Source organism: Nocardioides zeicaulis, assembly GCF_042432345.1.
In the GTDB taxonomy this organism is placed as follows: domain Bacteria; phylum Actinomycetota; class Actinomycetes; order Propionibacteriales; family Nocardioidaceae; genus Nocardioides; species Nocardioides zeicaulis.
Map to the genome: position 1 here is coordinate 1,500,977 of NZ_JBHLXH010000001.1, position 41,461 is coordinate 1,542,437.

42 protein-coding genes and 3 tRNA genes are annotated in these 41,461 nt (G+C 73.7%); 15 read left to right on the forward strand and 30 right to left on the reverse strand.

Annotated elements, in window-relative coordinates; all coding sequences use genetic code 11:
• Nucleotides 1-253 precede the first annotated feature (253 nt).
• A tRNA-Asp gene (locus tag ACFFJG_RS07435) sits at nucleotides 254-327 on the reverse strand.
• A gap of 105 nt (nucleotides 328-432) precedes the next feature.
• Nucleotides 433-505, reverse strand: a tRNA-Glu gene (locus ACFFJG_RS07440).
• A 185-nt stretch (nucleotides 506-690) separates the two neighbouring features.
• Here ACFFJG_RS07440 and ACFFJG_RS07445 point away from each other — a divergent pair.
• From ACFFJG_RS07445 to ACFFJG_RS07470, 6 genes are all read left to right on the forward strand, one after another.
• The gene (locus ACFFJG_RS07445; protein WP_378517965.1) at nucleotides 691-1,062 is read left to right on the forward strand and encodes a response regulator; all 372 of its coding nucleotides are present in this window, start codon (nucleotides 691-693) and stop codon (nucleotides 1,060-1,062) included.
• A 243-nt stretch (nucleotides 1,063-1,305) separates the two neighbouring features.
• Nucleotides 1,306-2,409, forward strand: coding sequence for a cytochrome P450 (locus tag ACFFJG_RS07450; protein WP_378517966.1), 1,104 nt, complete (start codon nucleotides 1,306-1,308; stop codon nucleotides 2,407-2,409).
• The gene (locus tag ACFFJG_RS07455) at nucleotides 2,406-3,734 is read left to right on the forward strand and encodes a sensor histidine kinase (RefSeq protein WP_378517967.1); all 1,329 of its coding nucleotides are present in this window, start codon (nucleotides 2,406-2,408) and stop codon (nucleotides 3,732-3,734) included. Before ACFFJG_RS07450 ends, ACFFJG_RS07455 begins: the two co-directional genes overlap by 4 nt.
• 51 nt (nucleotides 3,735-3,785) lie before the next feature.
• Nucleotides 3,786-3,862: transfer RNA gene (locus ACFFJG_RS07460), tRNA-Phe, on the forward strand.
• Nucleotides 3,863-3,939: 77 nt separating this feature from the next.
• Nucleotides 3,940-5,292, forward strand: a complete 1,353-nt coding sequence (locus tag ACFFJG_RS07465) for a hypothetical protein (RefSeq protein WP_378517968.1) — start codon at nucleotides 3,940-3,942, stop codon at nucleotides 5,290-5,292.
• 117 nt (nucleotides 5,293-5,409) lie between these two features.
• Nucleotides 5,410-6,501, forward strand: coding sequence for a Glu/Leu/Phe/Val family dehydrogenase (locus ACFFJG_RS07470; protein WP_378517969.1), 1,092 nt, complete (start codon nucleotides 5,410-5,412; stop codon nucleotides 6,499-6,501).
• 398 nt (nucleotides 6,502-6,899) lie between these two features.
• Here ACFFJG_RS07470 and ACFFJG_RS07475 read toward each other — a convergent pair whose 3' ends face one another.
• From ACFFJG_RS07475 to purF, 3 genes are all read right to left on the reverse strand, one after another.
• Nucleotides 6,900-7,085 (reverse strand): DUF3073 domain-containing protein, encoded by a 186-nt coding sequence (locus ACFFJG_RS07475; protein ID WP_378519463.1) that lies wholly within the window; start codon nucleotides 7,083-7,085, stop codon nucleotides 6,900-6,902.
• A gap of 152 nt (nucleotides 7,086-7,237) precedes the next feature.
• Complete coding sequence (gene purM / locus ACFFJG_RS07480) at nucleotides 7,238-8,311, reverse strand: phosphoribosylformylglycinamidine cyclo-ligase (RefSeq protein WP_378517970.1); 1,074 nt, start codon at nucleotides 8,309-8,311, stop codon at nucleotides 7,238-7,240.
• 32 nt (nucleotides 8,312-8,343) lie between these two features.
• Nucleotides 8,344-9,879: an amidophosphoribosyltransferase gene (gene purF / locus ACFFJG_RS07485; RefSeq protein WP_378517971.1), complete on the reverse strand. Its 1,536-nt coding sequence runs from the start codon at nucleotides 9,877-9,879 to the stop codon at nucleotides 8,344-8,346.
• A 100-nt stretch (nucleotides 9,880-9,979) separates the two neighbouring features.
• Between purF and ACFFJG_RS07490 the strand changes: the two genes are divergently transcribed.
• Complete coding sequence (locus tag ACFFJG_RS07490) at nucleotides 9,980-11,743, forward strand: ATP-binding protein (RefSeq protein ID WP_378517972.1); 1,764 nt, start codon at nucleotides 9,980-9,982, stop codon at nucleotides 11,741-11,743.
• 27 nt (nucleotides 11,744-11,770) lie between these two features.
• On the opposite strand, the gene ACFFJG_RS07495 is transcribed toward ACFFJG_RS07490, so the two are convergent.
• The 8 genes from ACFFJG_RS07495 to ACFFJG_RS07530 form a co-directional block, all read right to left on the reverse strand.
• Nucleotides 11,771-12,808 carry an NAD(P)H-binding protein gene (locus ACFFJG_RS07495; RefSeq protein WP_378517973.1) on the reverse strand — a complete coding sequence of 346 codons (1,038 nt, stop codon included), beginning with the start codon at nucleotides 12,806-12,808 and terminating at the stop codon, nucleotides 11,771-11,773.
• A complete protein-coding gene (locus tag ACFFJG_RS07500) occupies nucleotides 12,808-13,275 on the reverse strand; it encodes an SRPBCC family protein (RefSeq protein ID WP_378517974.1) in 468 nt (155 codons plus the stop codon). The genes ACFFJG_RS07495 and ACFFJG_RS07500 overlap by 1 nt, the downstream gene beginning before the upstream one ends.
• A 75-nt stretch (nucleotides 13,276-13,350) precedes the next feature.
• Nucleotides 13,351-14,700: a dipeptidase gene (locus tag ACFFJG_RS07505; protein WP_378517975.1), complete on the reverse strand. Its 1,350-nt coding sequence runs from the start codon at nucleotides 14,698-14,700 to the stop codon at nucleotides 13,351-13,353.
• A gap of 24 nt (nucleotides 14,701-14,724) precedes the next feature.
• A complete protein-coding gene (locus ACFFJG_RS07510; protein ID WP_378517976.1) occupies nucleotides 14,725-15,543 on the reverse strand; it encodes a GNAT family N-acetyltransferase in 819 nt (272 codons plus the stop codon).
• A 38-nt stretch (nucleotides 15,544-15,581) separates the two neighbouring features.
• Complete coding sequence (locus ACFFJG_RS07515) at nucleotides 15,582-16,487, reverse strand: 2-hydroxyacid dehydrogenase (protein WP_378517977.1); 906 nt, start codon at nucleotides 16,485-16,487, stop codon at nucleotides 15,582-15,584.
• Nucleotides 16,484-16,813 (reverse strand): sterol carrier family protein, encoded by a 330-nt coding sequence (locus tag ACFFJG_RS07520; RefSeq protein WP_378517978.1) that lies wholly within the window; start codon nucleotides 16,811-16,813, stop codon nucleotides 16,484-16,486. Before ACFFJG_RS07520 ends, ACFFJG_RS07515 begins: the two co-directional genes overlap by 4 nt.
• A gap of 45 nt (nucleotides 16,814-16,858) precedes the next feature.
• Nucleotides 16,859-17,698 carry a prolyl oligopeptidase family serine peptidase gene (locus ACFFJG_RS07525; protein ID WP_378517979.1) on the reverse strand — a complete coding sequence of 280 codons (840 nt, stop codon included), beginning with the start codon at nucleotides 17,696-17,698 and terminating at the stop codon, nucleotides 16,859-16,861.
• Nucleotides 17,699-17,733: 35 nt separating this feature from the next.
• Complete coding sequence (locus tag ACFFJG_RS07530) at nucleotides 17,734-18,327, reverse strand: helix-turn-helix domain-containing protein (RefSeq protein ID WP_378517980.1); 594 nt, start codon at nucleotides 18,325-18,327, stop codon at nucleotides 17,734-17,736.
• A 68-nt stretch (nucleotides 18,328-18,395) separates the two neighbouring features.
• Between ACFFJG_RS07530 and ACFFJG_RS07535 the strand changes: the two genes are divergently transcribed.
• Nucleotides 18,396-19,649 (forward strand): MFS transporter, encoded by a 1,254-nt coding sequence (locus ACFFJG_RS07535; RefSeq protein WP_378517981.1) that lies wholly within the window; start codon nucleotides 18,396-18,398, stop codon nucleotides 19,647-19,649.
• 96 nt (nucleotides 19,650-19,745) lie between these two features.
• Here the strand turns inward: ACFFJG_RS07535 and ACFFJG_RS07540 are convergent, their stop codons facing one another.
• Nucleotides 19,746-20,693 (reverse strand): helix-turn-helix transcriptional regulator, encoded by a 948-nt coding sequence (locus ACFFJG_RS07540; protein WP_378517982.1) that lies wholly within the window; start codon nucleotides 20,691-20,693, stop codon nucleotides 19,746-19,748.
• A gap of 61 nt (nucleotides 20,694-20,754) precedes the next feature.
• On the opposite strand from ACFFJG_RS07540, the gene ACFFJG_RS07545 reads away from it, so the two are divergent.
• The gene (locus ACFFJG_RS07545) at nucleotides 20,755-21,801 is read left to right on the forward strand and encodes an ATP-binding cassette domain-containing protein (RefSeq protein ID WP_378517983.1); all 1,047 of its coding nucleotides are present in this window, start codon (nucleotides 20,755-20,757) and stop codon (nucleotides 21,799-21,801) included.
• Nucleotides 21,798-22,544, forward strand: a complete 747-nt coding sequence (locus ACFFJG_RS07550) for an ABC transporter permease (protein WP_378517984.1) — start codon at nucleotides 21,798-21,800, stop codon at nucleotides 22,542-22,544. The genes ACFFJG_RS07545 and ACFFJG_RS07550 overlap by 4 nt, the downstream gene beginning before the upstream one ends.
• A gap of 115 nt (nucleotides 22,545-22,659) precedes the next feature.
• Here the strand turns inward: ACFFJG_RS07550 and ACFFJG_RS07555 are convergent, their stop codons facing one another.
• From ACFFJG_RS07555 to ACFFJG_RS07570, 4 genes are all read right to left on the reverse strand, one after another.
• On the reverse strand, nucleotides 22,660-23,673 hold the full coding sequence (locus ACFFJG_RS07555; RefSeq protein ID WP_378517985.1) for a glycosyl hydrolase family 18 protein: 1,014 nt from the start codon (nucleotides 23,671-23,673) through the stop codon (nucleotides 22,660-22,662).
• A gap of 100 nt (nucleotides 23,674-23,773) precedes the next feature.
• Entirely contained in the window at nucleotides 23,774-26,059 is a 2,286-nt protein-coding gene (gene purL, locus ACFFJG_RS07560; RefSeq protein ID WP_378519464.1) for a phosphoribosylformylglycinamidine synthase subunit PurL, read from the reverse strand.
• Nucleotides 26,060-26,104: 45 nt separating this feature from the next.
• The gene (locus ACFFJG_RS07565; protein WP_378517986.1) at nucleotides 26,105-27,376 is read right to left on the reverse strand and encodes a hypothetical protein; all 1,272 of its coding nucleotides are present in this window, start codon (nucleotides 27,374-27,376) and stop codon (nucleotides 26,105-26,107) included.
• A gap of 1 nt (nucleotide 27,377) precedes the next feature.
• Complete coding sequence (locus ACFFJG_RS07570; RefSeq protein WP_378517987.1) at nucleotides 27,378-27,746, reverse strand: hypothetical protein; 369 nt, start codon at nucleotides 27,744-27,746, stop codon at nucleotides 27,378-27,380.
• A 165-nt stretch (nucleotides 27,747-27,911) separates the two neighbouring features.
• On the opposite strand from ACFFJG_RS07570, the gene ACFFJG_RS07575 reads away from it, so the two are divergent.
• The 3 genes from ACFFJG_RS07575 to ACFFJG_RS07585 all read left to right on the forward strand — a co-directional run bounded on the left by ACFFJG_RS07575 (nucleotide 27,912) and on the right by ACFFJG_RS07585 (nucleotide 30,926).
• Nucleotides 27,912-29,021: a hypothetical protein gene (locus ACFFJG_RS07575; protein WP_378517988.1), complete on the forward strand. Its 1,110-nt coding sequence runs from the start codon at nucleotides 27,912-27,914 to the stop codon at nucleotides 29,019-29,021.
• Complete coding sequence (locus ACFFJG_RS07580; RefSeq protein ID WP_378517989.1) at nucleotides 29,018-29,422, forward strand: hypothetical protein; 405 nt, start codon at nucleotides 29,018-29,020, stop codon at nucleotides 29,420-29,422. Before ACFFJG_RS07575 ends, ACFFJG_RS07580 begins: the two co-directional genes overlap by 4 nt.
• 112 nt (nucleotides 29,423-29,534) lie before the next feature.
• Nucleotides 29,535-30,926 carry a glycoside hydrolase domain-containing protein gene (locus ACFFJG_RS07585; protein ID WP_378517990.1) on the forward strand — a complete coding sequence of 464 codons (1,392 nt, stop codon included), beginning with the start codon at nucleotides 29,535-29,537 and terminating at the stop codon, nucleotides 30,924-30,926.
• 231 nt (nucleotides 30,927-31,157) lie between these two features.
• Here the strand turns inward: ACFFJG_RS07585 and ACFFJG_RS07590 are convergent, their stop codons facing one another.
• From ACFFJG_RS07590 to purS, 3 genes are read right to left on the reverse strand one after another with little or no spacing between them, the layout of a single operon-like run.
• Nucleotides 31,158-31,607 (reverse strand): DUF3817 domain-containing protein, encoded by a 450-nt coding sequence (locus tag ACFFJG_RS07590; RefSeq protein WP_378517991.1) that lies wholly within the window; start codon nucleotides 31,605-31,607, stop codon nucleotides 31,158-31,160.
• Nucleotides 31,604-32,272 (reverse strand): phosphoribosylformylglycinamidine synthase subunit PurQ, encoded by a 669-nt coding sequence (purQ, locus tag ACFFJG_RS07595; RefSeq protein WP_378517992.1) that lies wholly within the window; start codon nucleotides 32,270-32,272, stop codon nucleotides 31,604-31,606. Before purQ ends, ACFFJG_RS07590 begins: the two co-directional genes overlap by 4 nt.
• Nucleotides 32,272-32,553 (reverse strand): phosphoribosylformylglycinamidine synthase subunit PurS, encoded by a 282-nt coding sequence (purS, locus tag ACFFJG_RS07600; protein WP_378517993.1) that lies wholly within the window; start codon nucleotides 32,551-32,553, stop codon nucleotides 32,272-32,274. The genes purQ and purS overlap by 1 nt, the downstream gene beginning before the upstream one ends.
• 108 nt (nucleotides 32,554-32,661) lie before the next feature.
• Here purS and ACFFJG_RS07605 point away from each other — a divergent pair, with 108 nt between their 5' ends.
• Nucleotides 32,662-33,477, forward strand: a complete 816-nt coding sequence (locus tag ACFFJG_RS07605) for a DUF72 domain-containing protein (protein ID WP_378517994.1) — start codon at nucleotides 32,662-32,664, stop codon at nucleotides 33,475-33,477.
• A 13-nt stretch (nucleotides 33,478-33,490) separates the two neighbouring features.
• Here the strand turns inward: ACFFJG_RS07605 and ACFFJG_RS07610 are convergent, their stop codons facing one another.
• From ACFFJG_RS07610 to ACFFJG_RS07635, 6 genes are all read right to left on the reverse strand, one after another.
• Nucleotides 33,491-33,676 (reverse strand): hypothetical protein, encoded by a 186-nt coding sequence (locus ACFFJG_RS07610; protein ID WP_378517995.1) that lies wholly within the window; start codon nucleotides 33,674-33,676, stop codon nucleotides 33,491-33,493.
• Complete coding sequence (locus ACFFJG_RS07615) at nucleotides 33,676-35,253, reverse strand: long-chain-fatty-acid--CoA ligase (RefSeq protein WP_378517996.1); 1,578 nt, start codon at nucleotides 35,251-35,253, stop codon at nucleotides 33,676-33,678. The genes ACFFJG_RS07610 and ACFFJG_RS07615 overlap by 1 nt, the downstream gene beginning before the upstream one ends.
• 32 nt (nucleotides 35,254-35,285) lie before the next feature.
• The gene (locus ACFFJG_RS07620) at nucleotides 35,286-35,834 is read right to left on the reverse strand and encodes an SRPBCC family protein (protein ID WP_378519465.1); all 549 of its coding nucleotides are present in this window, start codon (nucleotides 35,832-35,834) and stop codon (nucleotides 35,286-35,288) included.
• The gene (locus tag ACFFJG_RS07625) at nucleotides 35,723-36,631 is read right to left on the reverse strand and encodes a phosphoribosylaminoimidazolesuccinocarboxamide synthase (protein WP_378517997.1); all 909 of its coding nucleotides are present in this window, start codon (nucleotides 36,629-36,631) and stop codon (nucleotides 35,723-35,725) included. Before ACFFJG_RS07625 ends, ACFFJG_RS07620 begins: the two co-directional genes overlap by 112 nt.
• A gap of 19 nt (nucleotides 36,632-36,650) precedes the next feature.
• Nucleotides 36,651-37,199, reverse strand: a complete 549-nt coding sequence (locus ACFFJG_RS07630) for an antibiotic biosynthesis monooxygenase (protein ID WP_378517998.1) — start codon at nucleotides 37,197-37,199, stop codon at nucleotides 36,651-36,653.
• A gap of 82 nt (nucleotides 37,200-37,281) precedes the next feature.
• Complete coding sequence (locus ACFFJG_RS07635; protein ID WP_378517999.1) at nucleotides 37,282-37,551, reverse strand: acylphosphatase; 270 nt, start codon at nucleotides 37,549-37,551, stop codon at nucleotides 37,282-37,284.
• A 70-nt stretch (nucleotides 37,552-37,621) separates the two neighbouring features.
• On the opposite strand from ACFFJG_RS07635, the gene ACFFJG_RS07640 reads away from it, so the two are divergent.
• Nucleotides 37,622-39,061 (forward strand): MFS transporter, encoded by a 1,440-nt coding sequence (locus tag ACFFJG_RS07640; RefSeq protein ID WP_378518000.1) that lies wholly within the window; start codon nucleotides 37,622-37,624, stop codon nucleotides 39,059-39,061.
• A 31-nt stretch (nucleotides 39,062-39,092) separates the two neighbouring features.
• Here ACFFJG_RS07640 and purB read toward each other — a convergent pair whose 3' ends face one another.
• The 3 genes from purB to ACFFJG_RS07655 form a co-directional block, all read right to left on the reverse strand.
• Nucleotides 39,093-40,520, reverse strand: coding sequence for an adenylosuccinate lyase (purB, locus tag ACFFJG_RS07645; protein ID WP_378518001.1), 1,428 nt, complete (start codon nucleotides 40,518-40,520; stop codon nucleotides 39,093-39,095).
• A 3-nt stretch (nucleotides 40,521-40,523) separates the two neighbouring features.
• Nucleotides 40,524-41,072 (reverse strand): ribonuclease FAU-1 family protein, encoded by a 549-nt coding sequence (locus tag ACFFJG_RS07650; RefSeq protein WP_378518002.1) that lies wholly within the window; start codon nucleotides 41,070-41,072, stop codon nucleotides 40,524-40,526.
• Nucleotides 41,065-41,461, reverse strand: a 397-nt coding sequence (locus tag ACFFJG_RS07655) for a phosphoribosylglycinamide synthetase C domain-containing protein (RefSeq protein ID WP_378518003.1), incomplete at its 5' end; no start/stop codon positions are given. The genes ACFFJG_RS07650 and ACFFJG_RS07655, both read right to left, overlap by 8 nt.

A 41,461-nucleotide genomic window follows, 5' to 3' on the forward strand; every position in this document is an offset into this window, starting at 1 on the left:
AGAGCCCGAGCAGGTCGGGGTCGTCGGCGGGCGCGTCGTCCTCGACGAGCACCACGACGTTCTGGACCAGACCGGCCAGGTCGTCGGGCAGCCCGTCGAGGGCGCGCTCGACCATGGCGTCGAACGCGGCGGCATCGAGGTCGACGGGCATGGCGCCAGCGTAGGGAGGCGGGCCTGACCGGCGACGAGCCGCGCGGTGCCGAAATGCAGGAGAGGGAGAGCCGTCCGGCTCTCCCTCTCCTGCATGCTCCTGCGACCCCGACGGGACTCGAACCCGCGGCCTCCGCCGTGACAGGGCGGCGCGCTAACCAACTGCGCTACGGGGCCAGGTGTTTCCTGCGTGCTTCCTGCGAAGCGGTGGAACTGTAACCCATGGCTGACGGCGACCACCAAATCGGGGTGCGGTCGCTGCCGGCGCGCGGTGCCGGGTCGCACCCCCAACCGGATTCGAACCGGCGCTACCGCCGTGAAAGGGCGGGGTCCTGGGCCGCTAGACGATGGGGGCCAGCCCGTCCGGGGCGGACCCGGTCGGACGGCCACAGCATAGGGGCTGGCGCGGACGGGCCCCCAACTCCGGACCAGGAGCACTGGCCTAGTTCTGCGGAAGATTTCGACGAGTTGTCCGGATTGACCCCCCAGACACCCCCTGAACTGACTAGCCTTCACCACGTGAGCAGCGCGTCTCGGCAGTTGCACTTCCTCGTCGTCGACGACAACGAGGACATTCGTGACGTGTTCTCCCGCCTCGTGGAGCGGGCCGGCCATGTGGCCGCCACCGCCGAGGACGGGCAGGCTGCGGTCGAGCGTCTCCAGCAGGAGACCTTCGACGTGATGCTCCTCGACCTCACCATGCCGCGCATGAACGGTGTGGAGGTCGTGCGTTGGCTCCGGGAGCACCCTGAGGTCGCCCCGACCATGAAGGTCGTGGTGATCAGCGCCTGGGCCGGCGAGCACCGAGCAACCCTGCAAGAGCTCGGTGTCGAGAACGTGATGCAGAAGCCGCTGCGCATCCAGCAGCTGACTGACCTGATCACGGAGACGCTACGCACGATGGACTCCTGACCCGACACCCCGGACGCTCTCGTCCCGGGCAGGACCCAGCGTGGCGCGGAAGCACCGCACGCCTCCCTGGCGTGCACCACCCCCCACCCCCTGGAGAACACCATGATGAAGCGCATCCGCACCCACCTCGACGCCAAGCGTGCCGCCACCCAGGCGCAGTCGATCTACTTCTGGCGTCCCGCCCCGGGCCGCCGCTGACCCGCCGGGCACGGCCTCGTCACTGAGGCACACACCGTGATGCACGTGGGCAGCGCCGAGTCGGCCGGTGGCCGGCTCGGCGCTGTCCTCTCCCTGCCGCGGTCCGGGCTGGCCGTCCTCGGACCGCGCGGCCCCTGGGTCGCCACCACCCCCGCCCTGGCCAGGCACGTCCTGACCACGCCTGCGGACTACGACTTCCCCGGCGACGTCAGCCGCACGGGGGACCTCTCGGCCAGCCGTGGCGAGAGCCGCTCGGGGCACCTGCTGTTCGCGCCGCTCGCCGAGCCGCACGTCGGGCACGGCGCCGAGCGCTTCGCCACCGAGTGGCTCGCGGAGTGCGCCGAGCACGAGCGCACCGCACCCACCGCGCCGTACGACGTCATGCGCGCGCTGCGACGGCCCGTCGCGCTCGGCACCACCACCGCCGTCCTGCCCCGAGCCGACGAGGCCCGCCTGCAGCAGGTCGCCGCGCTGGTCCTGGCATGGGTCGACGCGCTCGGGCCCGTCATCGCCGCCCGCCGCCCCCCGCGGCGGTGGAGCCGGACCCGGCGCGCCGAGGAGCGCACCAGGCTGGCGCTCGAGGACGCCCTCGGCTCGGTCCCCGACCTCGAGGGCACGCCCCAGCAGGCCGCCGCGATGCTCGCCGCGGGCGTCCAGGTGCCGATCGCCGCGGGGTCGTGGCTGCTCGCGTGGCTGGCCGACCACCCCACCGGCGACGTCGACCCGGTGCACGCGGTCTGGGAGTCGCTGCGCCTGACGCCCCCCACCTGGCTGACCGCCCGCGTGGCGACCCGCGACTGCGAGCTCGACGGCCGTGCGGTGCCGGCCGGAGGCATGGTGCTGGTCAGCCCGCTCCTGCTCGGCCGGAGCCCCGACCTCGTGCCCGGCGAGGAGGAGACGCTCCCCCGCTTCGACCCGGCGCGCTGGGGCGACGCCGCCCGCCGACCGGGCGCGTGGCTGCCCTTCGGCGCCGGTCCGCACGCCTGTCCGGGCCGCACGCTGGGCCTGGCGATGCTCGTCAGCCTCGCCACCTGGGCGGTCGAGCACCAGCTCCGGCTCGACGAACCCGTGGGAATCGACCAGAGCAGGGGCATCGCACCGATACCGTGCTCCGTGAGGGTCGTCGGCCGGAGGGAGGCGCGCACGTGATCCAGCACCCTGCCCTGCAGGACGTCTCCGCGGCGCCCGTCTCGGGGGACGGCGCCGCGCTCGCCCGCGAGATCCTCGACGGCGACGCCGGGGTCGGCGAGTCGATCGCCCGCGTGGCGGCCCACCTCCTCACCGACCCGCGGGTCGAGGTCGTGGTGGGCGCGCTGACCGTCTTCTCCCCCGAGGACCGGTCGCGGTGGATCCAGCTGGGCGGCCGCGCGTGGGTCCAGGAGTGGGTGCGCCCGGGCTCGGGCTTCTCGGGCCTGCCGCCGGCCGGCGCGGGCGCCGAGGCGGCGCTCAGCATGCCGTGGCTCTCCCGCCTGGCGCGCGAGGACACCGTCGTCCTGATGGACCGCGACCTGCTGCCGTCCGCCGCCGACGTCGACCGCGACGAGCTCGCGCGCTTCGGGGTGCGCAGCCTCATCGGGTCGACCCTCACCTCGCGCGGCGAGATGTTCGGCAGCCTCTCGGCCATAAGCCTGGAGGCGGGGCCGTGGCCCGAGGAGCTGGTCGAGGACGTCCGGCTGCTGACCGCGGCCGTCTCCTCGCGGATCACCCTCGAGCACTCCCGCCGTGCGCTGGCCGAGGCGATCGACACCGGCACCGAGGCCCAGCTGGCCTACCAGCAGTTCTTCGCCGCTGTCGGGCACGAGCTCCGCACCCCGCTCGCCGCGATCGTCGGCTACACCGAGGTGCTGATGGACGACGCGACCCAGCAGCCCGACGACCCGGTGTCGAAGGGGCTGCTCCGTGACGGCCCGGTGATCCTGCGCGCCGCCGACCAGCTGGTCTCGGTCGTCGACAGCCTGCTCGGCGCCGGACGGACGCTGGCCAGCGACGACGAGCGCCACGACGTCGTGGTCGCCGACGCGGTCGCCGACGTCGTCCACTGGCACCGGGCACCCGCACGCAACGCCGGCGTCACGATCCACACCGACATCGACCCCACCCTCACGGTGTGGGCGCACGAGGCGGGCGTGCGCCAGGTCCTCACCAACCTCCTCGGCAACGCCATCGCCTACCACCGCCCCGAGGGCGGTTCGGTGCACCTCTCGGCGACCACGCTGCTCGGGGAGAGCGGCCGGCCGATGGTGCGGGTCATCGTCCGCGACGACGGGCCCGGCCTGGCACCGGAGCAGCTGCAGCGCGTCTTCGAACCCTTCGTGCGCTTCGCCGGGCCGTCCACCAAGGGCAGCGGCCTCGGCCTGTCGATCAGCCGCACCATCGCTGAGCGCGACGGCGGCGCCGTCCAGGGCGAGTCGACGCTCGGCTCCGGGACGTCGTTCTGGCTCGAGCTGCCGGCGCAGTCGACGCAACGTCCGTGACGCGAGCCGATTCACCGCGCCCCGTGCGCCTGTTGTAGTCTCCTCCGCGTTGGCCAGGTAGCTCAGTTGGTACGAGCGACCGACTGAAAATCGGTAGGTCGGCGGTTCGACCCCGCCCCTGGCCACCACCACCGCAGGGCCCCGATCACGTCCCGATCGGGGCCCTGTGGCGTTCCCGGTCCCGGGCGCCGCGATGATGGGGCGCGTGCTCCCCCGCCTCGAGGTCGCGCGCCGCCTGCGCCCCGTCGACCTGCTCGCCGGCGGCCGGGCCGCGATCGAGGCCTCGTCCGCCGGCCCGGTGCCTCTCCCCGCCGTGGCGCCGTACGTCGCCGCGACCGCCGCCGCGCACGACGGCAGCACCGTCTCCCTCCACCTCGGCGGGCACCGGCTGGAAGCCGGGCTGACGGACGGGTCGGTCCACCTCCGGGTGCCCGGGCCCGTCGGCGAGCGCGACCTCCGCAGCCGACGCTTCCACCGCGCGTCGTCGCCCTCCGCGCTCGCCCTCACCCTGACCGGGTCGCACGTGACCGCGTGGGTGCGCGAGGCCGCCGGCTGGGTCGCCCGCGCCCGGCACGACCTGCGCGACCCCGACGGGGGTGCCCCGGTCGTGGACGTGCGCGACGAGGCGTTGCTGGCCGACCTGCACGTCGGGTTCCCCGCCGGCGGCGGCGAGGCGGGCCCGTTCGGTCAGCTGGGCCTGCGCGACGTGCGGCTGGTGACGACGGAGGACGGCAGCCCCGTCCGCGACGGTGACGCCGTGTGGCTCACGGCGACGTCGGCCGGCCCGGGCTTCTTCGACACCGCGCACACGAGCGTGTGGCGCCTCGACGTGACGTCGTACGACCTCGCGCACCGCGCGGACCTCTTCTTCCGCCGCCCCGACGTGCCGGGAGTCTTCGGTGACCACGCCACCCACCTCGTCCGCTCCGGGCAGGGCTGGCTGGTCGCGACGAGCACGTGGGGCGACTTCGAGGTGCCGCGCGGCCGGGGCGGACGTCGTACGCCGTCGGGGTTGCGGGTGACCCTCGCCGAGTCGTCGGCCGACCTGCTGGCCGGCACCCACGTGCTCGACACCCGCGAGCTGCCCCTGCCGGTCGACGGGCTGGCCTCCATCGCGACCTGGGACCCGCACCTGGTGCGGCGCGACGGGGAGTGGCTGGTCGGGTTCGTCAGCGCGCGCCGGTTCTTCGACTTCCACCCGGCGCTCGCGGGCGGGCCGGAGCTCGGCTCGCTCGCCCTGCGCGGCGCGGCCACCGACCGTCGCGCGACCGAGGGCACCACGGTGCTCGAGGTCGACGGGGAGCTCCGGGTGCTGGCCAGCGACGGGCGGGACTCCCGTCGTGGCCAGCGTGGTCGGTACCCGGTCTTCGACGACGCGATGCGCGAGGTCGGGCTGCTCGACGCGCCGTACCCCACCAACCTGCCGTGGCCCTCGCTGGCGCGCGTCGACGGGACGTGGCTGATGGCGACGTTCGACGGCACCAGGGCAGGTGGCGAGCTGCTCGGCTACGGCACCCACGGCGACCTCGTGGTGATGCGGTCCGCGACCCCTGCGTGATGCGGTGCGCGGCGAGCGCCGGGGCTACCCTGAGCGTGACGGCGGTCACCACCCCTCGACCGCGCCGACCAGGTCCGCACACCCCGCGGCCGCACCCACCAGAAAAGGAACCCAGGCATGTCTGGAGCACCCACGTCAGGCGTCGACGTCTTCGACCTCGGCGGTGAGCACGAGCAGGTCGTCTTCTGCAACGACCGCGCCACCGGCCTCAGGGCCATCGTCGCGATCCACTCCACGGCACTGGGCCCGGCCCTGGGCGGCACGCGCTTCTACCCCTATGCCAGCACCGACGAGGCGATCGTCGACGTGCTCAACCTCTCGCGCGGGATGTCCTACAAGAACGCCCTCGCCGGTCTCGACCTCGGCGGCGGCAAGGCCGTGATCATCGGTGACCCCGGCGAGCTCAAGACCGAGGCGCTGCTGCGCGCCTACGGCCGCTTCGTGCAGTCGCTGAACGGCCGCTACTTCACCGCCTGCGACGTGGGCACCTTCAGCGAGGACATGGACCACATCGCGCGCGAATGCGACTTCGTCACCGGCCGCACGGTCGCCCACGGCGGCGCCGGCGACAGCTCGGTGCTGACCGCCTTCGGCACCTTCCAGGGCATGCGGGCCGCCGCCGAGCAGGTGTGGGGCGAGCCGACGCTCGCCGGTCGCACCGTCGGCATCGCCGGCGTCGGCAAGGTCGGACGCCACCTGGTGCGTCACCTCGTCGAGGACGGGGCCACGGTCGTCGTGACCGACGTCCACGCCCCCTCGGTCGAGGCGATCCGCGCGGAGCACCCCCAGGTCCAGGCCGTCGGCTCCACCGCCGAGCTGGTGGCCGGCGAGATCGACGTGTACGCCCCCTGCGCCATGGGCGGTGCGATCACCGAGGAGGTGCTCGACGTCCTCGAGGCGAAGATCATCTGCGGCGCGGCCAACAACCAGCTCGCCCACCCCGGCATCGAGAAGCAGGTCGAGGAGCGCGGCGTGCTCTACGCCCCCGACTACTGCGTCAACTCCGGCGGCGTGATCCAGGTCGCCGACGAGCTCGAGGGCTTCTCCTTCGAGCGCGCCAAGCAGCGCGCCACCGGCATCTTCGAGACCACCCGCTCGGTGTTCGAGCTGGCCAAGGTCGAGGGCATCACCACCGCCGAGGCCGCCGACCGGGTCGCCGAGCGCCGCATGCGCGAGGTCGGCCGCCTGCGCGGCCTCTACCTGGGCTGAACGAGCTGACGCACCTGCACGCCGTACGGGTGCCGAGCTGACGCACCTGCATGCCGTACGGGTGCCGAGCTGACGCACCTGCACGCCGTACGGGTGCCGAGCTGACACATCTGCACAGCACGACGTCGCCGAGTCGGCGCGAATGTCCCTCACGCCGGGACACTCGCGCCGACTCGGTGCTGTTCCGGGGTGCACTGACGCCGACTCACTGTGTCTGCGCGTGCAGGTGCGTCAGCTCGGCGGTGCCTGCGCGTGCAGGTGCGTCAGCTCGGCGGTGTCTGCGCGTGCAGGTGCGTCAGCTCGTGCCCGGCGCCCTGAGGGCGCGGAGCAGCGTCCGGACGTGCACCGCCGAAGCGGCATACGCCCGTGGGCCGGTCACCCGGGTGGTGGTGCGTGAGTCAGTCTGCCCGTCGCAGAGGGTCGGGATAGTCCGACCACTCGTCGTCGGCCTCGACCTCACTCGTGGAGTGAGGAGCCTCTCCGTGCAGCTCCTTCGCCAGCGCGCCGAAGTCCGTCTCGTGAGTCCGGTACTTCAGGTCGCGGGCAACCTTCGTCTGCTTCGCCTTCGCTCGGCCGCGCCCCATAGGGTCGACCCCCTCGCACACTTGGCCGGGGCTGCCGAGGAGCACTCGACGCGCCCGGTCTGATCGGTCACATATCGTGAGGGCAACGCTACCTGAGCGGTGGCTGTTCCCGCACACCAAGACCCCGCTTTTCGTGCGCGGAGTTCGCAATGTCACGCCCAGCCGGGGTGCTGGCCTTCCAGGGTGACCGTGCCGCCCCGCTCGGAGTCGGCCCTCACCTCGCCCGCCACCCACGCCCGTACGCCGTGGCCTGCGAGCAGGGCGATCGCGGCGTCGACCGCGTCGGGGGCGGTCAGCGCGACCATGCCGACACCGCAGTTGAGCGTGGCCTCGAGGTCGGGCTGGGAGACCCCACCCACCTGGCGGACCAGGTCGAACACCGGCTGCGGGGTCCAGGTGGAGCGGTCGATGCGCACCGACAGCTCCTCGGGCAGCACCCGCTCGAGGTTGGCGGCGAGCCCGCCCCCGGTGACGTGGGACATGGCGTGGACCTCGGTGCGGTCGGCGAGGTCGAGGCAGGCCTTGGCGTAGATCCGCGTCGGCTCGAGCAGCTCCTCGCCCAGCGTCCGGCCGAGCTCGTCGACGTGGCGCTCGAGGCTCCAGCCGGCCTGCTGGAGCAGGACGTGCCGCACGAGGGAGTAGCCGTTGGAGTGCAGGCCGCTGGCCTCCATCGCGACCACGACGTCACCCGGGCGCACGCGGCCCGGGCCGAGCAGTCGGCTGGCCTCCACGACGCCGGTGGTGGCACCGGCGACGTCGTAGTCGTCGGGGTCGAGCAGGCCGGGGTGCTCGGCGGTCTCGCCGCCGATGAGGGCGCAGCCGGCGACCACGCAGGCCTCGGCGATGCCCTTGACGATGGCCGCGATCCGCTCGGGGACGACCCGGCCGCAGGCGATGTAGTCGGTCATGAAGAGCGGCTCGGCGCCGCACACGACCAGGTCGTCGACGACCATGCCGACGAGGTCGAAGCCGATGGTGTCGTGGACGTCCATCATCTGCGCCACCGCGACCTTGGTGCCGACGCCGTCGGTGGACGTGGCGAGGAGCGGGCGCTCATAGCGGGTCAGCGCGGAGGCGTCGAAGAGCCCGGCGAAGCCACCGAGGCCGCCGATCATCTCCGGGCGCCTGGCCTTCTCGACCCAGCCCTTCATCAGGTCGATCGCGCGGTCGGCCGCCTCGATCGAGACCCCGGCGGCGGCGTAGGCGTTGTCAGCGGCGTCGGACACGTGGCTCCTCGGAGGTGGCGGCGGGGTGCGGGTCAGGGGTTGTTGAGGACCGGCAGCGCCCGGCCCATCGTCGGCGACTGCAGGGTCGCCTCGAGCAGGTGCTTGCCCAGCAGGCTCTCGTCGGGCAGCTCGATGGGGTACTCACCGGTGAAGCACGCGGTGCACAGCGACCCGGGCGACTGCCGGGTGGCGTCGATCATCCCGTCGAGCGAGATGTAGCCGAGGGTGTCGGCGCCGACGCTCGCGGCGATCTCCTCGGGCGTCAGGCCGTTGGCGATCAGCTCGGCCCGGGTGGCGAAGTCGATGCCGTAGAAGCAGGGCCACTTCACCGGCGGGCTCGAGATCCGCACGTGCACCTCGAGGGCGCCGGCCTCGCGCAGCATCCGCACCTGGGCGCGCTGGGTGTTGCCGCGCACGATCGAGTCGTCCACGACCACGATGCGCTTGCCGCGGATCATGTGCTCGAGGGCGTTGAGCTTGAGCCGGATGCCGAGCTGGCGCAGGGTCTGGCTGGGCTGGATGAAGGTGCGCCCGACGTAGGCGTTCTTGACGAAGCCCTGGCCGAACGGGATCCCGGACTCCTCGGCGTACCCGGCGGCGGCCGGCGTGCCCGACTCGGGCACCGGGATGACCAGGTCGGCCTCGACCGGGAACTCGCGGGCGAGCTGGCGGCCCATCTCGACGCGCGACTCGTGGACGCTGCGGGCGCTGATGGTGGCGTCGGGGCGGGCGAGGTAGACGTACTCGAACACGCAGCCCTTGCGGTCGGGCTCGGCGAAGCGGTGCGAGCGCAGGCCGTTCTCGTCGATGACGACCATCTCACCGGGCTCGACCTCGCGCACGACCGAGGCGCCGATGGTGGCGAGCGCAGCGTCCTCGCTGGCCACCACCCAGCCGCGCTCGAGACGGCCGAGGACGAGCGGGCGGATGCCCTGCGGGTCGCGGGCGGCGTAGAGGGTGTGCTCGTTCATCCACACGAAGCAGAAGGCGCCGCGCACCTGGGGCAGCACCTCGAGGGCGCGCTCCTCGAGCGAGGTGTCGGGGTGGTGCGCGAGGAGGGCGGTGACCAGGCTGGTGTCGTTGGTCGCCTCGACGCCCTTGATGTCGAGCTCGCCGGCCGGACCGGGCAGGTCGGCGACCATCTCGGCCAGCTCGTGGGTGTTGATCAGGTTGCCGTTGTGGCCCAGCGCGATCGACCCGTCCGGCGTGGGCCGGAAGGTCGGCTGCGCGTTCTGCCAGGTGGAGGCGCCGGTGGTGGAGTAGCGCGAGTGGCCGATCGCGAGGTGGCCCTTGAGCGAGTCGAGCGTGGACTCGTCGAAGACCTGCGAGACCAGGCCCATGTCCTTGTAGACCAGGATCTGGCGGCCGTTGCTCACCGCGATCCCCGCGGACTCCTGGCCGCGGTGCTGGAGCGCGTAGAGGCCGAAGTAGGTCAGCTTGGCGACGTCCTCCCCGGGAGCCCAGACCCCGAAGACGCCGCACGCGTCCTGGGGCCCCTGGTCCTGGGGGTCGATCGCCGCCGACAGACGGCCGTCGCCACCCTTGCGCTTGCTCACCGGCTGAGGCACGACCCGGAGTCTACGGGCGAGGCGCCGCATCCGGCGAAGTCCGGACCACCGGGCGGTCGCTCCACTACGATCGTGACCTCGCCCACACCTGTGAGAGTCCATGCCCGACCAGCCGATCGCCGGATCTCGCTACTCCTGGTCCGACCCCGCGTCGCGGGAGACCCTCCAGCTCATCGCCGAGGGGATCGCCCGGCTGTCCGGCTTCGCCGTCGTGACCATCGGGCTGGTCCGCAGCGACGACTCCCTCCAGGTGGTGGCGATCGCGGGCAGCGAGGAGGCGCGGCGCGACCTCGAGGACGTGCTCATCCCGATGGCGGACCTCCGAGCCGAGCTGGCCGAGGCCGACGACTGGGGCCGGCTCCGGTTCGTGCCCGCCGAGCGGGTGGCCGCGACCCGCGGCGCGTGGGGCTGGGTGCCCGAGCTCGACCGGCTCGACGTCGAGGACGCCTGGGACCCCCACGACTACCTCGCCGCCCCGCTCCACGACGCCGAGGGGAGCCTGGTCGGCATCCTGTCCGTCGACGTCCCCACCGACGGTCGACGACCCGGCGAGGCGCAGCGCGAGGTCCTCAACGTGCACGCCGAGCAGGCGGAGCGGGCGGTCGTGCTCGCCCTGGAGCGCGAACGGCTCGCCGAGCAGGTGCGGGTGTCGGACGCGGCTCGCCGCATCGTGCGCGAGGCGTCCGCGCAGCTGAGCATCGAGCGGATCCTGCAGGACTCGACCGCGGCCCTCGTCGAGGGCTTCCGCGCGGCGGGGATGTGGCTGCAGACCACCGGGACCCCCGGCGAGGTGGCCAGCCACGTGCACACCAGCTCCGGGGAGGAGGTCAGCGTCGACCCCGCCCTGGCCGCGCTCGTCGAGCAGGTCGCGCAGGACGCGTGGCGCCGCCAGGACGCCGTGGTGGTCGCACCGGGCCACGACCTGCCGGTCACCCCTGAGCAGCGCGAGATGATCCTCGACCTCCTGCGGGACCTCGACGTGGGCTCGGTGCTCTTCGTGCCCCTCGGCGCCGGGCCCGAGTGCGTCGGCCACCTCGCCCTCACCCGGCTGCCGGGTGCTCCCGTGTGGACCGCTGAGGAGGCCGCGGCGGCGCTCGACATCGGGCACGACCTCGGACGGGCGATCCTCAACGCGCGGACCTTCGAGCGCGAGCACCACCTGGTCCGCGAGCTCCGCGCCCTCGACGACTACAAGGGCCGGATGATCTCGACCGTCGCCCACGAGCTGAAGAACCCGCTGGCGTCCGTGCGCGGCCACCTCGACCTGCTCGAGCTGGCGGACGAGCTGTCGGAGGAGTCCCGCGGGTGGCTCGCCGCCCTGGACCGGGGGGCCCAGCGGATGGGGCGGGTCATCGACGACCTGCTCCTGCTCGCCCGGGTCGGCGAGGCCGGCCACCCCCTCGTGGCGCGCCCGGTCGACCTGCGGCAGGTGGTCGCGGATGCGGTGGACGTGGTGGCGCTCACCGCGAGCCGGAAGGGTGTCCTCCTCCACGTGGACCTGCCCGCGCACCCCGTCACCGCGCTCGGCGACGCCGACGAGATCGACCGCGTGTGCGTCAACCTGCTGAGCAATGCGGTGAAGTACACCCGCGAGGGGGGCAGCGTCACCGTCGACCTCGCCCTGGCCGGCGACCAGGCGGTGCTCACCTGCTCCGACCAGGGCATCGGCATCTCGGCCGGAGACCAGGAGCGCATCGGCACGGAGTTCTTCCGGTCGACCAACCCCGAGGCGGTCGCCGAGTCCGGGACCGGGCTGGGCCTGGCCATCGTGCGGCGCGTCATCGACCGCCACCACGGGCACCTGGAGATCGAGTCGGAGCTCGGGCGGGGCAGCACCTTCCGGGTCCGCCTGCCCGCTGCCTGAGGACCCTGGCGGAGGGGTCGGGTGCCGTCAGGCGCCCGGCACGAGGACGCGCAGCCGGTGCAGGCCCAGGCGGACCGCCTGCCGGGTCGAGGCCGGCGCGGGCAGCAGGTCGAACAGGCCCCCGCGGCGGGTCCAGCCGGGGTCGGAGGGCAGCGAGCCCTCCGGTCCCGCGGTCGTTGGGTCGGAGGCGAGCGCGAGGGCCTCCTCGACGCCGAGGAGCGGCCCGCCCGAGGCGGGCGCCCACGTGCGGCCGGGACGGCACACCATGTCGTGGTGCAGCGACTCGATGAGGGCGGTGACGGTGTGGAACGGCGCGGTGGTGGCGAGCGCGGTCGCCAGGCCCACCAGCGCGGGCGGCGCGACGGGGGCCGGCAGCCGCAGGCGGGTCAGCCGCCCGGCGCGCGAGCACGCGGCCATGAGGTCGGGGTAGGCCAGCACGTCGGGGCCGCCGAGGTCGACGTCGCCCTCGGTGTCGTCCTCGAGCAGCTCGCCCACGGCGCGCAGCACGTCGGAGACCGCGACCGGCTGGACCCGGTGCCGCATCCAGTGCGGCACCGGCTGCACGACGAAGAGCGTCGCGACCTGCCGGACCACCTCGTAGGACGTCGAGCCGGCACCGATGACCACGCCGGCGCGCAGGGCCACCGCGCTCGTGCCGGACGCGAGCAGCACGCGCTCGACGTCGAGCCGCGAGGAGATGTGGCGCGACAGCTCGCGCTCGGGCACCTGCGGGACCAGGCCGGAGAGGTAGACCAGGCGGCGCACGTCGCTGCGCCCGACGGCCCGCGCGACGGTCTCCGCGGCGCGCCGGTCACGGTCGGTGAAGTCGGTGCGGTCGAGGGAGTGCACGAGGTAGACGACCGCGTCGACTCCCTCGAGCGTCCGCTCCACCGCGGCGGGGTCGAGGACGTCGCACTGCACGGCGCTGACGCCCTCCCTCCACCCGAACCGGGCGGGCCGGGGCGGCGAGGACGAGGCCGCCACGACCTCGTGGCCGAGGCCGACCAGGTGCGGGACCAGTCGCGAGCCGACGTAGCCGGTCGCGCCGAGGACCAGGACGCGCATCACGCCTCCCCGAGGTGGGCGAGGAGGTTGCGCGAGAAGACCGCACCCATGTGCTTGACCACGCCCGCCATCACCCGCTCGACCGCCGGGCGGGCGAGCCCGGGCAGCGGCAGGCTGACCACGATCTCGAGGTCGATGCTCACGTCGGTGCCGCCGTCGGGGTGGTCGGAGAGCAGGTAGGTGCCCTCGACCGCGGTCATCTCGTCGGAGCGCGCGGGGTCGTGGCGGAAGTCGATGCGCTCCTCGGGCTGCAGCTCCATGACCTCGGTGAACTTCGGCGCCACCGAGGTGCCCAGCACGGGGATGGTGCCCATCCGCCACGTCCACCGGTCGCCGTCGACGTCGATGCCGGTGACGTACGGGGTGAAGCGGGCCATCAGGTCCGCGTCGGTGAGCGCAGCCCACACCTCGCTGCGGCTGCTCCCGAGCACGGCGGAGGAGCGGTCACGGGCCCGGAACGTCGCCATGGCGCGAGGCTACCGGCGTCGGCACGCGGGCGGTTGCGGCCGCCACCCCGCGGGGTGGCGACCGGGAGGCGTGGGTCAGCCGCGCGGCATCTCGCCGAGGTTGCGCAGCAGCAGCGCCTCGGCCCTGACGACGCGCTCGAACTCGGCGAGGTGGAGACCCTCGTTGGCCCCGTGGGCGCGGGTGTCGGGGTCCTCGACGCCGGTGACCAGCACGCTGGCCTCGGGGAACGCCTCGAGGAACTCGGCGATGAACGGGATGGAGCCGCCGACGCCCATGTCGACCGGCGCGGTGCCGTCCCACGCCTCCGCGAACGCCGCGCGGGCGGCGTCGTAGGCCGGGCCGCTGGCGTCGATCTGCGTGGCCTCGCCGGTGTCGACGACCGTCGTGGTGAGCGTGGCGCCCCAGGCGACGTGCTTCTCGAGGTGGGCCTGGAGGCACTCCACGGCGTTCTCCGTGGTGTCGCCCGGCGCGATGCGCATGCTGATCCGGCAGCGTGCCGCGGGGACCAGGGTGTTGGACGCCCCGTCGACCTTGGGGGCGTCGAAGCCGGTGATGGCGATCGAGGGCTGGGTCCACAGGCGCTCGACGATGCTGCCGGTGCCGATCCACTCGATGCCCTCGGCGGCGCCGGACTCGGCGCGCAGGCGGGCCTCGGGGTACTCCACGTCGGCCGCGCGGCCGGAGTGGAGGCCGGCGACGGCCACGGCACCGGAGTCGTCGGTGAGAGTGGCGATGAGCCGGCTCAGGGTGAGGATCGAGTCGGGCACCAGGCCGCCCCACATGCCGCTGTGCACGGCGTGGGTCAGGGTGCGGACCTCGACGTCCATCCGGACCAGGCCGCGCAGGCTGGTGGTGAGGGCGGGCTCGCCGATGTCCCAGTTGCCGGAGTCGGCGATGACGATGACGTCGGCGGCGAGGCGGTCGCGGTGGGCCTCGAGCAGCTCGACGAGGGTGTCGGAGCCGACCTCCTCCTCGCCCTCGATGAACAGCACCAGGTTGACCGGGAGCTCGTCGCCGAAGATCCGCACGGCGCCGAGGTGGGCGGCGATGCCGGCCTTGTCGTCGGCGGCACCGCGGCCGTAGAGGCGGTCGCCGCGCTCGGTGGGCTCCCACGGCGGGGAGTCCCAGTCGGCGTGGTCGTTCTCGGGCTGCACGTCGTGGTGGGCGTAGAGCAGCACGGTGGGTGCGCCCTCGGGCCCAGCCTTGCTCGCGATCACGGCCGGCGGGGCGCCGTCGTGGGCGCGGACGATGTCGGTCTCGAAGCCCTCGGCGAGGAACAGGTCGCGCGTCGCCTCGGCGCTGCGCTCCACCTCGGCGGCGCGGGCGGGGTCGGCCGACACCGACTGGATGCGGACCAGGTCCTCGAGGTCGCGGCGGAGGCCGGGCATGACCTCGGCGAGGCGAGCGGCGATGTCGACTGTCATGACCGACAGCCTAGGACGCCGATGTCAGTTCTCGTGCTTCGCCCGGTCCGTCGCCCAGTCCCCCGAGCGCAGCTCCAGCATGAGCTGCCGCTCGGCGTCGGCGAGCCCGAGGCGGCGGTAGACGCCGATGGCCTCGCCGTCGGTGTCGGCGACGATCACCAGCGTGCGGGTGCCGAGGTGGTCGAGCGCGTGCCGCCCGGCTGCGTGGACGACCGCGGCGGCCAGCCCGCGGCGGCGGTGGTCGGGGTGGGTCTCGACGCTCTGGAAGCGCGCGACGCCGTCCTCGGTGACGTACGCCGCTGCGGTGGAGACGAGCGCGCCGTCGACGAACGCGCCGAACCTGCGCCCCCGTCCGGCGTCGGCGAGGCGGCGTTCCTGGACGTTCTTGCCGCGGGCGAACGTCATGAACCGCTGCTCCGGCATGCCCGGGTAGAGCGCGTGGCTGAGCCGGGCCCGCCCCTCCCAGTCGTCGTCGGAGTCGAGCGCACGAATTTCGGCCTCCACCTCACGCGGCGCGACGAGGCTGCTCGCCGTGAGCACGGTCGCGACGTCGACGACCAGCCCGGCCGCCTCGAAGGCGGCGCGGGACTCGTCGGAGAGGTCGGGGACGTCGATGCCGATGCTGACGTGGTCGGCCCGGGGGAACTCGGTGCGGAACGCCCCGACGACCTCCCGCTCACCGCCCGGGACGGGCGCCTCGGCGAGGAGCAGGAAGTTGCCCCAGAAGTAGGCCGGGTTGTCCGGCGTGCGCACCACCAGGTGCGTGCCGCGGTCCTCCACGATGCTCCCGGAGGAGGTGAGCAGGGCCAGGTCGGTGCGGAATCCCAGGGACGTGACGTGCATGGGCGGAGGCTAGGCCATCACCCGCGGCGCCCGGGCGTTCACGGCGTCGCGACGACGTTGACGAGCGGCTCGCCGGCGACGCGGCGGCGCAGCTGGTCGCGCACCAGCGCCGAGATCCGCGGCAGCATCGCGGTGGTGCCGCCCGCGACGTGCGGAGTGACGAGCACGTCGGGCGCGTCCCACAGCGGGTGGCCGTCGGGCAGCGGCTCGGGGTCGGTGACGTCGAGCGCGAACCGGAGCCGTCCGGCGTGGCGCAGCACGGCGTCGGTGTCGACGACCCCGCCGCGGGCGACGTTGACCACCAGTGCGCCGTCGGGCAGCAGCGCCAGCGTCTCCTCGCCCAGGATCCCGCGGGTGGCCTCGGTGAGCGGCACCAGCGCGACCACCACGTCCTGCTCGGGCAGCAGTGCGGCGAGGTCGTCGGTGCTGCGGACCCGGCCGACCAGGTCGTCGTCGCGCTCGCGCGTGGCGACGGCGGTGACCTGCGCCTTCATCGGCAGCAGCCGCTCCGCCAGCGCGCGCCCGATCGAGCCGTAGCCCAGCACCAGCACGCGGGAGTCGGCGAGCGAGCGCCGCCCGGGCATCCGCTGCCAGTGGCCGTGCTGGCGCACCGCCTCGGGGATGCCGCGGAGGCTGGCGAGGACGAGCCCGACCGCGTGCTCGGCCGTGGCGTCGTCGTGCACGCCCGCCGCGTTGCAGAGCGTGATCCCGTCGGGCAGCCGCTCGGCCACGCCGTCGTACCCCGCGCTCTGCAGCTGCACGACCTGCAGCCCCTGGAGACGGTGGCCCTGGTCGATCACGTCGGCGCTCGTGGCGTAGTGGGGCACCCACACCTCGACGTCGCCCGCCGGGGTCGGGCCGTCGCCGTTCCACACCTCGATCTCGACACCGTCGACCGGGCCGACCGCGTCGGCGAGCTCGCGGCTCGACAGGACGGCCTTCACGCCGGGCCCAGGGGGAGGTAGGCCGAGAGGTCGGTGCGCTCGCCGCTGGCCAGGACCCGGCCCGCGTCGACCGCCTCGTGCCACGTCGTACGCCCGGTGGCGAGGTCGAGCCACGTCTCGGCGTCGGTCTCGACGACCGCCGGCGGGGTGCCGCGGGTGTGGCGCACCCCCGGGATCGCCTGGACGGCAGCGTAGGGCGGCACCCGGACCTCCACCGACCTGCCCGGCGCGCGGGTCTCGAGCACGGCGAGGTAGTGCTTGACCTGCGCCTTCGTGTCGGCGCTGGCGAGCTGGTCGGGGCTGAGGACCTTGAGTCGGGCAGGCACCCGACGAGCCTAGTCAGCCCGACGTGGCGGGCACCGCGCCGGCGGTCAGGCGATGGAGTCGAGGACCTCGAGGCAGGCGGCCCAGGCGTCGCTGCCGGTGTCGATGACGCCGAAGTGGCCGCCCTCGACCGGGACGAGCGTGGCCTCCGCCCCGGCCTGCGTCGCGGCGGCGACGTAGTCCTCGGACTGGCTGAACGGCACCGTGTCGTCGTCGCGGGCGTGGACGGCCCACACCGGCACGTCGAGCGGCACCTGCGTCATGGGGTCGGCCCGCTCGTAGGTCGCCTCGCTCGGCTCGCCCAGGAACGCCAGGGCCGCGTCGGTGCCGAGGTGGTCGCGGACGGCGGCGCGCAGGTCGACCACGCCGGCCTGGCTGACGACGTGGGTGAGGTCGGGCCCGCCCGACCAGCGCTGGAAGCGGCCGCGCGCGGCCGCCCAGGCGGCGAGGTGGCCGCCGGCCGAGTGGCCCAGGGTGACGACGGGGCCGTCGGTGCCGTCGGCGACCGCACCGATCGCGGCGTGCACGTCGTCGAGGGTCTCGGGGAACCCGCCACCGTTGCCGACCCGGCGGTACTCCACGTTGGCCGCGGTCCACCCCCGCCCGGCGAGGTCCTCGGCGAGCGGGGCGCCGTAGTCCGCGCCGTACTGCGCCTTCCAGAAGCCGCCGTGGATCACGACGACCAGCCCGCGGCTGTCGCCGGAGGGGGTGTGGAGGTCCACCCACTGGCTGGGGTCGTCGCCGTAGGAGATGCGCTCGGTGCCGGCATCGGGGCTCACGTGGTCGCTCACCCCACCCACTGTGCCGGACGGCTCGCCGGAGCACGCGGCGAGGGCGGAGGCGCCGAGCCCCAGCGCAGGAAGGGCGAGCAGGGTACGTCGACGCATGGCCGGGATTCGGAGCCGCGCGTCCGACGGCTGGGTCACGGGTCGACGCCGGGCGCCCCGCCGTGGTCGCCCTCGGCGAACGGCTGCACGAGCTGCACGACGTGGTAGGTCCGTCGGCCCGGGTCGCGGCCACGGGTGCGGTCGGCCCAGCCCTCCACCACCGCGTCGATCTCGGCCCTCAGCTCGTGGGCCTCCTCGTCGGTGAGGCGGATCGCGTGGTCGGAGACCGCGAAGACGCCGCGGCCCTCGTCGCGGCTCGTCGCGAACGCGCGGTCGACCAGCTCGTGCAGCGCGGCGGACTTGCTGCTGCGGAAGACCTCCACGGCCGCCCGGCCGCCGGGGACGTCGGCCAGCTCGCTGAGGTTGACGCTGAACCCCTCGGCCGCGGTGGCGCGCCACACCCGGTCGCGCTTGTCGCGCGCCTCCTCGGGTGCCTCCTCGACCAGGCCGTACTTCGCGAGCTGGCGCAGGTGGAAGCTGGCCTGGTTGGCGGGGATGCCGAGGTCGCGGGCCACGTCGGCGGCCCGCACCGGGCCGGTGGCCGACAGCTCGTCGAGGATGCGCGTGCGGACCGGGTGGGCGATCGCGCGCAGGACGCGGGGGTCGCTCAGGCGGCGGGGCTGGGTCATGGCACCACCCTAGCCGAGTTGCGCACGCACTATTGCGCAACAGTTATTGCGCATCATATGGTGCGGACATGCCCGGTTATCGACAGCTCTCCCAGAACCGCGACTTCACGGTGCTCTGGATCGGCGACACGGTCAGCGAGCTCGGCAGCAGCCTGTCGATGTTCGTCTTCCCGCTCATCGCCTACGCGCTCAGCGGGTCGGCCCTCACCGCCGCCCTCGTCGAGGCGGCGTACCTGGGCGGCCTGTGCGCCACCCTGCTCCCCGCCGGCGTCCTCGCCGACCGCGTGGACCGCCGCCGGATCATGCTGGCCGCGAGCGCGACCGGGTGCGCGGCCCACACCTCCCTCGCGTTCGCCGGCGCGCTCGGCCGCCTCACGCTGGCGCACCTCGCGGTCGTCGCCCTGGTCACCGGCGTCGCCGCCGGGGCCTTCAGCCCCGCCCAGACCTCGGCGATCCGGACCGTCGTGAGCACCGAGGACCTGCCGACGGCGATGAGCCAGAACCAGGCCCGCCAGCACGTCGCCTCGCTCGTCGGCGGCCCGCTCGGCGGTGCGCTCTACGCCGTCACCCGCTGGCTGCCGTTCGCCGTCGACGCGGTGTCGTACGCCGTCGCGTGCGTGACGGTCTCGCGGGTGCGCACCGACCTGGGTGCCCCGCACCGGCGGCCCGAGCCGCTGCGCCGCCAGCTCACCGAGGGGTTCGCCTTCATGTGGGCGCGGCCGTTCTTCCGGGTCCTGCTGGGGTGGTCGTCGATGACCAACCTCGTGGTCAACGCGCTGTTCTTCGTCGTCGTGCTGCGCATGGTGCAGGCGGGCGTGCCGGCCGCCCAGATCGGGCTGGTCTCCACGGCCGCCGGCGTCGGCGGGCTCGTCGGGGCAGCCCTCGCGCCGACGCTGATCGACCGGCTGCCGACGGGTCGGCTCACGGTGCTGGTGGGGTGGGCGTGCTGCCTGCCGCTCGTGCCGCTGGCGTTCTCGGCGAGCCCCTGGACCGCCTGCGCGTGCACCTTCCTGCTGCTGCTGCTCAACCCCGTCGGCAACGCCGGAATCGGCTCGTACCGGATGGCCGTGACCCCCGACCACCTCCAGGGTCGCGTCGGCTCGACCAGCCAGTTCGTCTCGATGTCGGTCATGCCACTCGCGCCGCTCCTCGGCGGCTGGCTGCTCGAGCACCGCGGCGGCACGGTCGCCATCAGCGCCCTCGTGGTCGCCTCCGCCCTCCTCGCCCTCCTCCTGACCGCGAGCCGCTCGATCCGCTCGGTGCCGCGCCCGTGCGACTGGGAGCGCGACGGGGGCGCCGCCGTGGCGGCGGCGGCGGTCTGAAGTCCCCGGATATCCGGGGACTCTCTCACTTCGCACCCGCGATCCCGGGCGCCAAGCACGAGCTCCGGGTGCGAAGTGTCCACCCGACGTCAGCCCTCAGCCGGCGCGCGAGAACCGGGCCCCGACCTCCGCGACCCTCTCCACCAGCTCGCGGGGTGACTCGACGACGAACTCCGCGCCCGCCCCCGCCAGCACCATGACCGGCCACGAGAGGTCGTCGGCGTTCATCTCCAGGACGCAACCGGCGCCGTCGGGCGTGACGGTGCCCCAGCGCCCGACCTGCGCGGCGAGCTCGGCGGCCGGCATCGCGACGCGGGCGCGTACGGCGTACCGCTGGGGCATGCGGCTGATCCCCTGCTGCACGAAGGCGAGGGCGTCCTCAGCCGGCAGCTCGCGCGGGCGGAAGCGCTGCCCGGTCGGCTTGGGGTCCGCGACGCGATCGAGGCGGAAGCTGCGCCAGTCGGCCCGGTCGCGGTCCCAGGCGACGAGGTACCACCGGCGGCCCAGGCTGACCAGCCGGAGCGGCTCGACCCGGCGGTGGGTCACCTCGGCCTCCCGGGCGGCGTAGTCGAAGCGGAGCAGCTCGCTGTCGCGGCAGGCCTGGGCGAGGGTGGTCAGGACCGCGGCGTCGAAGACCGGCGCCCCCTCCCACGGCCCGGGGGCCTCGGTCTGGCTGGCGACCGCGTCCATCTGACGGCGCAGCCGCGGCGGCATGAGCGACAGCACCTTCGAGAGCGCCTGCACCGACCAGTCGTCCATCCCCGCGACAGCGCCTGCGGCAGCGGTGCGCAGCCCGACCGCCACGGCGACGGCCTCTTCGTCCTCGAGCAGCAAGGGCGGGAGCGACCCGCCGGCGCGCAGCTGGTAGCCGCCGGCGGCGCCGCGCACCGCGTCGACGGTGTAGCCGAGGTCGCGCAGGCGGTCGACGTCGCGGCGCAGGGTCCGCGGGCTGACCTCGAGCCGCTCCGACAGCTCCGGACCCGGCCAGTAGCGATGGGTCTGCAGCAGGGACAGCAGCCTCAGCATCCGCTCGCTCGTGCTCATGGGACCAGATTATTCACAAAGCGGTCAGGAACTGACCGCATGGCTCCCTAGCGTCGTGGTCATGACCCACACCACCCACACCGGACCGGCGATCGTGACCCGTGGCCTGACCCGCCACTTCACCTCGCGCAAGCACACCGTCGAGGCCGTCCAGGGCCTCGACCTCGAGATCGGGCAGGGCGAGCTGGTCGCCTTCCTCGGCCCCAACGGGGCCGGCAAGTCGACCACCCTGCGGATGCTCACGACCCTCATCCCGCCCACGTCGGGCACCGCCACGGTCGCGGGCCACGACGTGGTCGGCGGCCAGCGCGACGTACGCCGCGCGATCGGGTTCGTCGGCCAGGGCAACGGCGCCGGGCACCGGCAGCTCGGCCGCGACGAGCTGGTCAGCCAGGGCCGCGCCCACGGCCTGTCCCGCGCCGATGCCCAGCGGCGGGCGGCCGAGCTCGTCGAGGACCTCGACCTCGGCGCGGTCGCCGACCGCAAGGTCTCCACCCTCTCCGGCGGGCAGCGCCGGCGTCTCGACATCGCGATGGGGCTGGTGCACCTGCCGCGGGTGCTGTTCCTCGACGAGCCCTCGACCGGGCTCGACCCGCAGAACCGGGCGAACCTCCAGGGGCTCGTGCAGCGCCTGCACGCCGAGAGCGGCAGCACCGTCGTGCTGACCACGCACTACCTCGAGGAGGCCGACGCCCTCGCCGGCCGCGTCATCGTCGTCGACCACGGCCGGGTGATCGCCGACGACACCGCCGACCGGCTCAAGAGCGGGCTCGGCGACCTCGTCCGGCTGGGCTTCGCGGACCCCGCCGCCGCGGCCCGCGCCGCCACCCGGCTGTCGCGGGTCCCTGAGTCGCGGGTCGAGGCAGGCGGGACCTCGGTCGACCTCCGGGTCAGGGACGGCTCCGCGATGGTCGGCGAGCTGCTCGCCGACCTCGGCGCGGACGGCGTACCCCCGACGCGGGTGGAGGTCGCGCGTCCGACCCTCGACGACGTCTTCCTCGACCTCACCGGTCGCAGCCTCCGCGAGACCCAGTCCACCCACCCCTCCAGCACGTCCACCGATGCGGACGCCCTGTCCGCCACCGACGCGAGCGAGGTCGCAGCATGAGCACCTTCGTGTCCGACACCGTCAACGTGATGAACCGCGAGCTGAAGCCGGTGTGGCGCGAGCCGATGTCGGTCGTCTTCGCGATGATCCAGCCGCTGGTCTTCCTCGGCCTCTTCGCCCCCCTCCTGCCGCAGGTGGGGTCGGGGTCGGCGCTGCAGTGGTTCGTGCCCGGCATCGTGGCGATGACCGCCCTGATGGGTGCGTCCTTCACCGGCGCCAACCTCATGGAGGAGATGCAGTCGGGCTCGCACGAGCGCCAGCTCGTCTCGCCCCTCGGCCGTCCGGCGCTGCTGGTCGGCCGCGCCCTGAAGGAGGTCGTGCCGATGCTGATGCAGGTCGCGATCATCGTCGCGGTGGTGACGCCGTTCAGCTTCGAGCTGCACCTCGGCGGCGTGCTCGCGGCCGCGGCCGTGCTGTCCCTGTTCAGCATCGGTGTGGGCGCGCTGTCGTTCGCGCTCGCGCTGGCGTCGAAGGGCCAGGACTGGATGTTCTGGACGATCCAGCAGACGGTGCTGTTCCCGGCCCTGCTGACCGCCGGCGTCCTGCTGCCCATCGACGGCGCCCCGCGCTGGCTCGAGGTGGTCTCGGCCCTCAACCCGATGACGTACGTCGTCGACGCCACCCGCGCCCTCTTCGCCGGCACCTGGCCGGGCGACGTCATCGCCCAGGGCGTCGCGGGTGCGGCCGTGGTCGCCGCCCTCGGACTCTGGGTGGGCGTGCGGGCGATGCGCCGCTCGAGCTAGGTCGCCCGGGGTCCGGCGCTCCCGGCCGTCGAGATCCCCGGATATCCGGGGAAGCTGCCGCTTCGTGGTCGAAACTTCGTCCGCGAAGCGGCAGCTTCGACCACAAGGTCTAGCGTCAGGTGAGCGGGCCGGCCGACCCGAGGCGCCAGACGGCGATCCCGCGGAGGCCGAGGTCGGCGGCCAGGTCGGCGCGTACGTCGAGGGACGCGGGGCCCGACCACCACACCCGGCGACCGCCCGGCAGCCGCGCCGACCACTCGCCCGGGCCGCGCCGCCAGCGGGCGGTCGCGCCCGTGCGCTCGACCAGCCGGCGGGCCCCCTTCACGGTCAGGGTGCGACCGGTGCCGTCGGCGTTCCAGAGGTAGCCGTAGCCCGCGATCCCGAGGTCGAGCCGGTCGGCCGGCACCTCCTCCAGGGCCGCAGCCACGGCATCGCGCACCCACGGCAGGCCGCCGACGGGCCCCGGACCGGACCAGCCGGGGCCGTGCTGGTCGTAGGCCATCAGCTGGACGGCGTCGACCACCGCCGCGATCTCCGCGAGCCGGTAGCCGCCGGCGCGGTAGGCCGACCGGCTGGTGCGCGCCGAGACGTCGATCGTCAGCGAGGCGGTCGCCGGCAGCCGTTCGCGCAGGGCGGTCAGCAGGTCGACCAGGCCACGGGAGTCGCGGCGGCGTACGAGCTCGAGGTCGACGTTGACCCCGTCCCACCGGCCGGCCTCGACGAGACGGGCGAGCCGGTCGGCGACGGCCTCGATCCTCGCCTGGTCGCCGAGGAGGGCGGAGGCGGCCTCGGGGTCGAAGTCGCCGAGCCGGTTGCTCCAGTTGCCGACCAGCAGCTCGGCGCGCAGGCCCACCGCGTGGGCGGCCTCGACGAGCGCGGCCGCACGTACCTCGGGCCGGGTCGTCGAGGCGCCGTCGGGGGTCAGCGACACCGCCGACACGGTGACCGTCGTCAGGGCCGCCGCGTCGCGGCCGACGATCTCGGGCCGGGTGCTCGGCAGGGCGTAGCCGGTGACCGCGAGGCCGTCGACCGTGCCGAGCCTGGGGTCAGGTGTGACGGCGGTGGCGGGCGCCCCGGCCGTCAGCGGCGCGAGGAGCACGAGGGCGAGGGCAGCGGTCGTCGTACGCACGCCGCGAGTCTGCCCGACTTCGCAGCCGGAACTCGTGCTGTGCACCCGTGATCTCGGGTGCACAGCACGAAAGTCCCCGGATATCCGGGGACTTCGGGCCTCAGGAGCCGAGGGCGGCGGGCAGCGTCGCGCGCCAGGCGGCGCGCGCCTCGGCGACGGGGAGGTCGAAGGCGCCCTCGACGGAGAGGGTGTCGCCGCCGGTGCGACCGAGGGGCGTGAGGGGGACGCCGTGGCGCTCGGCGAGGGCGACGAGGGCGTCGGCCTGGTCGTCGGTGACCGTCACCAGGGCGCGGGCCGTGGACTCGGAGAAGAGCGCGACGAAGGCGTCGCCGCCGGCCACCGAGGCGAGCGAGACCGACGCCCCGACGCCGCGGTGGAAGGTGGACTCCGCCAGCGCCTGGGCCAGGCCGCCCTCGGACAGGTCGTGCGCGCTGGTGAGCACACCGTCGCGCGCCGCGTCCTGGAGGAGCGAGGCGAGCGCCTGCTCGGCGGTCAGGTCGAGGACCGGCGGCGGGCCACCGAGGTGGCCGTGCACGACGTGGGCCCACTCCGAGCCGGAGAGCTCGTCGCGGGTCTCGCCGAGCAGGAAGACCCGCTCCCCTGCAGCGCCGAAGCCGGTCGGCGTACGACGGGTGACGTCGTCGATCACGCCGAGGACGGCGACGACGGGCGTCGGGAGGATCGCGGTCTCGCCGGTCTGGTTGTAGAGGCTGACGTTGCCGCCGGTCACCGGGATGCCGAGCTCGAGGCAGGCGTCCTTGAGGCCGCGGCACGCCTCGGCGAACTGCCACATCACGTCGGGGTCCTCGGGCGAGCCGAAGTTGAGGCAGTCGGAGACGGCGAGCGGGCGGGCGCCGCCGGTGGCGACGTTGCGGAACGACTCGGCCAGCGCGAGCTGCGCGCCGGTGTAGGGGTCGAGCTTGGCGAAGCGGCCGTTGCAGTCGGTGGACACCGCGACACCGAGGTTGGTGTCCGCGTCGACGCGCACCATGCCGGAGTCGGCCGGCTGCGCCAGGACGGTGTTGCCCTGGACGTAGCGGTCGTACTGGTCGGTGATCCACGACTTGTCGCAGAGGTTGGGCGAGGCGACCAGGCGCAGCAGCGTCTCGCGCAGCTCCTCCCCCGACGACGGACGCGCCAGGCGCGAGGCGTCGTCGGCCTGCAGCGCGTCCTGCCAGTCGGGGCGGGCGAAGGGGCGCTGGTAGGTCGGGCCGTCGTGCGCCACGGACCGCGGGGGTACGTCGACGACGCGCTCGCCGTGCCAGTCGATGTGGAGCCGGCCGGTGTCGGTGACCTCGCCGACGACGACCGCCTCGACGTCCCACTTCTCGCAGATCGCCATGAAGGCGTCGACGTCGCCGGGCTCGACGACGGCCATCATCCGCTCCTGCGACTCGCTCATGAGGATCTCCTCGGGAGCGAGCGTCGAGTCGCGCAGGGGCACGCGGTCGAGCTCGACGTGCATGCCGCCGTCACCGGCGGAGGCGAGCTCGGAGGTGGCGCACGACAGGCCCGCGCCGCCGAGGTCCTGGATGCCGGCGATCACGCCGGCGGCGAACAGCTCGAGGGTGCACTCGATGAGCAGCTTCTCCATGAACGGGTCGCCGACCTGCACGCTCGGCCGCTTGGCCGGGCCGTCGGCGTCGAAGGTCTCCGAGGCGAGCACCGAGACGCCGCCGATGCCGTCGCCGCCGGTGCGGGCGCCGTAGAGGACGACCTGGTTGCCGACGCCCGACGCCTTGGCCAGGTGGAGGTCCTCGTGGCGCAGCACGCCGACGCACAGCGCGTTGACGAGCGGGTTGCCCGCGTAGGTGGCGTCGAAGACGGCCTCGCCGCCGATGTTGGGCAGGCCGAGGCAGTTGCCGTAGCCGCCGACGCCGGCCACGATCCCCGGCAGCACGCGCGCGGTGTCGGGGGCGTCGAGGGGGCCGAAGCGCAGCGGGTCCATCACGGCGACGGGCCGCGCGCCCATGGCGAGGATGTCGCGCACGATGCCGCCGACGCCGGTCGCGGCACCCTGGTAGGGCTCGACGAACGACGGATGGTTGTGGCTCTCGACCTTGAAGGTGACGGCGTAGCCCTGGCCGATGTCGATGACGCCGGCGTTCTCCCCGATGCCCGCGAGCATCGCCCCCACGGGCGTCTCCTGCGGGATCTCGCCGAACTGCTTGAGGTGCACCTTGGTGGACTTGTAGGAGCAGTGCTCGCTCCACATCACCGAGTACATCGCCAGCTCCGAGCTCGTCGGGCGGCGCCCGAGGATCTCGCGGATCCGGGCGTACTCGTCGGACTTCAGGCCCAGCTCGGCCCACGGCTGCTCGCGCTCGGCGTCGGTGGACGCCGCGGAGACCGTGTCGAGGGTGCCGGTCGCGCCGGACGTCGTCAGGGAGGCGGACTGAGGGGCGGCGCTCGTCTCGGGCACGCCGACAATCTACCGGCGTCCGGACCCGCGCCCGTCCCGGGGCACGTCCGCGGACGCGGGCTGGCCGCCCGCACCCTCCGACGCGTCCCCGTCGAGCCCGCCGTCGCCCTCGTCGAGCTCGTCGTCGAGCTCGTCGTCGAGGTCGTCGTCGAGGTCTTCGGCGAGCTCGTCGTCGGTCCGGTCGTCAGGGTCGCGGTCGTCGCGCTCGCGGCCGGCCCGGCGCGCGGCGCGGTCGGCCGGGTCGAGGTGCTCGCCCTCACGCTCGGCCCGGCGCGCGGCGCGCCGTGCAGCGCGCTCGGCCCGCTTCTCCTCCAGCGTCGCCCGCTTGGCGTCCTTCTCGGCCGAGCGCTCGCGTGCGGCGCGGGCCTGCTCGTCGTCGGCGTCGGTGTCGGAGAGGCGCGGCGTCGTCAGCCGTCGGCCGCCCGTCCCGGCCCGGCCCCCGGAGGCGCCACGCGTCGCGCTGCCCGCCCGCGCGCCCATCGCGCCGGCGCCCATGCCCCCGATCGGAGGCGTGCCGGACGTGGCGGCCCGGGACGCCCGCGCACCTCGTACGAGCCCGGCAGCAGCAGCGCCGGCGACCGGGGCCGACAGCGACCCGGCATCCAGACCGGTGAGGTCGGGCATCGAGACCGACAACGGGCCCAGCGGCGGCAGGCCTGCGGCGAGCCCGGACTGCGCGCTGCCCGGCACGGACGTCGAGCCCGGCGTCAGGGTGCCGACCCCGGTGGGGGCGTCGTCGGTGCTGACGACCGTGGGGAAGCCGGTGGAGCTGAGGGTCACCAGCTCGGTGCGGATGGTGACCAGCTCGGCGCGGGTCGCGCGCAGCCGCTCGCCCTCCTGCTCGAGCGCGGCGGCGAGCCGGTTGCGCACGTCGTCGGCGCCCGTCTGCGCACGGCTGACGAGCGAGCGGTCCTCGTCGCGGTCGGGCCGGAACACGAGGTGGCGCGACTCCCCGACGACCTCGTGGGGGACGAGCGCGACGGCGCTCCACTCCCGGTCGAGCTCGGCCTGACCGGCCAGCATCATCTCGGCCACGGCGCGCAGCGAGCTCGCCATCTGCTCGGCGAGGGTGGTGAAGTGGTCGAGGTTCATCAGCACCTCGCGCCGGTGGGCGTCGAAGCTCTCGGCCGCGTCGGCGTCCCAGCCGTCGGTGGCGTGGCGCGCGGCGCCGACCAGCTCCTCGGCGCGACCCGCCATCACCAGGGCGATCTCGGACCACCGCTGGGCGGCGACCTCGAGCGGGCGCACGTCGGCGCGCAGCTCCCACGGGTTGGCGGGCACGTCAGTGACCCGCCTGGCCGTGGCCGCGCCCGTGGCCGCGTCCGTGCAGCCGACCGTCGTCGACCTGGGCGGTGGTGCGGTGCAGCTCCTCGGCGACGGTGTCGTCGGCGCGCAGCGCGTCCTGCGCGGCGGCGACGAGGCCCTCGACGCCGAGGTGGAGGCTCTGGGTGAGCGAGCCGACGACCTCGCCGGCGTCGGCGAGCGCGTCGGCGTAGGCGAAGGAGACGTCGAGGGTGCCGGTGGCGTCACCGAGCGTCGAGCACGCCGCCTCCAGGTCGGGCTTGGCCGCCTCCCAGTCCGCCAGCATGGCGGTGAGCACCGTCTCCGAGGTCGCGGCGAGCTCCACCAGCCGGTGCGGCTCGACCTGCATCAAGGGTCGTCTCCCGATTCCGCTCACCTGTGCGGGATACCCCGGACGTCGCACGCCAAACCCGGCGGTCCCCACCTGGGGACGAGGTCGGAGCGGTTGGTCGGTTTCGGGCGACGCCCGACGGGGAAGTGACCCGGCAGACCCCTTTTCCTCCCAGGAGCCGCGATGAACGCCGTGATGACCGTCGACCTGTCCGAGCTCGATGCCTGGTCCGCCCAGGTCCAGCGCGCCAGCGACGACCTCACCGGCATCGCGCGCAACGGCGGCCACAGCCTCGTGCAGACCGACTTCGGCCCGATCCTCGAGACCATGATGGGCGCCTACCACGCGCTGCTGCCGTCGGTGCACCGGTCGCTCGACGACAACGGCGCCGGGATGCGCGACCACGCCGAGGCGCTGCGGGCCACCGCTCGCGACTTCACGCTCACCGAGGACGGCGTCGTACGCCGCCACAACGCCCAGGGCGTCGACGGCCGCGACGGGTCCTCGAGCTTCTGGGACGTCGCCGACACCACGATCCGTCGGGCGGCGCCCACCGAGACCAGCCTGCCGAAGATCAGCTTCGGCTTCCCCTACGACACCGTGTGCGACCTGGTGCGGATGCTCACCGGCTTCGACATCCGCGCCGAGCTCGCGGAGAAGATCGGCGGCGACGTCGTCGGCGCCTCCACCCAGGGATCGTCGTTCAGCGCGCTCGGCACGTCGATGAAGGGGGTCGCGGCCAACCTGGAGAGCGGCAGTCGCACGATCTCCCAGACCTGGCAGGGCGGGGCGTCCGACGCGGCGATCAAGCAGATCGGCACGTGGGTGGGCTCGCTCGACACCCAGGCGGCCCAGCTGGTGCAGATGGGCCAGAACGTCGTCCAGATCTGCCGCGACGCGTGGCAGACCGCGCAGGCGGTGGTGCAGTGCGTGAAGTCGGCCGTCCAGACGGTGTCCTCGGCGCTGGCCACGATGAGCATCCCCGGCGTCGGCTGGGCCCGCGTCGTGCAGGCGGTGTGGCAGGCGTTCCAGGCCGTGATGAAGGCCTACCAGGCGATCATGAAGCTCATCGGCATCCTGCATAAGGTCAAGTCGTTCATCGAGAGCGTGAAGAGCTTCTTCGACGGCGACAAGGCGCCGGTCTCCACGCCGACCGCGCCCACCGCGACCGGCGCTCCGAGCAGCGTCACCCGCGATCCCTCGACGGTCTCCACGCCCACCGTCGGCCAGCGCGCCCCCGTCGCGCCCACCGCTCCGACGGCGCCGACTGCTCCTGCGGCGGTCGGGGCGTGAGCGAGCCCGAGCTGCGCAGCCAGGCCGAGCTGCTCGCCGAGATCGCCGACGCGCGTGAGGAGCTCGGCGCCTCGCTCGCCGACCTGCGCGCCACGGTCGAGCAGATGAACGCCCGTCCGCTCCTCACCGACGAGGAGCGCGAGGCGCTCGAGGAGCAGGCCGCCTCCGGCGAGCTCGGCGAGGACATGAGGTCGCTGGTGGAGAAGATCCAGGGCGGTGAGGACTCCTGGGAGCAGGTCTTCTCCGGTGAGTCGCCGAACGCCACCCTCCTCCAGGGTCACCTCACCCGGCTCGTCGACGAGCACGCGGAGGACCTGGCAATCGCGTTCGAGGAGCTCGTGGAGCGCGAGGAGGCGAAGGGCAACTTCCTGCTCGACGAGGTGCCGGGCGCCAGCGACTGAGGCACCCACCGAACTACAGCACTGTAGTTCCGCGGATCCCCTGTGACAGGTGTGACTCCTGTGATTGTGTGGCGTGCGCCCCGCCCGCCTGCCCCGCCCGCTGGAGTCCCCCATGCCTCGCCTCCGACCGACGAGCACCGCTGCTCGCACCTCGACGCGCGCCGCGCTGGCCGCCGTCGCGCTGACCCTCGCGGCGCCGCTGGTCGCCCTCGCCCCCACCGGGGCGGCGCACGCCGACCGCACCCCGGCGCCGCGCCTGGCCAGCCAGCAGCAGGTCGCGATGGCCACGCCTGGTGACTTCACCGGTCACGGCTTCGACCAGTGCATGGCCCCGACGCAGTCGACGATGGACGCCTGGTGGCGCTCGTCGCCGTTCACGGCCGTCGGCATCTACATCTCCGGCGACTCCCGCGCGTGCCGCACCCAGACCAACCTGAGCGCCACCTGGGTCGCCACGCAGGTCGCCCGCGGGTGGCGGCTGCTGCCGATCGCCCTCGGCCCGCAGGCGTCGTGCCAGCCGCGCTTCCCCCGCTACAAGGACGACTTCACGATCTCCCCCAAGCCGGCCGGCGGCTACGCCACGGCGGCCGCGCAGGGCGCCGCCGAGGCCGACAAGAACGCGGCCGACGCGGTGGCGTACGGCATCGGGCCGGGCGCGACGATCTGGTACGACCTCGAGGGTTTCGACCTCACCAACACCGCCTGCCGCGAGTCGGCGCTGGTGTTCGTGTCGAGCTGGGTCACCCGGATCAAGCAGCAGGGCTACGTCGCGGGCTTCTACTCCAGCGCCAGCTCCGGCATCAAGATGCTCGACGACGCGCGCACCCAGCGCCCGGGCCAGTTCGCGCTGCCCGACCGGATCTGGATCGCGCGGTGGGACGGCAACGCCGACACCTCCACCACCTACATCCCCGAGGACGGGTGGCGTCCCGGCGGCCGGATGAAGCAGTACAAGGGCGGCCACGACGAGACCTGGGGTGGCGTGACGATCAACATCGACACCAACTTCATCGACCTCGGCGCCGGCTCGCAGCCCGTGCCGGAGGGCCGTTGCCCCGGCACCAAGCTCGGCTTCTGGAAGTACCCGACGCTGTCCGCCGCCTCCGCCCCCGCGACGCGGGTGAAGGTGCTGCAGTGCCTGCTCACCGAGCAGGGCACCTACGCCGGCGCCCTCACCGGCACGTACGACGCCGCCACTGTCGCGGCCGCGCGGGCCTGGCAGGCGAGCCGTAAGTTCACCCCTACCGACACCTTCGAGAAGCGGCACTGGGTCGCGCTGCTCGCCGCCGGCGCCCGTACGACGGTGAAGCGCGGCTCGACCGACGAGTCCGTCTACCGCCTCCAGCGCGCCCTCAACGCCGCCGGGGCCGGGAGGTTCCGGGCCACCGGCGTCTTCGACGCCAAGACCGAGGCCGCCCTGCGGACCTACCAGTCCCGCCTGCGGGTCCCCGTCTCCGGGGTCGCCACGCCCAGGACGTGGAACAAGCTGCAGCGCGGGCTCTGACCATCGCCCGACTCGAGCGGACCAATGTCCGCTCGACGCACGCCATGGCGTGCGTCCAGCGTCAATAGCGTGCGTCTAGCGTCGACGGCGTGCGTCTAGCGTCCATTGCTCTACTCGAGCGGACACAGGTCCGCTCGAGTAGAGCCATGACGGACGTCTAGCGTCCATTGCTCTACTCGAGCGGACACAGGTCCGCTCGAGTAGAGGCCGGGACAGCCGTCAGACGGACGGTCAGGCGGGAGGGCCGACGACGAGCGCGACGACGGTGAGCCCGGCGACGGCGACGAGGCCGGCGACGGCGCCCTGGAGCGGGCGGCGCACGAGCCAGGCGGCGAGGCGCTCGACGACGCCGTGCGGCGACTGGGTGCGCAGCCGCCAGGCGTCACCGAGCAGGCCCTTGCGCTCGGCGTAGCGCTCGAAGGGCACGGTGGCGAACGGCGGGACCGCCGCGGCGAGGCCGGCGACGAGCCGGCCGAGCGACCAGGACTGGTCGACCCGGAGCAGCACGGTGGTCAGGCAGTAGGCGATGAACACCACGCCGTGGACCATTCCGAAGACCTGCACGCCGAGCTCGGTGGTCTCGGTGACGTACTTGAGGAACATCCCGGTCAGCAGCAGCGCCCAAGTGACGGCCTCGGCGCGCGCGACGAGGCGGTAGAGCCGGGTGGGGGTGAGGCTCACGCGAACACCTGGGCGGCGAGCGAGGTGAAGAAGCCGAGCCCGTCGGTCCCGGGGCCGGTGAGGTCCTCGACGGCGTGCTCGGGGTGCGGCATCAGGCCGACGACGTTGCCGCGCTCGTTGGAGACGCCGGCGATGTCGCGCAGCGATCCGTTGGGGTTGTCGTCGAGGTAGCGCGCGACCACGAGCCCCTCGCCCTCGAGCCGGTCGAGCGTCGCCTCGTCGGCGACGAAGCCGCCCTCGCCGTTCTTGAGCACGATCGTGACCTCCGCGCCGGCGGCGTACGACGCCGTCCAGGGGGTGTCGACGCGCTCGATGCGCAGCCGCTGGTCGCGGCAGACGAACTTGCGGTGGTCGTTGCGGATCAGCGCGCCGGGCAGCAGGTGCGACTCGCACAGGATCTGGAAGCCGTTGCAGATGCCGAGCACGGGCATGCCCTTGCCGGCCGCCTCGACGACCGACGTCATCACCGGCGCGAACCGCGAGATCGCGCCGCAGCGGAGGTAGTCGCCGTAGGAGAAGCCGCCCGGCAGCACGACCGCGTCGACGCCCCTGAGGTCGTCGTCGCCGTGCCAGAGGGCGACGGCCTCGTTGCCGCCGATGGCGACCGCGCGGCGGGCGTCGCCGTCGTCGAGCGAGCCCGGGAAGGTGACGACGCCGACCCGCATCAGCGGCCGGCCTCGGCGGCGATCTCGGCCACGGAGCGGTCCTCGACGTGGACCTCGTAGTTCTCGATCACGGGGTTGGACAGCAGGCTCTCGGCCACCTTGTCGATCTCGGCGAGCACCTCGTCGGTGATCTCGCCGTCGATCTCGAGCTCGAACCGCTTGCCCTGCCGGACGTCGGTGACGCCGGAGAAGCCGAGGCGGGGCAGTGCACCGAGCACCGCCTTGCCCTGGGGGTCGAGGATCTCGGGCTTGGGCATGACGTCGACGACGACTCTGGCCACGGAAGGCTCCTGGTGCAGGACGATGACGGGGCGCCCCCGAGTCTAGTGAGCCGGTCGCGGCCGCTCCGCCCCGGGCATGGGCGCGGACACCGCGGGTACGTCAGGGGCATGGCGCGCGTGGGCATCTCGGGGTGGCGGTACGCCGGGTGGCGGGGCACGTTCTACCCGCCCGGGCTCCCCCAGAGGCGCGAGCTGGCCCACGTCGCGGAGCACCTGACGACGGTCGAGGTCAACGGCTCGTTCTACTCCCTGCAGCGCGCGTCGAGCTGGACGTCGTGGGCCGCGCAGGTGCCCACCGACTTCGTCTTCGCGGTCAAGGGCCCGCGATTCATCACCCACATGAAGAAGCTGTCCGGTGTCGAGGTCCCGCTCGGCACCTTCCTCGCCAGCGGCGTGCTGTCGCTCGGCCCGCGACTGGGCCCGCTGCTGTGGCAGCTGCCCCCGAACCTCGGCTTCCACGCCGACCGCCTCGGCGCGTTCCTCGAGCTGCTCCCCCGCACGACCGGCGAGGCCGCGTCCTACGCCGCCCGCCACCACGACGCGTCGAAGCTCAAGGAGCCCGCGGTGACCGAGGCGCCGGTCGACCAGCCGCTGCGGCACGTCGTCGAGGCACGCCACGAGTCGTTCCGCACGCCGGAGTTCTGCGCGCTGCTGCGCGCGCACGACGTCGGGATGGTCATCGCGGACTCGGCCGGCACGTGGCCGATGTTCGACGAGGTCACCACCGACCTGGCCTACGTCCGGCTCCACGGCGACACCGAGCTCTACGCCAGCGGGTACTCCCCGGCCGCCCTCGACCACTGGGCCGCGAAGGTGCGCGGCTGGGAGGCCGACGGCATCGCCGCCCACGTCTACTTCGACAACGACGCCAAGGTGCACGCGCCGTTCGACGCGATCGCTCTCCGGGACCGGCTCTCGGACTGACGCCGGTGACGGGTCAGTGCGGCCGGCGCAGCGCCGAGAAGACCAGCGCGACGCCGAGGCCGGCGAGGATCGGGCCGATGATCGCCCAGATCTCCTGGTCGGTCATCGCACTGCCCCCGATCCAGCCCAGGCCCTGGCCGGTCCACACCGCGCCGGCGAGGATCATCAGCACGCCGAGGGCGACGAGGAGGGCGCGCATCAGCTCAGCTCGCGCTTGAGGATCTTGCCGGTCGCGGTCATCGGCAGCGCGTCGACGAACTGCACGATGCGGGGGTACTTGTAGCCCGCCATCTGCTCCTTGCCCCACGCGACGAGCTCGTCCTCGGTCACGGTGGCGCCGTCCTTGCGGATGACGACGGCCTTGACCTCCTCGCCGTGGCTGTCGTGCGGCACGCCGATGACGGCGGCCAGCGAGACGTCGGGGTGGGTCAGCAGGACCTCCTCGATCTCGCGGGGGTACACGTTGTAGCCGCCGCGGATGATCATGTCCTTGGAGCGGTCGACGATGTAGTACCAGCCGTCGGCGTCCTTGCGGCCGAGGTCGCCGGAGCGGAACCAGCCGTCGACGATCGCCTCGGCGGTGGCGTCGGGGCGGCCGTAGTAGCCCTTCATGATGTTGGGACCCTTGATCGCGATCTCGCCGACGACGTCCTCGGCGCCCTCGCCCGAGTCGGGGAGGTCCTCGCGCACGCCGGGCTCGGGGTTGATCAGCTTCATCTCCACGCCCGGGATCGGCTTGCCGATCGAGCCCACCCGCGCGGGCTCGCCCCACACCGAGAAGCTCGCGACCGGCGAGGTCTCGGACAGGCCGTAGCCCTCGAGGATCGTCACGCCGAAGCGCCGCTCGAACTCCTTGTGGACCTCCACGGGCAGCGCCGAGCCGCCGGCGGCGGCGACGCGCAGGGTGGAGGCGAGCTTCTTCACGTCGACGCCGGAGTCGTCGAGGGCGCCGAGCAGGCCCCAGTACATCGTCGGCACGCCGGCGAAGAACGTGACGTCCTCGCGGTCCATCAGCGCGAGCGCGGGCCCGGCCTCGAAGCGCGGCAGCAGGACGACGGTGCCTCCGAAGGCGAAGCCGGCGTTCATGATCACCGTCTGGCCGAAGGAGTGGAACAGCGGCAGCACGCACAGCAGCGTGTCGGGGTCGTCGGCGTTCGCGCCGAACAGCGCGTCGCTGGCCAGCGCGTTGGAGATCATGTTGCGGTGCATCAGCTCGGCACCCTTGGGCTGCCCGGTGGTGCCGGAGGTGTAGAGGATGACGGCCGTGTCGTCGGCGCCGACCTCGCGGGTCTCGAAGACCGGCGACTGACCCTTCAACGCCTGGCCGAGGGTCTGCGCGCCCTCGATCGTCGACTCCGCCGCCGGGTCGGCGGTGACGAGGAAGAAGTGCTCGCACGCGTCGGCCTGCTCGAACCCGGCGTGGCCCTCCGCGCCGATCGGCAGGTCGGGGGTGCCCTGGAAGCAGAAGTACGCCTTCGCGTCCGAGTCGTCGAGGTGGTAGGCCACCTCGCGTCCCTTGAGCAGCACGTTGAGCGGCACCACGGTCGCACCGGCCTTGAGGATGCCGTAGTAGACGATCGGGAAGTACGGCAGGTTGGGGCAGCTCAGGGCGACCTTGTCACCCGGCTCGATGCCGCGCGCGACCAGCAGGTTGGCGACCTGGTTGGCGGCGGCGTCGACCTGCGCGTAGGTCAGGCGCGTCTCGCCCAGCACCACGGCCGTACGGTCCGGGTAGGCCTGCGCGGATCCTTCGAGGAGCGAGGAGAGGTTCGGCATGCGAACAACCTACTCAGCGGTGGTGACGCGCGTCACTCGTCGCGCCGCTCCTCGATCAGCCGACCGGCCTTGCGGAGGTCGGCGCCGATGGCGCGCCCGGCGACGAGGCCGGAGCTGAGCGCCGCGACGGCGTAGAGGCCGGAGCCGCTCACCTCGCCCTCGGCCTGCACCCGGCAGCCGGCGCCGCGGGCGGTGAAGCGCAGCCGGAGGTCGGCGCGCACCCCGCGCCACGTGCCGCTCTCGGCCCAGACCCGGAACGGCACGAACTCGGTGACCACCAGGTGCGGGCGCACGCCCACGGCGGTCAGCTCGCTCCACGCCTGCCCGAGGTGGGGCTCCTCGTCGGCGGGCACGTCCACCGACAGCAGGCTCGACTGCCACCTCGGTCGGTTGCGCGGGTCGACGAGGTAGGTGAAGGCCTCCTCGGGCGTCGCACCGAGCTCGACGCTCGCCGTGAACCGCCGGGTGCTCAGAACCGCTCCCCGGTGAGCAGCTCGTAGGCCTCGACGTAGCGCGACCGGGTCCGCTCGACGACGGCGTCCGGCAGCGCGGGCGGCGCCTCGCCGGAGGTGCGGTCCCAGCCCGACTCGGCGGAGGTGAGCCAGTCGCGCACGATCTGCTTGTCGTAGGACGCCTGCGCGCGCCCGGGCTGCCACTCGGCGGCGGGCCAGAAGCGGCTGGAGTCGGGGGTGAGGACCTCGTCGGCGAGGATCGTCGTGCCGGTCCCGTCGGAGGAGGCGCGACGGCCGAACTCCAGCTTGGTGTCGGCCAGGATGATGCCGCGCTCGCGGGCGAGGTCGTGGGCCTTGCCGTAGACCTCCATGGTGAGCATCCGCAGCTCGGCGGCAGCGTCGTCGCCGACCTCCTCGACCACGGCCTCGTAGAAGACGTTCTCGTCGTGGTCGCCGAGCTCGGCCTTCGTCGCCGGCGTGAAGATCGGCTCGGGGAGCCGGCTGCCGTCCTGGAGGCCGGCCGGGAGCGGGATGCCGCAGACCTCGTTGGTGCGCTGGTAGTCGAGGAGCCCGGACCCGGTGAGGTAGCCGCGGGCGACGCACTCGACGGGGAACATGTCGAGGCGCTCGCACACCACGGCCCGGCCCACGACGGCCGAGGGCACGTCGGTGGACACGACGTGGTTGCCGACGAGGGCGGCGAGCTGGTCGAACCACCACAGCGACATCCGGGTGAGGATCTCGCCCTTGTCGGGGATCGTGGAGTCGAGCACGAAGTCGTAGGCCGAGATGCGGTCGCTGGCGACCATCAGGAGCCGGCCCTCGTGCTCACCGGCGTCGATCCGGTAGAGGTCGCGGACCTTCCCGGAGTGGACGTGGGTGGTGCCCTCGATCAGGGGCGCGGTGGGGATGTTGAGGTCGGCCACGCGCCGAGCCTAGCGGGCCTCAGCGGTGCAGCCACCAGCTCATCCGGCGCGTGATCCACGGCAGGAAGACGTAGGTCATCAGGGGCGTCATCACGCTCGTCACCAGCACCACGCGCGGCACCAGCGCCCAGTCGGCGATCAGGTGCGACGCCGTCCAGTTGGCCAGCAGGCTGAGCGGGAGGAACACCATGAAGATGGTGACCATCTGCTTCCAGCGCGGCGGGGCGGGCGGCGCGGCGCTGAGCGACTCGACGGAGGCGGGCTCGTCGAACCAGCCCTCGATGCCGGTACGTCGCTCGCGCCGCTTCTCCTCCACGCTCCCCTGCGCCGCCTCGAGCCACCACGCGCGCTGCGGAGAGGCCTCCCAGGCGGCGAGGGACTCGGCGTCGGAGAAGCGGTAGAGCATGTGCCACTCCTCGGAGTCCGCGCTCGGGCGCACCCAGCCCGAGCCCAGGAACCCGTCGAACTTCTCGGCCATCGACGTGCCGGCCTGCATCCACGCCAGCATCTGGGCGGTGTGGGAGGGGTCGACGTGGCGCGTGACGGACACGGTGACGGGGGCGCTCATGGGCCCCAGTGTCGGGCGCGCGGGCGCGCCGGGTGAAGCCGAGGACGACGAGATCCCGGCCACGTCGACCGGGTGGCACTGCTCAGCCCGTCGTGTCGAACGACGTCCCACCGGTGGGGGCGTCGTCTCGGACCGCGACGTGCTCGACGCGCGCCGACGGCGGCCCGGTGCGGCACCAGTCGACGAGCGCGTCGACGGCGGCGTCCTCGCCCTCGGCGTGCAGCAGGACCGAGCCGTCGGCCTCGTTGCGCACCCAGCCGGCGACGCCGAGCTCGCGGGCGCGCTCCTCGGTGTGCCAGCGGAACGCCACGCCCTGCACCCGCCCGGTGACCCGTGCCTGGACCGACTTCATGCCCCGATCATGCCCCCACCCCCACCCCAGGGGTGTTCGGGCGCGACCACCCCGGTGCTTGGCTTTCCCGGTGAGCCAGGACGAGCGGGCGGCGGACCCCGCCGAGGAGCAGGCGGCGTACGAGCCCGACCCCCGCCGCTGGCGCGTGCTCGCGGTGTCGCTGGTCGTCGGCTTCATGTCGCTGCTCGACGTCACCATCGTCAACGTCGCGGTGCCCTCGATCCGCGCCGGGCTCGACACCTCGGCGGCGACCGTGCAGTGGGTGGTCTCGGGCTACGCGCTCGCGTTCGGCATGACGCTGGTGGCGGGCGGCCGGCTCGGCGACGCGCACGGCCGGCGCCGGATGATGACGATCGGGCTCATCGGGTTCGTGGTCTCGAGCGCCGCCGTCGGCCTCGCGCCCAACGCCGCCGCGATCGTGCTGGCCCGCCTCGCGCAGGGCGCGAGCGCCGGCCTCCTCACCCCCCAGAACTCCGGGTTGATCCAGCAGCTCTTCCGCGGCGAGGAGCGCGGGCGGGCGTTCGGCCTCTTCGGCTTCACCGTCGCGGTCGCCTCCGCGACCGGGCCGCTCATCGGTGGCGCGCTGATCGGCCTGCTCGGCGACGAGAACGGCTGGCGCTCCCTCTTCCTCGTCAACGTCCCGATCGGCCTGGTCGCGCTCGTGCTGATCCGGCGGATGGTGCCCGACAACGACGCCGCGTCGTCGACCGACGACCAGCGCATCGACGTCGTCGGCGCGGTGCTGCTCGGGCTCACGGTGCTCGCCGTGCTCTACCCGCTGGTGAGCCTCGAGGGCGGCGCGGGCCTGCCGCTGGTGCTGCTCGTCGCCTTCCCGCCGCTGGCGTGGGCCTTCGTGCGTTGGGAGCGGCGGACCGTGCGGATGGACCGTCCGCCGCTGCTCGACGTCTCGCTGCTGCGCGGCCTGCCGGGCTACGCCAACGGCCTGCTCGTCGGCACGCTCTACTTCACCGGCTTCACGGGCATCTTCCTCGTGCTGTCGGTGCACCTGCAGGAGGGCGAGGGCTTCTCACCGCTCCACGCAGCGCTGCTGATGACGCCGTTCGCGGTCGGGTCGGCCGCCACCTCGCCGCTCGCCGGGCGCCTGGTCGGGCGCCTCGGACGGCGCATCACGCTGGTCGCCCTGGGCGTGATGATGACCGGGACCGCGCTGGCCGCGTGGCTGGTCACCTCCCCGCCCGACACCCTCTGGTGGACCCTGGCCCCGGCGATGCTGCTGGCCGGGATCGGCGGTGGCGGGGTGATCTCGCCCAACTTCACCCTCAGCCTCGCCGAGGTCCCGCCGGAGATGGGCGGCGCCGCCGGGGGCGCGCTGCAGACCGGTCAGCGGATCGGCTCGGCCCTCGGCGCGGCCCTGCTGATGACCGTCTACCAGGCCACTGCGGCCGTCACCTCGGCCCCCGTCGCCGCCCGCGCCGCGCTGCTCGCCGCGCTGGTCGTGCTGTCGGTCGCGCTCGCCGCCGCCGTGCGCTCCTGGCGGCTCGGCGACTGACCGGCCGGTGGTCGTGCAGCGCTCGGCCAGGTCAGAGGATGGCGCCGGGGGCGTACGCCGCCGCGGCGGGGTGTCGGGCCGCCAGCGCCTCGACCCGGGCGACGACCGCGCGGGTCTGCGCGACGGCGGCCCCGGTGAACTCGATCGGGTCGGCCACCAGTGCGTCGATCTGCTCGCGGGTCAGCCCGAGCCGCTCGTCTGCGGCGAGCTTGGCGAAGACGTCGTTGTCGGCCTGCCCGGCGCGCATCGCGAGGGCGGTGCCGACGGCGGCCTCCTTGATCGCCTCGTGGGCGGCCTCGCGGCCGACGCCGTTGCGGACCGCGGCCATCAGGACCTTGGTGGTGGTGAGGAACGGGAGGTAGCGGTCGAGCTCGCGCTGGATGACGGCCGGGAACGCGCCGAACTCGTCGAGCACGGTCAGGAAGGTCTGGAAGAGCCCGTCGGTGGCGAAGAAGGCGTCGGGCAGCGCCACGCGGCGGACGACGGAGCAGGAGACGTCGCCCTCGTTCCACTGGTCGCCGGCGAGCTCGCTGACCATCGACAGGTGGCCGCGGAGGATGACCGCGAGGCCGTTGACCCGCTCGCAGGAGCGGGTGTTCATCTTGTGCGGCATGGCCGAGGAGCCGACCTGGCCCTCCTTGAAGCCCTCGGTGACCAGCTCGTGGCCGGCCATCAGCCGGACCGTGGTGGCGAGGTTGGACGGACCGCTGACCAGCTGGACGAGCGCGGCGACCACGTCGAAGTCGAGCGAGCGCGGGTAGACCTGGCCGACGCTCGTCAGCACCTGCTCGAAGCCGAGGTGCGCGGCGACCCGTTCCTCGAGCTCGTCGAGCCGCGAGGAGTCGCCGTCGAGGAGGTCGAGCATGTCCTGCGAGGTGCCCATGGGGCCCTTGACCCCGCGCAGGGGGTAGCGGGCGAGGAGCTCCTCGACGCGCTGGACGCCGATGAGCATCTCGTCCGCGATGGTGGCGAAGCGCTTGCCGAGGGTGGTGGCCTGCGCGGCGACGTTGTGGGAGCGACCGGCCATCACGGTGGCCTCGTGCTCGGCGGCGAGGCGGCCGAGGCGGACCAGCGCGGCGACCGCGCGGTCTCTCACCAGCTCGAGCGAGAGCCGCACCTGCAGCTGCTCGACGTTCTCGGTGAGGTCGCGCGAGGTCATGCCCTTGTGGACGTGCTCGTGCCCGGCGAGCGCCGAGAACTCCTCGATCCGCGCCTTCACGTCGTGGCGGGTGACCCGTTCGCGCGCGGCGATCGAGGCGAGGTCGACGCGGTCCACGACCGCCTCGTAGTCCTCGACGACGCCGTCGGGCACGTCGATGCCGAGGTCGCGCTGCGCCTTGAGCACCGCGATCCACAGCCGGCGCTCGAGGACGATCTTGTGCTCGGGCGACCAGATCTCGGCGAGGTCGGCCGCGGCGTAGCGGGTGGCGAGGACGTTCGGGACGGTGGGGGCGCTCACGGCTCAGAGTGTCCCATCCGCGAGCGTCCACCCGTCCCACGGTGCCCACCAGCGGTCGTCGCGCTCGAGCAGGTCGGCGACCTCGGCGGCCGCGGCGAGCGTCGCGAGCAGCTCGTCGTGGCTGATCCGGCCCGAGGCCAGCGACGGAGCGAGGTGGTGCACGTCCTTCCAGTGCCACGACCCGTCGGGGTCGATGACGACGTCGAGCTGGAGGTCGTTGACCTCGACCGCGCCGGGCGCCCGCACCGCCGGTGTCTCGAAGTTGACGTACCACCGGACGGGGACGCCGTCGGTGTCGAAGAACCTCCACACCGAGTACCAGTCGCCCTCGCGCCGCAGCTTGAGCACGCTGGTGGCGGTCCACGCGGCGTGGCGGCCCCACGGGTGCGGCACCGGGTGGGGCGGGAACGTCATCGGCGTGCCGTCGGCCAGGACGGTGGCCAGCACCGTGCCGTCGTCGGCCACCACCCGCTCGTCCCACGACGCCCACTCCGCGCCGTGCAGGACCTCGCGGACGGTCAGGACCGTGCCGGGCCGGTGGACCTCAGCCACGCGACGCGGCGCCCTCGACGACGCCCAGGGGCTCGGCGGCGATGTCGGAGCGCCGCTGCTGGCCCTCGAAGGTGATCAGGTCGGCGGCGGCGTACGCCCGGCGGCGCGCGTCGTCGACGTCGTAGCCGACCGCGCGGACCGAGAGCACGCGGCCGCCTGCGGTGACGAGGTGCCGGTGGCCCGGGTCGTCCTCCTCGGGGGCGTCGACGACGGCCGTGCCCGCGTGGATGACGTCGACGTCGTGGACGCCGTTGGCCCGCCCGACGCCCCTGATGACGTCGCCCTTCGACGAGGTCTCGGGGTAGCCGGCGCTGGCCAGCACCACCGAGACGGCGGCGCCGTCGGCGAAGGTCGGCTCCGGCGCGGCGGCGAGGTCGCCGTCGGCGGGC

What these genes read in the sequence shown, in the direction of transcription:
- ACFFJG_RS07630 (WP_378517998.1), bottom strand. Translation starts at nt 37,199, where the DNA reads ATGAGCGCCCCCGTCACCGTGTCCGTCACGCGCCACGTCGACCCCTCC.
- ACFFJG_RS07575 (WP_378517988.1), top strand. Translation starts at nt 27,912, where the DNA reads ATGAACGCCGTGATGACCGTCGACCTGTCCGAGCTCGATGCCTGGTCC.
- ACFFJG_RS07610 (WP_378517995.1), bottom strand. Translation starts at nt 33,676, where the DNA reads ATGCGCGCCCTCCTCGTCGCCCTCGGCGTGCTGATGATCCTCGCCGGC.
- ACFFJG_RS07545 (WP_378517983.1), top strand. Translation starts at nt 20,755, where the DNA reads ATGACCCACACCACCCACACCGGACCGGCGATCGTGACCCGTGGCCTG.
- ACFFJG_RS07500 (WP_378517974.1), bottom strand. Translation starts at nt 13,275, where the DNA reads ATGGCGACGTTCCGGGCCCGTGACCGCTCCTCCGCCGTGCTCGGGAGC.
- ACFFJG_RS07535 (WP_378517981.1), top strand. Translation starts at nt 18,396, where the DNA reads ATGCCCGGTTATCGACAGCTCTCCCAGAACCGCGACTTCACGGTGCTC.
- ACFFJG_RS07570 (WP_378517987.1), bottom strand. Translation starts at nt 27,746, where the DNA reads ATGCAGGTCGAGCCGCACCGGCTGGTGGAGCTCGCCGCGACCTCGGAG.
- ACFFJG_RS07525 (WP_378517979.1), bottom strand. Translation starts at nt 17,698, where the DNA reads ATGCGTCGACGTACCCTGCTCGCCCTTCCTGCGCTGGGGCTCGGCGCC.
- ACFFJG_RS07475 (WP_378519463.1), bottom strand. Translation starts at nt 7,085, where the DNA reads ATGGGGCGCGGCCGAGCGAAGGCGAAGCAGACGAAGGTTGCCCGCGAC.
- ACFFJG_RS07470 (WP_378517969.1), top strand. Translation starts at nt 5,410, where the DNA reads ATGTCTGGAGCACCCACGTCAGGCGTCGACGTCTTCGACCTCGGCGGT.
- ACFFJG_RS07615 (WP_378517996.1), bottom strand. Translation starts at nt 35,253, where the DNA reads ATGCCGAACCTCTCCTCGCTCCTCGAAGGATCCGCGCAGGCCTACCCG.
- ACFFJG_RS07585 (WP_378517990.1), top strand. Translation starts at nt 29,535, where the DNA reads ATGCCTCGCCTCCGACCGACGAGCACCGCTGCTCGCACCTCGACGCGC.
- ACFFJG_RS07490 (WP_378517972.1), top strand. Translation starts at nt 9,980, where the DNA reads ATGCCCGACCAGCCGATCGCCGGATCTCGCTACTCCTGGTCCGACCCC.
- ACFFJG_RS07505 (WP_378517975.1), bottom strand. Translation starts at nt 14,700, where the DNA reads ATGACAGTCGACATCGCCGCTCGCCTCGCCGAGGTCATGCCCGGCCTC.
- ACFFJG_RS07540 (WP_378517982.1), bottom strand. Translation starts at nt 20,693, where the DNA reads ATGAGCACGAGCGAGCGGATGCTGAGGCTGCTGTCCCTGCTGCAGACC.
- ACFFJG_RS07605 (WP_378517994.1), top strand. Translation starts at nt 32,662, where the DNA reads ATGGCGCGCGTGGGCATCTCGGGGTGGCGGTACGCCGGGTGGCGGGGC.
- ACFFJG_RS07495 (WP_378517973.1), bottom strand. Translation starts at nt 12,808, where the DNA reads ATGCGCGTCCTGGTCCTCGGCGCGACCGGCTACGTCGGCTCGCGACTG.
- ACFFJG_RS07510 (WP_378517976.1), bottom strand. Translation starts at nt 15,543, where the DNA reads ATGCACGTCACGTCCCTGGGATTCCGCACCGACCTGGCCCTGCTCACC.
- ACFFJG_RS07530 (WP_378517980.1), bottom strand. Translation starts at nt 18,327, where the DNA reads ATGACCCAGCCCCGCCGCCTGAGCGACCCCCGCGTCCTGCGCGCGATC.
- ACFFJG_RS07550 (WP_378517984.1), top strand. Translation starts at nt 21,798, where the DNA reads ATGAGCACCTTCGTGTCCGACACCGTCAACGTGATGAACCGCGAGCTG.
- purQ (WP_378517992.1), bottom strand. Translation starts at nt 32,272, where the DNA reads ATGCGGGTCGGCGTCGTCACCTTCCCGGGCTCGCTCGACGACGGCGAC.
- ACFFJG_RS07635 (WP_378517999.1), bottom strand. Translation starts at nt 37,551, where the DNA reads ATGAAGTCGGTCCAGGCACGGGTCACCGGGCGGGTGCAGGGCGTGGCG.